The 57,026-nt window shown below is 62.3% G+C and carries 52 protein-coding genes (1 of these 52 running past the window's edge); 24 read left to right on the top strand and 28 right to left on the bottom strand.

Annotation, left to right across the window (positions count from 1 at the left end; translation table 11 throughout):
* The 3 genes from F7R20_RS26170 to F7R20_RS26160 all read left to right on the top strand — a co-directional run.
* Positions 1–445: the 3' portion of a hypothetical protein gene (locus F7R20_RS26170; RefSeq protein WP_003202811.1), read on the top strand. The gene continues 296 nt to the left of window position 1, outside the view; 445 of the gene's 741 nt are visible here — the last part of the coding sequence; its start codon lies beyond the left edge, outside the window; the stop codon is at positions 443–445.
* Between the two features lie 137 nt (positions 446–582).
* Positions 583–2,592, top strand: coding sequence for a type VI secretion system Vgr family protein (gene tssI / locus F7R20_RS26165; protein ID WP_003202813.1), 2,010 nt, complete (start codon positions 583–585; stop codon positions 2,590–2,592).
* A gap of 13 nt (positions 2,593–2,605) precedes the next feature.
* Positions 2,606–3,148 carry a toxin-antitoxin system YwqK family antitoxin gene (locus tag F7R20_RS26160; RefSeq protein WP_003202816.1) on the top strand — a complete coding sequence of 181 codons (543 nt, stop codon included), beginning with the start codon at positions 2,606–2,608 and terminating at the stop codon, positions 3,146–3,148.
* A 42-nt stretch (positions 3,149–3,190) separates the two neighbouring features.
* Here the strand turns inward: F7R20_RS26160 and F7R20_RS26155 are convergent, their stop codons facing one another.
* Positions 3,191–3,586, bottom strand: a complete 396-nt coding sequence (locus F7R20_RS26155; protein ID WP_003202818.1) for a DUF4280 domain-containing protein — start codon at positions 3,584–3,586, stop codon at positions 3,191–3,193.
* A 185-nt stretch (positions 3,587–3,771) separates the two neighbouring features.
* Here F7R20_RS26155 and F7R20_RS26150 point away from each other — a divergent pair, with 185 nt between their 5' ends.
* From F7R20_RS26150 to F7R20_RS26140, 3 genes are all read left to right on the top strand, one after another.
* Complete coding sequence (locus tag F7R20_RS26150; RefSeq protein ID WP_003202820.1) at positions 3,772–4,839, top strand: phosphotransferase family protein; 1,068 nt, start codon at positions 3,772–3,774, stop codon at positions 4,837–4,839.
* Positions 4,840–4,863: 24 nt separating this feature from the next.
* Positions 4,864–5,631, top strand: coding sequence for an SDR family oxidoreductase (locus F7R20_RS26145; RefSeq protein ID WP_003180553.1), 768 nt, complete (start codon positions 4,864–4,866; stop codon positions 5,629–5,631).
* Positions 5,632–5,865: 234 nt separating this feature from the next.
* Positions 5,866–6,981 (top strand): Gfo/Idh/MocA family protein, encoded by a 1,116-nt coding sequence (locus F7R20_RS26140; RefSeq protein WP_003202822.1) that lies wholly within the window; start codon positions 5,866–5,868, stop codon positions 6,979–6,981.
* A gap of 165 nt (positions 6,982–7,146) precedes the next feature.
* Here F7R20_RS26140 and F7R20_RS26135 read toward each other — a convergent pair whose 3' ends face one another.
* Together F7R20_RS26135 and F7R20_RS26130 are read right to left on the bottom strand one after the other, a co-directional pair.
* A complete protein-coding gene (locus tag F7R20_RS26135) occupies positions 7,147–8,589 on the bottom strand; it encodes an FAD/NAD(P)-binding protein (RefSeq protein ID WP_003202824.1) in 1,443 nt (480 codons plus the stop codon).
* 15 nt (positions 8,590–8,604) lie between these two features.
* The gene (locus tag F7R20_RS26130; RefSeq protein WP_003202826.1) at positions 8,605–9,168 is read right to left on the bottom strand and encodes a helix-turn-helix domain-containing protein; all 564 of its coding nucleotides are present in this window, start codon (positions 9,166–9,168) and stop codon (positions 8,605–8,607) included.
* 12 nt (positions 9,169–9,180) lie between these two features.
* Between F7R20_RS26130 and F7R20_RS26125 the strand changes: the two genes are divergently transcribed.
* From F7R20_RS26125 to F7R20_RS26095, 7 genes are all read left to right on the top strand, one after another.
* The gene (locus tag F7R20_RS26125) at positions 9,181–10,185 is read left to right on the top strand and encodes a DMT family transporter (protein ID WP_209311686.1); all 1,005 of its coding nucleotides are present in this window, start codon (positions 9,181–9,183) and stop codon (positions 10,183–10,185) included.
* 285 nt (positions 10,186–10,470) lie between these two features.
* Positions 10,471–13,395: a monovalent cation/H+ antiporter subunit A gene (locus F7R20_RS26120; protein ID WP_003202830.1), complete on the top strand. Its 2,925-nt coding sequence runs from the start codon at positions 10,471–10,473 to the stop codon at positions 13,393–13,395.
* The gene (locus F7R20_RS26115; protein ID WP_003202835.1) at positions 13,395–13,739 is read left to right on the top strand and encodes a Na+/H+ antiporter subunit C; all 345 of its coding nucleotides are present in this window, start codon (positions 13,395–13,397) and stop codon (positions 13,737–13,739) included. Before F7R20_RS26120 ends, F7R20_RS26115 begins: the two co-directional genes overlap by 1 nt.
* The gene (locus tag F7R20_RS26110) at positions 13,736–15,421 is read left to right on the top strand and encodes a monovalent cation/H+ antiporter subunit D (RefSeq protein ID WP_003202838.1); all 1,686 of its coding nucleotides are present in this window, start codon (positions 13,736–13,738) and stop codon (positions 15,419–15,421) included. Before F7R20_RS26115 ends, F7R20_RS26110 begins: the two co-directional genes overlap by 4 nt.
* On the top strand, positions 15,418–15,906 hold the full coding sequence (locus tag F7R20_RS26105; RefSeq protein WP_003202840.1) for a Na+/H+ antiporter subunit E: 489 nt from the start codon (positions 15,418–15,420) through the stop codon (positions 15,904–15,906). The genes F7R20_RS26110 and F7R20_RS26105 overlap by 4 nt, the downstream gene beginning before the upstream one ends.
* Positions 15,903–16,181, top strand: a complete 279-nt coding sequence (locus F7R20_RS26100; RefSeq protein WP_003202841.1) for a K+/H+ antiporter subunit F — start codon at positions 15,903–15,905, stop codon at positions 16,179–16,181. Before F7R20_RS26105 ends, F7R20_RS26100 begins: the two co-directional genes overlap by 4 nt.
* On the top strand, positions 16,178–16,531 hold the full coding sequence (locus F7R20_RS26095) for a Na+/H+ antiporter subunit G (RefSeq protein WP_003202843.1): 354 nt from the start codon (positions 16,178–16,180) through the stop codon (positions 16,529–16,531). Before F7R20_RS26100 ends, F7R20_RS26095 begins: the two co-directional genes overlap by 4 nt.
* 134 nt (positions 16,532–16,665) lie before the next feature.
* On the opposite strand, the gene F7R20_RS26090 is transcribed toward F7R20_RS26095, so the two are convergent.
* From F7R20_RS26090 to F7R20_RS26080, 3 genes are all read right to left on the bottom strand, one after another.
* A complete protein-coding gene (locus F7R20_RS26090; RefSeq protein WP_003202845.1) occupies positions 16,666–17,103 on the bottom strand; it encodes a DUF3995 domain-containing protein in 438 nt (145 codons plus the stop codon).
* A 139-nt stretch (positions 17,104–17,242) separates the two neighbouring features.
* Positions 17,243–18,253 (bottom strand): ABC transporter substrate-binding protein, encoded by a 1,011-nt coding sequence (locus F7R20_RS26085; protein ID WP_003202848.1) that lies wholly within the window; start codon positions 18,251–18,253, stop codon positions 17,243–17,245.
* 187 nt (positions 18,254–18,440) lie between these two features.
* Positions 18,441–18,890, bottom strand: a complete 450-nt coding sequence (locus tag F7R20_RS26080) for a hypothetical protein (RefSeq protein WP_003202850.1) — start codon at positions 18,888–18,890, stop codon at positions 18,441–18,443.
* A 427-nt stretch (positions 18,891–19,317) separates the two neighbouring features.
* On the opposite strand from F7R20_RS26080, the gene F7R20_RS32415 reads away from it, so the two are divergent.
* The 3 genes from F7R20_RS32415 to F7R20_RS26065 all read left to right on the top strand — a co-directional run bounded on the left by F7R20_RS32415 (position 19,318) and on the right by F7R20_RS26065 (position 20,240).
* The gene (locus F7R20_RS32415) at positions 19,318–19,554 is read left to right on the top strand and encodes a hypothetical protein (protein ID WP_087945352.1); all 237 of its coding nucleotides are present in this window, start codon (positions 19,318–19,320) and stop codon (positions 19,552–19,554) included.
* A 131-nt stretch (positions 19,555–19,685) separates the two neighbouring features.
* Positions 19,686–19,916, top strand: coding sequence for a hypothetical protein (locus tag F7R20_RS26070; RefSeq protein WP_003202853.1), 231 nt, complete (start codon positions 19,686–19,688; stop codon positions 19,914–19,916).
* An 87-nt stretch (positions 19,917–20,003) separates the two neighbouring features.
* Positions 20,004–20,240 carry a DUF2789 family protein gene (locus F7R20_RS26065; RefSeq protein WP_003202855.1) on the top strand — a complete coding sequence of 79 codons (237 nt, stop codon included), beginning with the start codon at positions 20,004–20,006 and terminating at the stop codon, positions 20,238–20,240.
* A 70-nt stretch (positions 20,241–20,310) separates the two neighbouring features.
* Here the strand turns inward: F7R20_RS26065 and F7R20_RS26060 are convergent, their stop codons facing one another.
* From F7R20_RS26060 to F7R20_RS25990, 14 genes are all read right to left on the bottom strand, one after another.
* Complete coding sequence (locus F7R20_RS26060; RefSeq protein ID WP_003202857.1) at positions 20,311–21,915, bottom strand: methyl-accepting chemotaxis protein; 1,605 nt, start codon at positions 21,913–21,915, stop codon at positions 20,311–20,313.
* Positions 21,916–22,094: 179 nt separating this feature from the next.
* Complete coding sequence (locus F7R20_RS26055; protein ID WP_003202859.1) at positions 22,095–22,499, bottom strand: TraR/DksA family transcriptional regulator; 405 nt, start codon at positions 22,497–22,499, stop codon at positions 22,095–22,097.
* Between the two features lie 327 nt (positions 22,500–22,826).
* Positions 22,827–23,849, bottom strand: a complete 1,023-nt coding sequence (locus tag F7R20_RS26050) for an ABC transporter permease (RefSeq protein WP_003202861.1) — start codon at positions 23,847–23,849, stop codon at positions 22,827–22,829.
* A 34-nt stretch (positions 23,850–23,883) separates the two neighbouring features.
* Positions 23,884–25,437: a sugar ABC transporter ATP-binding protein gene (locus F7R20_RS26045; RefSeq protein ID WP_003202863.1), complete on the bottom strand. Its 1,554-nt coding sequence runs from the start codon at positions 25,435–25,437 to the stop codon at positions 23,884–23,886.
* A 77-nt stretch (positions 25,438–25,514) separates the two neighbouring features.
* Positions 25,515–26,441 (bottom strand): sugar ABC transporter substrate-binding protein, encoded by a 927-nt coding sequence (locus tag F7R20_RS26040; protein WP_003202865.1) that lies wholly within the window; start codon positions 26,439–26,441, stop codon positions 25,515–25,517.
* Between the two features lie 51 nt (positions 26,442–26,492).
* Positions 26,493–26,645, bottom strand: a complete 153-nt coding sequence (locus F7R20_RS31735; protein WP_003202866.1) for a hypothetical protein — start codon at positions 26,643–26,645, stop codon at positions 26,493–26,495.
* Positions 26,646–26,787: 142 nt separating this feature from the next.
* A complete protein-coding gene (locus F7R20_RS26035; protein ID WP_003202869.1) occupies positions 26,788–27,840 on the bottom strand; it encodes a Gfo/Idh/MocA family protein in 1,053 nt (350 codons plus the stop codon).
* A gap of 266 nt (positions 27,841–28,106) precedes the next feature.
* The gene (locus F7R20_RS26025) at positions 28,107–29,117 is read right to left on the bottom strand and encodes a Gfo/Idh/MocA family protein (protein WP_003202870.1); all 1,011 of its coding nucleotides are present in this window, start codon (positions 29,115–29,117) and stop codon (positions 28,107–28,109) included.
* Positions 29,118–29,146: 29 nt separating this feature from the next.
* A complete protein-coding gene (gene iolD / locus F7R20_RS26020) occupies positions 29,147–31,078 on the bottom strand; it encodes a 3D-(3,5/4)-trihydroxycyclohexane-1,2-dione acylhydrolase (decyclizing) (protein WP_003202872.1) in 1,932 nt (643 codons plus the stop codon).
* 151 nt (positions 31,079–31,229) lie between these two features.
* Entirely contained in the window at positions 31,230–32,051 is an 822-nt protein-coding gene (locus F7R20_RS26010; protein WP_003202873.1) for a TIM barrel protein, read from the bottom strand.
* Positions 32,052–32,086: 35 nt separating this feature from the next.
* Positions 32,087–33,589: a CoA-acylating methylmalonate-semialdehyde dehydrogenase gene (locus tag F7R20_RS26005; protein ID WP_003202875.1), complete on the bottom strand. Its 1,503-nt coding sequence runs from the start codon at positions 33,587–33,589 to the stop codon at positions 32,087–32,089.
* Positions 33,590–33,619: 30 nt separating this feature from the next.
* Positions 33,620–34,429 carry a 5-deoxy-glucuronate isomerase gene (iolB, locus tag F7R20_RS26000; RefSeq protein ID WP_003202878.1) on the bottom strand — a complete coding sequence of 270 codons (810 nt, stop codon included), beginning with the start codon at positions 34,427–34,429 and terminating at the stop codon, positions 33,620–33,622.
* A complete protein-coding gene (gene iolE, locus F7R20_RS25995) occupies positions 34,426–35,319 on the bottom strand; it encodes a myo-inosose-2 dehydratase (RefSeq protein WP_003202881.1) in 894 nt (297 codons plus the stop codon). Before iolE ends, iolB begins: the two co-directional genes overlap by 4 nt.
* A 154-nt stretch (positions 35,320–35,473) precedes the next feature.
* Complete coding sequence (locus F7R20_RS25990; RefSeq protein ID WP_003202883.1) at positions 35,474–37,411, bottom strand: bifunctional 5-dehydro-2-deoxygluconokinase/5-dehydro-2-deoxyphosphogluconate aldolase; 1,938 nt, start codon at positions 37,409–37,411, stop codon at positions 35,474–35,476.
* Between the two features lie 314 nt (positions 37,412–37,725).
* On the opposite strand from F7R20_RS25990, the gene F7R20_RS25985 reads away from it, so the two are divergent.
* Entirely contained in the window at positions 37,726–38,649 is a 924-nt protein-coding gene (locus tag F7R20_RS25985) for a MurR/RpiR family transcriptional regulator (RefSeq protein ID WP_003202885.1), read from the top strand.
* Positions 38,650–38,685: 36 nt separating this feature from the next.
* Positions 38,686–39,297, top strand: a complete 612-nt coding sequence (locus F7R20_RS25980; protein WP_003202887.1) for a glutathione S-transferase — start codon at positions 38,686–38,688, stop codon at positions 39,295–39,297.
* 191 nt (positions 39,298–39,488) lie between these two features.
* Here the strand turns inward: F7R20_RS25980 and hcnC are convergent, their stop codons facing one another.
* From hcnC to hcnA, 3 genes are read right to left on the bottom strand one after another with little or no spacing between them, the layout of a single operon-like run.
* Complete coding sequence (hcnC, locus tag F7R20_RS25970; RefSeq protein WP_003202889.1) at positions 39,489–40,748, bottom strand: cyanide-forming glycine dehydrogenase subunit HcnC; 1,260 nt, start codon at positions 40,746–40,748, stop codon at positions 39,489–39,491.
* Positions 40,741–42,150: a cyanide-forming glycine dehydrogenase subunit HcnB gene (hcnB, locus tag F7R20_RS25965; RefSeq protein ID WP_003202891.1), complete on the bottom strand. Its 1,410-nt coding sequence runs from the start codon at positions 42,148–42,150 to the stop codon at positions 40,741–40,743. Before hcnB ends, hcnC begins: the two co-directional genes overlap by 8 nt.
* The gene (hcnA, locus tag F7R20_RS25960; RefSeq protein WP_003202893.1) at positions 42,147–42,473 is read right to left on the bottom strand and encodes a cyanide-forming glycine dehydrogenase subunit HcnA; all 327 of its coding nucleotides are present in this window, start codon (positions 42,471–42,473) and stop codon (positions 42,147–42,149) included. Before hcnA ends, hcnB begins: the two co-directional genes overlap by 4 nt.
* 277 nt (positions 42,474–42,750) lie before the next feature.
* On the opposite strand from hcnA, the gene F7R20_RS25955 reads away from it, so the two are divergent.
* Together F7R20_RS25955 and F7R20_RS25950 are read left to right on the top strand one after the other, a co-directional pair.
* Positions 42,751–43,434 (top strand): response regulator transcription factor, encoded by a 684-nt coding sequence (locus F7R20_RS25955; RefSeq protein WP_003202897.1) that lies wholly within the window; start codon positions 42,751–42,753, stop codon positions 43,432–43,434.
* The gene (locus F7R20_RS25950) at positions 43,412–44,797 is read left to right on the top strand and encodes a sensor histidine kinase (protein ID WP_003202899.1); all 1,386 of its coding nucleotides are present in this window, start codon (positions 43,412–43,414) and stop codon (positions 44,795–44,797) included. Before F7R20_RS25955 ends, F7R20_RS25950 begins: the two co-directional genes overlap by 23 nt.
* A 153-nt stretch (positions 44,798–44,950) precedes the next feature.
* Here F7R20_RS25950 and F7R20_RS25945 read toward each other — a convergent pair whose 3' ends face one another.
* The 4 genes from F7R20_RS25945 to F7R20_RS25930 form a co-directional block, all read right to left on the bottom strand.
* Positions 44,951–45,199, bottom strand: coding sequence for a DUF1652 domain-containing protein (locus tag F7R20_RS25945; protein WP_003202901.1), 249 nt, complete (start codon positions 45,197–45,199; stop codon positions 44,951–44,953).
* Positions 45,200–45,438: 239 nt separating this feature from the next.
* Positions 45,439–46,923 (bottom strand): helix-turn-helix transcriptional regulator, encoded by a 1,485-nt coding sequence (locus F7R20_RS25940; protein ID WP_003202904.1) that lies wholly within the window; start codon positions 46,921–46,923, stop codon positions 45,439–45,441.
* 84 nt (positions 46,924–47,007) lie between these two features.
* Complete coding sequence (locus tag F7R20_RS25935) at positions 47,008–48,291, bottom strand: Zn-dependent hydrolase (RefSeq protein ID WP_003202906.1); 1,284 nt, start codon at positions 48,289–48,291, stop codon at positions 47,008–47,010.
* Positions 48,292–48,424: 133 nt separating this feature from the next.
* A complete protein-coding gene (locus tag F7R20_RS25930) occupies positions 48,425–49,903 on the bottom strand; it encodes an NCS1 family nucleobase:cation symporter-1 (protein ID WP_003202908.1) in 1,479 nt (492 codons plus the stop codon).
* 613 nt (positions 49,904–50,516) lie between these two features.
* Between F7R20_RS25930 and hydA the strand changes: the two genes are divergently transcribed.
* The 3 genes from hydA (at position 50,517) to preA (ending at position 54,774) form a co-directional block, all read left to right on the top strand.
* A complete protein-coding gene (gene hydA / locus F7R20_RS25925) occupies positions 50,517–51,956 on the top strand; it encodes a dihydropyrimidinase (RefSeq protein ID WP_003202909.1) in 1,440 nt (479 codons plus the stop codon).
* A 175-nt stretch (positions 51,957–52,131) separates the two neighbouring features.
* Positions 52,132–53,499, top strand: coding sequence for an NAD(P)-dependent oxidoreductase (locus tag F7R20_RS25920; protein ID WP_003202910.1), 1,368 nt, complete (start codon positions 52,132–52,134; stop codon positions 53,497–53,499).
* The gene (gene preA, locus F7R20_RS25915) at positions 53,500–54,774 is read left to right on the top strand and encodes an NAD-dependent dihydropyrimidine dehydrogenase subunit PreA (RefSeq protein ID WP_003202911.1); all 1,275 of its coding nucleotides are present in this window, start codon (positions 53,500–53,502) and stop codon (positions 54,772–54,774) included.
* A gap of 144 nt (positions 54,775–54,918) precedes the next feature.
* Here the strand turns inward: preA and F7R20_RS25910 are convergent, their stop codons facing one another.
* Positions 54,919–55,539 (bottom strand): TetR/AcrR family transcriptional regulator, encoded by a 621-nt coding sequence (locus F7R20_RS25910; RefSeq protein WP_003202912.1) that lies wholly within the window; start codon positions 55,537–55,539, stop codon positions 54,919–54,921.
* A gap of 1,179 nt (positions 55,540–56,718) precedes the next feature.
* Between F7R20_RS25910 and F7R20_RS25905 the strand changes: the two genes are divergently transcribed.
* The coding region (locus F7R20_RS25905; RefSeq protein ID WP_151180619.1) for an OprD family outer membrane porin at positions 56,719–57,026 on the top strand (308 nt) is incomplete at its 3' end.

The following is a 57,026-nucleotide window of genomic DNA, read 5'->3' as shown; positions in this document are numbered from 1 at the left end:
TCCGCCCCGCTCACCCGGTCCGCTCAGGCAACGGATAACCATAACCCTGGATGACAACAATGTGATCGAACAGGTCACAGGGAACTACATCGTTGAGTATCAGATCAATCCGAGCACGGCATTGACCGATATCGGGCGATATGGCGTTGACCCGGGAAGTGGCATCATCAGGGCCAAAATTTGGGACAGTGTTACCCGCCAGGAAAGTATCGAGGTATTCGAATTCGACATCGCCCATTTGCCGAATGCCCATACCAAACTGATTCACCCAGGGGATCCGGATTTCAATATTACCGTGAGCACCCTGATCGAACATGACATGTGCAACCTGCAGCTTATGTGCGGTCCCTGTAACGGTGCCAAACAGGGGGTGTCGTATCACTACTTTGCAGGTAACCCGGCAAGCGCATTATTTTATCGAAATCAGTTCAGCGGTCTTGGATGAAGCTCAAGGTGAATCACATGAGTGCTCGCAACGGACATTGACAGGAACAGAGCCATTGCCTCCCGGTAGACTCATGCTTATGGGCCGGACCGGCAGACGGGTTTCCCGAAGGTATTTTAATACGCCGAGAATGTCTGATGCCCCGCACCACTGACAGCAACACCACCCTCTCCCTGACCGCCACTTCCCTGTCGGCGCTGTACCCCGAATCGCTATCGGGCGAAGAAAGCCTCAACGCATTGGGCTCGCACATCCTCAACGGTATCAACGACGGCGCCTCGTTAACCCTCACCACCGCCGTTGCCAGTCACGTCACCACGACCCTGCACAAGGACGCGCTGCTGCGCCCGTTGGACTTGCTGGTCGCGGAAATCCGCCAGCTCCCCGCCGACGCCACCGCCGAGCGCTATCAACTCCTGCTCCGGCCCTGGCTCTGGTGGCTGAGCCTGGCCAGCAACAACCGCGTATTCCAGAACCTCGCCACCTCGGACATCGTCACCACGATTTTCAAGGCCCATGGTTTCACCGACTTCCAGCTCAAGCTCACCGGCAGCTACACCCCGCGCGAATACTGCGTGCAATATGGCGAGACCGACCTGGCCTTCGTCTCGCGCCTGCTGGAAGAAGACGGGATCTTCTGGTTCTTCACCCATGAGGAAGGCACCCACACGCTGGTCCTGGCCGACAGCAACGACGCTTTCGCACCGATTCCCAACGGGCCGACGGTGAACTACCTCGGGCAGATAATCGGCGAGCGGGAACTGCATGGCATCCGCTCCGGGCAAGTGTGCCTGCAAGCGGTGGCCGGGGTTTACCAGGCAACCGACTATGAGTTCACCACGCCGACGACATCGCTCTACAGCCAGGCCGAAGCCGTGGCCGGGCCAAGCTCGATGTACGAACATCCCGGCGGCTACACCGCCAAGGCCCAGGGCGATGCGTTGACCAAGCAGCGGGTGGACGGCCTGCGCAGCCAGGAGAAACGTTTTGTCGGCGAAAGCGATTGCCGCTGGCTGGTGCCAGGGTATTGGTTCACCCTCGCCGGCCACGAAGACACGACGCTGAATATCGATTGGGTCGTGACCTCGGTCAGCCACGAAGCCAGCCACGACAGCTATCGCAACCGCTTCGAAGCGATCCCCAAGGCCACGGCCTATCGACCGCCCCGCGTCACGGCAAAACCGCGCATGCACACCCAGACGGCGCTGGTGGTGGGCAAGGCCGGCGAAGAAATCTGGACCGATGAATATGGCCGGATCAAATTGCAGTTCCCCTGGGACCGCACCGGCAAGAACGACGAGACCTCATCCTGTTGGGTCCGCGTGGTCTTGCCCTGGAGCGGCAAAGGCTTTGGCATGCAGTTCGTACCGCGCATCGGCCAGGAAGTCATCGTGACCTTCATCGACGGCGACCCGGACCGTCCCCTGGTCACCGGCTGCGTCTACAACGGCGACAACGCCCTGCCCTACGCACTGCCGGCGAACCAGACCCAGTCCGGGATCAAGACCAATTCGTCCAAGGGCGGCGGCGGTTTCAACGAGTTGCGTTTCGAAGACAAGAAGGACGCCGAAGAGGTGTTTCTCCAGGCCCAGAAAGACTTCAACATCAACGTGCTCAACGACACCACCGCCACCGTCGGCCACGACGAAACCCTCACGGTGCAGAACGCCCGCACCCGCACGGTGAAGGATGGCGACGAAACCGTGACCCTGGAGAAAGGCAAGCGCAGCGTGACCATCCAGACCGGCAGCGACAGCCTTGATGTGAAGGACACCCGCACCGTCACCGTGGGCTCGGACCAGACCCACAGCACCGGCGGCAACTACGAGCACAAGGTCACCGGCAATTACAGCCTGACGGTGGACGGCAACCTGACCATCAAGGTCAGCGGCACCCTGACCCTGCAAAGCGGCGGCAGCTTCGCGATCAAGAGCGGCGCCGACCTGGCCGCCCAGGCCAGCACGTCCATCAGCCAGAAAGCCGGCACAGCCCTGAGCAACCAGGCCGGTACCTCGCTGGAAAACAAGGCCGGCACCACCCTGACCAACGACGCCGGCATCAGCTTGGTGAACAAGGCCGCGGCCGAACAGACCGTGGACGGCGGCGGCATGCTGACCATCAAGGGCGGCCTGGTGAAGGTCAACTGACAGGAACCTACCAATGGCCTCGAAAAAACTCGACCTGGAACGTGGCGACAGCCAACTGAGCGGGCAACTGGTCGATGGCCAGCTCGACGGCCCGCTGCAAATCGAAGAAGCCCAACGCCCGCAAGCAAAACTCAACTACAGCCAAGGTGAACTGCAAGGCACCAGCACCCTGTACCACCCCAATGGCAAGGTCTCGGCGGTATTGCCGTTCGTGAAGGGCAAGTTGCAGGGTGTGGCGAGTTTCTATGCGGCCGAAGGTGGGTTGCAACGCCAGGCCACGTACCGCCGCGGGTTGCTACACGGTGAGGCGAACAACTACTTCCCCAACGGGCAACTGGCCGAAGCCGAGGTCTATCGCGACGGCGTGCGCGACGGCCGCTATCGCCGCCTGCACCCCAACGGCAACCCGGCGGTCGAAGCCCGCTACCTCAACGGCCAACTGCTGGAGCCAGCCCAGGCCTACGCCGAAGACGGCCGGCCACTGGACGCCGAAGGCAAGCCAATCTCCCGGGTGCGCTGGTGGTTCAGGCGCTGGAATGATCCGGCGCAGGCCTGACTATTGTCTTCCCCCCCTGTGCAATGCCTGCAAGATTGCCAATCAGGGGATGAGCATTTGCACCTGCCCCGGCACGACGATCTTGATCACCCCGGCCCAGGTGCACATCAAGGTGCTGTTGGCATCGATGGCCGGCATGTTGCCCAGCAACAGGGTCGGGGCGCCGCCGGGGATCCATGGGGCCGCAGTGGCCGGGATGCATGGCATGGGGGTCAGCACGCCGAGTGCCGCAGCGGTGGCGGCGGCCACGGTCGGGTTCGCCAGGCTCATGCACATGCCGAACGTGGTGATGTTCACCAGCGGGATGTGATCCATGATGTTCGCCGCCGGCATCCCGCCAGTCAGCAGGCGATTGACCGGCAGCACATTGAGCACCGCCGGGGCAGCGCCGAAGCTGCATTGCAAGGTCGCGGTGCCACAGACTTGCGGGCATCCCATCGCGATGACTCCCTGAAAGCGACAGACCTCACAACCATAGCTCGCCCATGGCCGTCGTGCATCAGGCCCGCTGATTATCCTGCAACACGCTAACCTATAAGACCCTGGCGTGCTTGTGACGCCTCCCGCGCGCCATTAGATTAGCCAATGATCGATGGCCTCCAAAATAAGCAGAAGGGATAAGCATGGCGTTTACTGATCAGTCCACCCGCGTGCGCGACGGTGAAGAACTCGATGCCAACCTGATCGACCCGTACCTCAAGGCCCACATTCCCGGCCTGACCGGCGTGCCGCAGATCAGCCAGTTTCCCGGTGGCGCGTCGAACCTGACCTACCTGCTGGAATACCCCGAGCAGGAATTCGTCCTGCGCCGTCCGCCGTTCGGCCACAAGGCCAAGTCCGCCCACGACATGGGCCGTGAGTTCCGCATCCTCAATCAATTGCGCGAAGGTTTCCCGTACTGCCCCAAAGCCTACGTGCACTGCACCGACGAGTCAGTGATGGGCGCCGAGTTCTATGTGATGGAACGGGTCAAGGGCATCATCCTGCGCTCCGACCTGCCGCCGGAACTGGGTTTCGACGCCGCCCGCACCGAAGCGCTGTGCAAGAGCTTCATCGACCGGCTCGTCGAGCTGCACCGTGTCGACTACAACGCTTGCGGCCTGGCCGACCTGGGCAAGCCCGAAGGCTACGTGGCCCGACAGATCCGCGGCTGGAGCGACCGCTACGAAAAAGCCCTGACGCCCGATGCGCCGAAGTGGGAAGCGGTCAAGGCCTGGCTCAACGACAAGATGCCGGCCGACCACCCCACTTCGAGCATCGTCCACAACGACTACCGCTTCGACAACGTGATCCTCGACCCGGAGAACCCGATGCAGATCATCGGCGTACTGGACTGGGAACTGACCACCATCGGCGATCCGTTGATGGATCTGGGCAACAGCCTCGCCTACTGGATCGAAGCCGCAGACCCGGCCCCCGTCCAACTGATGCGCCGTCAGCCAAGCCATGCCCCTGGCATGCTGACCCGCCGCGAGTTCGTCGATTACTACGCCGAGCGCGCCGGGATCCGCATCGACAACTTCGACTTCTATTACACCTACGGGCTGTTCCGCCTGGCCGGCATCGTCCAGCAGATCTACTACCGCTTCTTCCACGGCCAGACCCAGGACAAACGCTTCGCGCAGTTCGTTCAGATGAACAAACTGCTGGAGCAGATGAGCCTGCAGGTCATCAGCAAATCCACGCTCTGAGCGCACCTATAACAAGGAAACAGCATGTCCAAGACCCAGTTGTTCGACCTCGACGGTAAAATCGCTTTCGTTTCCGGCGCCAGCCGCGGCATCGGCGAGGCCATCGCCAAACTGCTGGCCCAGCAAGGCGCCCATGTGATCGTTTCCAGTCGCAAGCTCGACGGTTGCCAGCACGTGGCCGACGCCATCATCGCCGCTGGCGGCAAGGCCACCGCCATCGCCTGCCACATCGGTGAAATGGAGCAGATCAGCCAGGTATTCGCAGGTATCCGCGAACAGTTCGGGCGCTTGGACATCCTGGTCAACAACGCCGCCACCAACCCGCAATTCTGCAACGTCCTGGACACCGACCTGGGTGCGTTCCAGAAAACCGTGGACGTGAACATTCGCGGCTACTTCTTCATGTCGGTGGAAGCCGGCAAGCTGATGCGCGAGAACGGCGGCGGCAGCATCATCAACGTGGCGTCGATCAACGGCATCTCGCCGGGGATCTTCCAGGGCATCTACTCGGTGACCAAGGCTGCGGTGATCAACATGACCAAGGTCTTCGCCAAGGAATGCGCGCAGTTCGGCATCCGCTGCAACGCCCTGCTGCCGGGCCTGACCGACACCAAGTTCGCCTCGGCACTGGTCAAGAACGACGCCATCCTGAAGACCGCCCTGGCGCAGATTCCCCTCAAGCGCGTGGCCGACCCAAGCGAAATGGCCGGCGCGGTGTTGTACCTGGCCAGCGATGCGTCGAGCTACACCACGGGTGTGGCGTTGAATGTGGATGGTGGTTTCCTGTCCTGACAGTGAGCGCCATGGCAGACCTGTGAGAAACCCTGTGGGAGCGAGCTTGCTCGCGATAGCGGTGGGTCAGCCAGTACTTGTGCGACTGATGCGGCGCTATCGCGAGCAAGCTCGCTCCCACAGGGACTATGGTGATCACACAGAAAATGAATATTTATTCCAATATTTGCAATTAGAGAATATTTATTCCATAAATAGCCCTCCTGAAAATAACAATTCAAAGGGCTCTTCATCATGCGTGAACTCGGCATCGGTCTGATTGGCACCGGCTTCATGGGCCGTGCCCATGCCTTGGCGTTCCACAATGCCAAGGCGGTGTTCGACCTTCCCCTGAACCTGAAGCTGGCGGCCCTGGCCGACGCCGATCCGCAGCGTGCCCGGCAATGCGCCCACAGTTGGGGGTTCGAGACGGCCCACAGCGACTGGCAACAACTGATCGACGACCCGAAGGTCAACCTGATCGCCATCACCACGCCCAACCACCTGCACTTCCCCATGGCCATGGCAGCGTTGGCGGCGGGCAAGCCGGTCTATTGTGAAAAGCCCCTGGCGGTGTCCCTGGAGCAGGCCGAGCAGATGCGCCAGGCGGCCAAGGCGGCCGGGGTGGTGACGAGGGTCGGCTACAACTACCAGCACAACCCGATCATTCAACAGGCGCGGGACATGATCCAGCGCGGCGAACTGGGACAGATCATCAGTTTCCAGGGCGAATTCAGCGAAGACTTCATGGCCGACCCCGCCTCGCCGTGGTCATGGCGCTGCGAAGCGGCCCACGCCGGCGGCGCATTGGCGGACCTGGGCAGCCACTTGCTGGCCATGGCCCGGCATTTGTTGGGCGATGTCGAGGCGGTGTGCGCCGACAGCCAGACCGTTCACCACCAACGCCCTGCCAGCGCGGGCAATGCCGAACAACGCGCCATCGCGGTGGATGACCAGGTCCACGGGCTGCTGCGTTTCGCCAACGGCGCCCGGGGCACGGTGAGCAGCAGTTGGCTCAAGCACGGCTACAAGAACCACCTGGGTTTCGAGATCAGCGGCACCCTCGGCACCTTGGCGTTCGATCAGGAACGACTGAATGAACTGCGCCTGTGTCGCGTTGGCCAGCCAGGTTTCCAGCGCCTGCTGGCCGGTCCGGATTTGCCGGGTTATGCCGCGTTCAGCCCGGCGGCCGGGCACCAGTTGGGGTACAACGAATTGAAGACCCTGGAGGTGCATGAACTGGTGATGACCCTAGCAGGCGAAGGCGGCAGCGGGACGGACTTCGAAGAGGCCTGGGAAGTGGAGCGGCTGGCGGCGGCGATTCGTGTGGCGGCGCGGGAGGAGCGTTGGGTCAAGGTCAGCGAGCAATGACCTGCTGAGCAAACCGCTCATAACGATCGTTCCCACCTGTGGGAGCAAGGCTTGCCCACGATGAAGATGACGCGGTCTCCCTGGGAACCGAGGCGCCTGCACCGCGAGCAAGCTTTGCTCCCACGCAGCGGGGATAAATCCCCTCGCCACAGGGAGTGTCCAACTTCAATCTTGGGTTTGCAGTTCAACCAAACGCACGGCCAACGCCTTCGCCTGGCTCGCCACATCGGTCACGGCGGTGCTTTCCCACCACATCCCCCGCAGTGGCGGGCCCATGGCGAACAGGCGCTCGGCAGGCTCGCCTTGGACGTCCAGCACCGCGCCATCGGCACGCGCGGCGATGCCCAGGGCCAGCGGCCCGGGCTGGATCAGCCCCTGGGCCAGCAACTGTTGCGGCAACGGCCGTGCAACCCGGCGCCAGTCATATTCGATGCCGCTGGAGTTGATCAGCGCCGCGCCCTGCACCACCGTCAGCCCGGTCTCGCCCCGGCGGCGGATGGTAATACCCAGCGTGCCCTCGGCAGAGGACGCCAATCCCTTGAACGACGCCGCATGGATCCGCAATCGCCCTTCTTCGTGCAGACGCGCCACCAGTTCGGCGCTCAGCGGTGGCGAACGATGATGATGGCTCTCCCACCACGGCCGTACATGCCGGACGAACTGCCGACGTTGTACATCGCTGGCCTGGTTCCACAAACGCCCGATGTGAGCACGCACCGTGTCCAGCGGCGCCTGCCAATCGATGCCTTGGGCCTGGGCCTGACGGCATTGCTCGCGCAGGGCTCGCATCAATTGGCGTGGTGACCGCAGGCTGTGATCGTCGGCGAGGAAATCCACCCAGGCGGGTGGCTGGCGGCGCACATGGGGCAGCAGGCCATGGCGGGAAAAGACTTCGATAGGCCCACGGTGCCCGGCCTGCTCCAGGGACACGACGGCATCGACCATGGTCAACCCCGAACCGATGATCAGCACTGTGGACTGCTGATCGAGCTGGCGCATCGCAGCCACATCCCAAGGGTCCAGGGCCGCGGCATTCAAGCCGCTGGATTCGGTTTGCGGGGTGCGTGCCGCCGGGAACATGCCGGTGGCCAGCACCGCGAAACGCCCGCGCAACAACTGGCCGTCATCCAGCGTGAGCATTACGGCATCGTCGACAACCCGCAAGTCCACGGCCTCGCCGCGCACGTGCTCGGCGGTCGAACCGTTTTGCGCGCCTATCTCGCGAGCCTCGGCCAGCCGTTGTTGCACATAGAGGCCAAACATCCCCCGAGGCGGGAACAATTCGCTGATCGGCACGTGCTGTTGATCCGCCTCGGGCCAGCCGCCGGCCTCGATGAACGCGGTGAGCCATTGGGTCAGGTCATCGGCGTTGTCCGGGTCGACGCTCATGCGCGCGGCGTTGCCGTTCAAGGTATGGCCAAGTTCCACCGCACTATAGGCCTCGCCCCGGCCCAGTTCGCTGCGCGGCTCGACGATCAGCACTTCGCGACGGCCCGGCAAGCGCAGCAATTGTGCCGCCAGCATGGCACCGCTCAGGCCGCCCCCGATGATCAGGATATCGGCCTCCCGGGTGATGCCCTGCTCATGTCGCTCCAGCGCTGTGTCCATACCGCTCTCCAGGAATCAAATCACCACGTTGCGTACGAATCTCGCCGCCACCGGGCCATCGTTGCGATAGGCATGGGGCTGGTTGCTGGCAAACATGAAAAACTCACCGGCACCAATCCGGCGTTCCTCGCTGCCCAACAGCAGGGTCAGGCAGCCCTCGAATACGTAGAGTTGCTCGCTCCAACCGTCGGCGTCGGGCTCTGAAGGGTAATACTCGCCGGGCTCCAGGCGCCACTCCCAGAGTTCCACCTCGCGGCTGGCGGTGGCCTTGGCGAGCAATACGGCTTTGCTGCCGGCAATGGTCCCGGCCCAGGCCAATTCGTTGATGCGACTCGGGTCGCGGGCGTCGGGGGCCTGGATCAAGTCGCTGAAGGCCACGTCCAGGGCTTCGGCGACCCGGTCCAGGGTGGTCAGGCTAACGTTCTTTTCGCCCGCCTCGATGGCCACCAGCATTCGCCGGCTGACCCCCGACAGCTCGGCGAGCGCCGTCTGGCTGAGCTCGGCGGCATGCCGCAGACGACGGACGTTCTGGCTGACGTGTTGCAGGACGGACGCCCGCTGGCCGGATTCTTTGTGCACTATATTGCTCACATGGCTGGGTTGCGCATTATACTGCCCAACTTCGGGCGCATTGTGCGTCCGCCTCAAGTGGCGCGCAAGGTCATGGCATCGGTGAATTCCCCGCAAGCTTCCCCCCGTTTCTCAAGGTTCAGCAAGGCCGAATGCGTGCTGGTGCTGATTACCATGATCTGGGGTGGGACTTTCCTGCTGGTGCAACACGCCATGACGGTCAGTGGGCCAATGTTTTTCGTCGGCCTGCGCTTTGCCGCCGCGGCCGCGTTTGTCGCGCTGTTCTCCTGGCGGCACCTGCGGGACCTGACGCTGTTCGAACTCAAGGCCGGCTGCTTCATCGGCGTGGCGATCATGCTCGGCTACGGTTTGCAGACCGTCGGGCTGCAAAGCATCCCCAGCAGCCAGTCGGCGTTCATCACCGCGTTATACGTGCCATTCGTGCCCTTGCTGCAATGGCTGGTGCTGGGCCGTCGGCCTGGCTTGATGCCCAGCCTCGGCATCATGCTGGCGTTCACCGGGCTGATGCTGGTGTCGGGCCCGGCCGGGGCCTCGCTGAATTTCAGCCCCGGTGAAATCGCCACGTTGATCAGCGCCATCGCAATCGCCGCCGAGATCATCCTGATCAGCGCCTATGCCGGCCAGGTCGATGTGCGCCGGGTGACCGTGGTGCAACTGGCAAGCACCGCCGTGCTGGCCTTCCTGATGGTGGTGCCGACCCAGGAAAAGATCCCGGATTTTTCCATGTTACTGCTGGTCAGCGCCGTGGGCCTGGGCGCCGCGAGCGCAGCGATCCAGGTGGCGATGAACTGGGCACAGAAAAGCGTGTCGCCGACCCGCGCCACGCTGATCTATGCCGGCGAGCCGGTGTGGGCCGGCATCGCCGGGCGCCTGGCGGGCGAGCGGCTGCCGGCGATTGCCTTGTTCGGCGCGGCACTGATCGTGGCGGCGGTGATTGTCAGTGAGCTGAAGACACGGAGCAAAGGTAGCGTCGAGGTGGATGAAGTGCTTGAGCGCGAACAGTGAGGCCGGGGGGCGTTTGAACCTGTGTAGGAGCTGTCGAGTGCAACGAGGCTGCGATCTTTCCCCAGACACTTGAGTCTCAAGCGAAAAATCAAAGATCAACAGATCTCAGCCTTCGACAGTTCCTACACAAGCCCAGCGGGAGCAAGCTCCCTCGCCACGGGTGATGTGTAGGGCGCAAAGTAAGAAAACTCCACCTCCCTTGTAGGATTCTGCGACACCCTCACGGTTGGTGATCGGGAATACGCCACGTATGATCCCTCACAACCTCCCGCCGAATAGAAGCCTATGTCACTGATAGTTCTATTGCTTTTGCCCTTCATCGGCAGCTGTGTCGCGGCGCTGCTGCCGCATAACGCCCGTAACGCCGAATCACTGCTGGCCGGCCTCGTCGCCCTGGCCGGCACGGTTCAGGTGGCCTTGCTGTACCCGCAGATCGCCGACGGCGGCGTGATCCGCGAGCACTACACCTGGTTGCCCAGCCTGGGCCTGGATTTCGTATTGCGCCTGGACGGGTTCGCCTGGCTGTTTTCGTTGCTGGTGCTGGGCATCGGCACGCTGGTGTCGCTGTATGCTCGCTACTACATGTCGCCGGATGATCCGGTGCCGCGCTTCTTCGCGTTTTTCCTGGCATTCATGGGCGCCATGCTCGGGCTGGTGATCTCCGGCAACCTGATCCAGATGGTGTTTTTCTGGGAACTGACCAGCCTGTTCTCGTTCCTGCTGATCGGTTACTGGCACCACCGCGCCGACGCTCGACGCGGTGCCTACATGGCGTTGATGGTGACCGGGGCTGGCGGGCTTTGCCTGTTGGCCGGGGTGATGCTGCTCGGCCATGTGGTGGGCAGCTATGAGCTGGACAAGGTCCTCGCCGCTGGCGACCTGATCCGTGCCCATGCCCTCTACCCCATCCTGTTGCCGCTGATCCTGATCGGCGCCTTGAGCAAAAGCGCTCAGTTTCCGTTCCACTTCTGGCTGCCCCATGCCATGGCAGCCCCCACGCCGGTGTCGGCGTATCTGCACTCGGCGACCATGGTCAAGGCCGGGGTGTTCCTGTTGGCGCGGTTATGGCCGTCGCTGTCGGGCAGTGAAGAATGGTTCTACATCGTCGGCGGCGCGGGGGCCTGTACGTTGCTGCTTGGCGCCTACTGCGCGATGTTCCAGAACGACCTCAAGGGCCTGCTGGCCTACTCCACCATCAGCCACCTCGGGCTGATCACCCTGCTGCTGGGCCTGAACAGTCCACTGGCGGCCGTGGCGGCGGTGTTTCATATCCTCAACCACGCCACCTTCAAGGCGTCGCTGTTCATGGCCGCCGGGATCATCGACCACGAAAGCGGCACCCGCGACATTCGCAAGCTCAGCGGCCTGGTACGGCTGATTCCGTTCACCGCGACCCTGGCCATGGTCGCCAGCGCGGCGATGGCCGGGGTGCCGTTGCTCAACGGTTTCCTGTCCAAGGAAATGTTCTTCGCCGAGACCGTGTTCATTTCCGCCACGGCCTGGGTCGAACTGGCGCTGCCGATCATCGCCACCATCGCCGGGACCTTCAGCGTCGCCTACTCCTTGCGGTTCACCGTGGATGTGTTCTTCGGCCCCACCGCCACCGACCTGCCCCATACCCCTCACGAACCACCGCGCTGGATGCGCGCGCCAGTGGAGTTGCTGGTGTTCACCTGCCTGTTGGTGGGGATTTTTCCGGCCCAGGTGGTCGGCTCGCTGCTCGCGGCCGCCGCGTTGCCGGTGGTGGGCGGCACGCTGCCCGACTACAGCCTGGCGATCTGGCACGGCCTGAATGCACCGATGATCATGAGCCTGGTGGCCATGTCCGGCGGCATCGTCCTGTACCTGCTGCTGCGCAATCAGTTCCGGCAAGGGCACATCAAGCACCCGCCGCTCATTGGCCGACTCAGCGGCAAGCGCCTGTTCGAACGTTGCCTGGTGCTGATGATGCGCCAGGGCCGGCGCCTGGAACGACGGATCAGCACCCGCCGCCTGCAGGCCCAGTTGTTCTGGCTGGTCCTCGCTGCGGTGCTCGCCGGGCTGATCCCGATGCTGCACAGCACGCTGGTCTGGGGCGACCGGCCGAAGATCCCCGGCTCCATCGTCTTCGTCACCCTGTGGCTGCTGGCGATCGCCTGTGCCCTGGGCGCGGCCTGGCAGGCCAAGTACCACCGGCTCGCGGCCCTGACCATGGTCAGCGTCTGCGGCCTGATGACCTGCGTGACCTTCGTCTGGTTCTCCGCCCCCGACCTGGCCTTGACGCAGCTGGTGGTGGAAGTGGTCACCACCGTGCTGATCCTGCTGGGCCTGCGCTGGCTGCCACGGCGGATCGAGGACGTCTCGCCGCTGCCCAACAGCGAGCGGCGCGCGCGCATCCGGCGCCTGCGGGACTTGCTGCTGTCCAGCGCCGTCGGCGGCGGCATGGCGCTGTTGTCCTATGCGATGCTCACGCGCCAGACGCCCAACGACATTTCTTCGTTCTACTTGAGCCGGGCCCTGCCCGAAGGCGGCGGCAGCAATGTGGTGAACGTGATGCTGGTGGACTTCCGCGGCTTCGACACCCTCGGGGAAATCACCGTGCTGGTGGCGGTGGCCCTGGCGGTGTTCGCCCTGCTGCGACGTTTCCGCCCGCCAAAGGAAAGCATGCAGCTGCCGGCACAACAACGCCTGCTGGCGCCGGACGTGGTCACCGACCTGGTCAACCCGCGCCATGCCAGCGACACCGCATTGGGTTTCATGATGGTGCCGTCGGTGCTGGTGCGCCTGCTGCTGCCGATCGCCCTGGTGGTGTCGTTCTACCTGTTCATGCGTGGCCACAATCAACCCGGTGGCGGCTTCGTGGCCGGGTTGGTGATGTCGGTGGCGTTCATCCTGCAGTACATGGTTGCCGGCACCCAGTGGGTCGAGGCGCAAATGAGCCTGCGACCGCTGCGCTGGATGGGCACCGGGCTGTTGTTCGCCACCGCCACGGGCCTGGGGGCGATGGCCGTGGGTTATCCGTTCCTGACCACCCACACCTGGCATTTTGAATTACCGCTGCTGGGTGATCTCCATGTGGCCAGCGCGCTGTTTTTCGACATCGGCGTGTACGCCGTGGTGGTCGGCTCCACCCTGCTGATCCTCACCGCCCTGGCGCACCAATCGGTACGGGCCCATAAGCCTGGCCTGCAAGCCAAACCCGTCGCCCCCGTCAAAGGAGCCACCGCCTGATGGAAGAAGTCATCGCAATCGCAATCGGTGTACTGGCCGCCTCCGGTGTCTGGCTGGTATTGCGGCCACGGACCTTCCAGGTGGTCATGGGCCTGTGCCTGCTGTCCTACGGCGTCAACCTGTTCATCTTCAGCATGGGCAGCCTGTTCATCGGCAAGGAGCCGATCATCAAGGACGGCGTGCCCCAGGACCTGCTGCACTACACCGACCCGCTGCCCCAGGCGCTGGTGCTGACCGCCATCGTGATCAGCTTCGCCATGACCGCGCTGTTCCTGGTGGTGCTGCTGGCGTCCCGGGGCCTGACCGGCACCGACCATGTGGACGGTCGGGAGCCCAAGGAATGATATTGACGCCCCATCTGATCGCCGCGCCCATCCTGCTGCCGCTGCTGACCGCTGCGTTGATGCTGATGCTGGGCGAGAAACACCGCCCGCTCAAGGCACGGATCAATCTGCTTTCCAGCCTGCTGGGCCTGGGCATCGCCGTGCTGTTGCTGTACTGGACCCAGGACCAGGCCCTGCCCGCGTCCATTGGTGTGTACCTGCCCGGCAACTGGCAGGCGCCGTTCGGCATTGTCCTGGTGGTCGATCGCCTGTCGGCGCTGATGCTGGTGCTGACCGGCATCATCGGCGTCAGCGCCCTGCTCTTCGCCATGGCCCGCTGGGACCGCGCCGGGGCGAGTTTCCATGCGCTGTTCCAGATCCAGTTGATGGGCCTCTACGGGGCCTTCCTGACGGCGGACCTGTTCAACCTGTTCGTGTTCTTCGAAGTGCTGCTGGCGGCCTCCTACGGTTTGATGCTGCACGGTTCGGGTCGGGCGCGGGTGTCGTCGGGCCTGCATTACATTTCCATCAATCTGCTGGCCTCGTCGTTGTTCCTGATCGGCGCTGCGCTGATCTATGGCGTCACCGGCACGTTGAACATGGCCGACCTGGCCCTGAAAATCCCGCTGGTGCCGGAGGCCGACCGCGGCTTGCTGCACGCCGGCGCAGGCATCCTTGCGGTGGCGTTCCTGGCCAAGGCCGGCATGTGGCCGCTGAACTTCTGGCTGGTGCCGGCCTACAGTGCCGCCAGCGCACCGGTGGCGGCGCTGTTTGCGATCATGACCAAGGTCGGCGTCTACACGATCCTGCGCCTGTGGACGTTGCTGTTCTCCGGCCAGGCCGGCGCCTCGGCGTATTTCGGCGCCGACTGGTTGGTCTACGGCGGCATGGCGACCATCGTCTGCGCCGCCATCGCCATTCTGGCGGCCCAACGCCTGGAGCGCATGGCGAGCCTGAGCATCCTGGTCTCGGCCGGGATCCTGTTGTCGGCCATCGGCTTCGCCCAACCCAACCTGGTGGGCGCGGCGCTGTTTTACCTGGTGAGTTCGACCCTGGCGCTCTGCGCGCTGTTCTTGCTGGCCGAGCTGATCGAACGCTCGCGCTCGGCCAATGAACTGTCCCTGGACGACGACTTCGACACGTTGCCGCGACCGCTGGAATCCTTGCAGCCGCCCAAGGGCATCAACCTCGATGACGAGCAGAAAGCCGTGGTCGGGCAGGTGATTCCCTGGACCATGGCCTTCCTTGGCTTGAGCTTTATCTTCTGTGCGCTGTTGATTATCGGCATGCCGCCGCTGTCGGGGTTCATCGGCAAGCTGAGCCTGCTGAGCGCCTTGCTCAATCCCCAAGGCTTCGGAGCCAGCGGCGGGGAGTCGGTATCAAACCAGGCGTGGGGCCTGTTGGCCTTGCTGATCCTCTCTGGGCTGGCCTCGCTGATTGCCTTTTCACGCCTGGGCATCCAACGTTTCTGGACGCCCCAGGAACGCCCATCGCCGTTGCTGCGGCCGTTCGAATGCCTGCCGATCATCCTTTTGCTGGGCCTGGGTATCGCCCTGACTTTCAAGGCCGAGCCGTTGCTGCGCTACACCCAATCCGCTGCCGATGCGCTGAACAACCCGGAACATTATGTGATGTCGGTACTCGCCACCCGCGCCGTGCCCAACCCAGAGACCCGCGCCGCCTTGTCAGAGGTGCAGCCATGAAGCGCCTGTTTCCCGCCCCGTGGTTGTCCCTGGCGCTGTGGTTGCTGTGGCTGGTGTTGAACGTGTCCGTCAGCGCCGGCCATCAGCTGCTCGGCGCTGCGCTAGGCTTCCTGGCCCCGTTGCTGATGCGCCCATTGCGCCCACGGCCCATCCGTATCCGCCGACCGTGGGTGGTGTTGCGCTTGTTCCTGCTGGTGGGCCGTGATGTGCTGGTGTCCAACGTGGCGGTGGCCTGGGGTGTGCTCAACGCTGGCCGCCGCCCGCCTCGCTCGCGGTTCATCAAGGTGCCGCTGGACCTGCACGACGCCAACGGCCTGGCCGCGCTGTCGATGATCACCACGGTGATTCCGGGGACGGTCTGGTCGGAACTGGCCCTGGACCGCAGCATCCTGCTGATGCATGTATTCGATCTGCAAGACGAGGCGTCATTCATCGCGCATTTCAAGGCCACCTACGAGCGCCCGTTGATGGAGATTTTCCAATGAGCCCCTTGCTGTCCAATGCGATCCTGTTGAGCCTGTTCCTGTTCTCCCTGGCGATGGTGTTGACCCTGTGGCGGCTGTTCAAGGGCCCTTCGGCCCAGGACCGGGTATTGGCCCTGGACTACCTGTACATCGTGGCGATGCTGATGATGCTGGTGCTGGGCATCCGTTACGCCAGTGACACCTACTTCGAGGCGGCCCTGCTGATCGCCCTGTTCGGCTTTGTCGGCTCGTTTGCCCTGGCCAAGTTCCTGCTGCGTGGCGAGGTGATCGAATGACCGGCGAACTGTCGATGTGGGTGGAAATCCCGGTGGCGATCCTGCTGGTGCTCGGCAGCCTCTTCGCCCTGGCCGGGGCAATCGGCCTGGTGCGGTTGAAGGATTACTTCCAGCGCATGCACCCTCCGGCCCTGGCATCCACACTGGGCGCCTGGTGCGTGGCACTGGCTTCGATCGTGTATTTTTCGGCGCTCAAATCCGGGCCGGTGTTGCACGCCTGGCTGATACCGATCCTGTTGTCCATCACCGTCCCGGTGACCACCCTGCTGCTAGCCCGAGCGGCGTTGTTCCGCAAGCGCATGGCTGGGGATGATGTGCCGGCGGAAGTGAGCAGTCGCCGAAACGACTGACAGATACGTTGATCGTTCCCACGCTCCGCGTGGGAATGCATCCCGTGACACTCTGCGTCACCTTCCAGAAGCGGAACGCGGAGCGTCCCTGGCGACGTTCCCACGCAGGAGCGTGGGAACGATCGATATGAAACTCAGGTCCACGCCACCGTCAGCAACCCGGCCCCAAGCACCACGCACAGCGGCGAATAGACCCAGGTGTCGAGCCTGGCGAAGGTCGAGCCCTTGACCTCCTTGAAGAAACCCACCAGCTCCGACTCGCCAATGGCCCGGGCGAACATCAGCAAGGCGATCGCGCTGATCAGCCACTGCAACGCCCGATGGGTGACCGGCTGCGCCAGCAGGCCGACCCGCAGGCACACCAGCAGCGCCACCATCAGCAGTGCCAGGGCCACCAGCAAGGTCAGCCAGCCCGAAGGATCGAACGCCGGTCGCAACGCCTCCCCCTGCTTCACCGGCACCTGAGGCACCACTGCCTTGGTCGCCCACCGCCCACCCAGGGCCCAATACATATGAATCAAGCTGATGGTCGCAAACACTGCGACCAGCGACCGAGCCAATAAAAGCGTCATTCGCCAGCCTCCTGAAAAAGGTTGAACAATCATCCTAGCTTGAATTTGGCATTTCGCTGGACGGGCGTAGGTTGCCAGTTTCCAGCGAATGACTCATTGCCCAGGATCAAGAGTTCAACCTGCCGGCACGCGCGCTGCCCTACAGACCGGCGGAGACCTTGTCCGCCACCTCCTTGGGCAGCCAGGCCTGCCAGACCTGCGGATGCGCCTTGAGGAACGCCTCGGCGGCTTCGCGGGGTGGCGTGCGCTTCTCGCTCATGTCGGCCAGGGCCTTGTTCAACGGTTCGATGGGCAAATCGACCTTGCTGAAGAACTCGGCAATATCCGGGTATTGCTTCTGGAACGGCGCGGACACGCCAATCGACAGTTTCGAGGCCAGTGAACGGGTGGGCTTCGGGTTGGGGTTATCGGCGTCGGTCAGGGTTTTCCAGGCCTCGGCATCGAACGGTGGCTCTTGCAACTGCACCAGCTTGAAGCGCCCGAGCAGTGGCGTGGGCGACCAGTAATAAAACAGGATCGGCTTGCCCCGGCGGATCGTCGAACTGATTTCCGCATCCAGCGCCGCCCCCGAACCGCTGCGAAAATTCACGTAGCTGTCAGACAAGCCGTACGCCTTGAGCTTCTGTTTGTTGACCACCTCGGAGGTCCAGCCAATGGGGCTGTTGAGGAAGCGGCCCTTGTCGGGGCTCTCCGGATCCTTGAACACATGCTTGTAGCGCGCCAGGTCTTCGACGCTGCGCAGGTCCGGCGCCAGGGGCTTGATGCCCTTGGCCGGGTCGCCCTTGATGACGTACTCGGGCACCCACCAACCTTCCGTCGCGCCTTTGACCGTATCGCCCAAGGCGACCACCTTGCCTTCGGCCTCGGCCTTGACCCACACCGGGCTGCGGCCGGCCCACTCCTCGCCGATCACCTGGATGTCGTTATTGGCCAGGGCGGTTTCCAGGGTAATGGTGGTGCCCGGCAATGTGTCGGTCTGCAACCCATAGCCTTTTTCGACGATGATCCGCAGGATATCGGTGATCAGGCTGCCACTTTCCCAGTTCAAGTCGGCAAAGTGGATCGGCGCTGTGGCAGCCGACGCCGGAAGGGGTGAAACCAACACCGCGAAGGTGGCCCAGGCAGCCAGCCACTGTCGAACTCGTTTCATGCTTTGCACCTCATGCCAGATACAGCAATAGCTGAACGGCCCTGCGTAACCGAACGCAAGCCCTGAATAGTTCAGTCAATTGACTGTAGCCGAGGTTCCAGCGAGATCTTGCGAAACTGTCAGCGGTTTGGGCGCACAGCCCCCCGCAAGCCCGATGCCTACGCGCTTTTCAGCGGTCCGGAAGCGATCACTCGCTGGCCTTGAAGGTCACCAGTTCGCCCTTGCGCCACTTGGCGGCCTTGGCGGTGACCGCCTTCAGGGTCTTGGTCAAGCCTTCTTGCAGTTGTTCGTTGGCCGCAAACACGGTCACCACGCTGTGGCCTTCCTTGAACAGGATTGCCTGACCACCGGGGGTCGTGACGAAGGCGTAATCGCCAAGGCCATAGACCGTCAGCTTGATTTCGCGAAAGCGGATTTCAAACTTGCCACCTTCGCGGCTGGGCAACACCGCTGCGCGAAAATGATCACCGACCTTGAGTTCGAGCCTGGGCTTGTCATCGACCACCAGGGCCGACTCGGTGTCGATTTCGGCGACATAAATACCTTCGGCGGTCTGCTCGGTGATGTAGACGAAACGTGACTGGAAGAGTTTGACCAGTTTTGCCCGCAGGTCACCAAGTACGAATAACGCATGCATGTCGAGATTACTTACTGCCAAGGAAACATCCCCATTTTTGAAAAAGGCCCGCCCTGCACAAAGGACGGACCACGAGAACCCGTGCCGACTGTAGTGTCGTAATGGACCTGTAATTGAAATTCGAAGTGAACGGCGCGCCCTGTCCCGGGCCGAGAGCAGACTAAAGGTTGCCGCTCTCGCCGTCTTTCCCGGGGGGTCGCCAGAGGCTGAAGGAAAAAGCCACTCTGAGCATCGGAAAAGATGGGACTACTAACTTTAGGGAAATTTCTCACTTAAAAAAGCATTTTTCTGACATCAAGCCCAAAAAAAATTGCTTTAGATAGGCGCAGCCGTCCACACGACACTGCCGATTCTAGAGCAGCCGAAGGCGTGGAGACTACTCGAAGTACTCGGCAATTCGTCGGTAAACCATAGAAAAGGAATTCACATGGCCACTTTCACAACCCTGCCCCACCCCTTTCCACCTTGCATTGTCGATACAGCTGACAGCTTCGACGGGGTCGATTGCCTGCCTATTTCGTTGATACAGCCGCGTTATCGGGTGGTTTTGGCCGGTAAGTGTTTTTTTCACATTGAGGAAACATCGACCGGACGTGTAAGAGGCTTCCGAACCGATCATAACGAAGCCTGCTACTTGGCCAGGCGTCTCGAAAGCAGCGCCTGAGCTCATCTATGCCCGTCCATGACTTAACTCAGCCGTCGACGGGCAACTGCTGCCATACTGCCCGCCCAGCGAAGCCGTCGCCCATCGACGGATCGCGCACCCATAGCATGACTTCGAGGAGAAGGCGCGACGTGACGGAATTTGATATCGGCGAATTTTTTATCCGGGGCGAAGCCAGAGAAGTCGAAGGCGAGTTCCAGGCCGTCATCGTTATGCGCGCCAAGCCACCCTTGACTACCGTCAGTTGCCACCAGGTGGAGAAGGATCGCTGGTTCAAGACCGCGGAGATCGCTGCCGAGGCTGCCAGGGAAGCCGCCAAGGCGTTGAAGGCCGCCGTGGATGAAGGGGCCCTGAAAGCCTGAGCCCGATCGAACTCCTGATGACCGCTTGCCTCAGATAAAGGGAAGCACCGAGGCGCCACGACGGCGCCCCGCCAAAAGGAGACTCCCATGGAACAACCTTCCCACGAACTCAAGACCCTGTTCGACCAACTGGGCCTGCCCTCCGACGACAAGGCCATCGACGATTTCATCATCGCCCACCCGCTGGCCCCGGAGATCAAGCTGGTGGAGGCCGATTTCTGGTCGGACCAGCAAAAAGACCTGCTCCGGGAATGGCTGCTCGCCGACGGCGAAGAGGCGGTGCTGGTGGATCAGTTGAACGTGCGTCTGCACGACGGCAAGTAGCCTCAAGAGCCACCACCGCTTTTTGTGGCGAGGGGGATTTACCTGTGGGAGCAAAGCTTGCTCCCACAGCCTAGCGCGGCTTCTCGGGTTTGTAGCCCAGGCGCAAACCACCCCAATGACGTCCCTTGAGCATGATCGGAACCGAGAGATCGTGCATCAACTCCCCCGTATCGCGGGTGTAGGTCTGGAGCAGTACAGGTTGCTGGTGGCTGCCGCAGCGGATCCCGGTGCGGTCGGAGAACTTGCGCTTGGTGCGGTTATTCACCGTGTCCACCTGGGGATCGCCGGTCAGCGGCTGGCTGAAGACCTTGTTATGGGTCGGCACGTAGCCCTGCTGGGTGCAGGCAATCGCAAACACCAGGCCCTCATGCCGGGCAAGCAAGGGCTCCTGGATCGCTGGCAGTACCTGGTCGGTGTAACGGTCGAAACGGGTCTGGAATTTGGCTGGCTGGGTATTGGGTATCGGCTGGTAGTTGCGGTCGAACAGGTCCTCCAGGCTGACACGGCCCTGGTCGATATCGGCTTCGAACTGCGCAGCGATCTGGCTCGCCCCTTCCCGTGCCAGGTCGTAGACCCGTTGGTGATAATCGTCGAGGCCCACCTCGGCCAGGCGTTCGCTGATGGTTTCGGCCTGACCTTCCATTTGCACGGCCGCCTCGGCCAGGCGCTGGGTCTGCTGGTCGCTGATGGACAGATCGCCGCGCATCTGCTCGATGGCGTGGAACAGGCTGTCGAGTTGTTCGCGATTGGTGTCGGTGCCTTCGGCGATGGCGCTGACCTGGGTTTCGACGCCGGCGGCGAGCCGGGCGATGTTTTCCAGATGCTGGCCGGTATGCTCGACCTGCTGCACGCCAATGTCCAGGTCAGCGGCCAGTTGACGAATCTGCTCCACCACCTGGGCGGTGCGCTGCTGGATGTCGGCCACCATCACCCCGACCTCGCCGGTCGCCGCAGCCGTGCGCCCGGCCAGGCCACGAACCTCATCGGCCACCACCGCGAACCCACGGCCATGCTCTCCGGCCCGCGCCGCCTCGATGGCCGCGTTCAGCGCCAGCAGGTTGGTCTGGCTGGCGATCGACTGGATCACCAGGCTGACCCGCTGGATTTCATCGCTGCGCACACTCAAGGCCTCGATCAACTCGCGGCTGTCGTTTGCGCGCTGGCTGAGCTGGTGCATGCGGCTGATGGACTCCACCAGCTCGCTGCGCCCGGCCAGGCTGCTGCGATGGGCCTCGCTGGCGGCGCTCAGGGCTTGCTGGCTGAGTTGCGAAGTGGCTTGCTCGGTGGCGATCATCGATTCGGCATTGCTGACGATCTGCGCCGCCGCGTCGAGTTGGGACTGGACCTTGCCGGCCAGTTGCTTGACCGAATAGGCGACACCGGCCGCTGACAGCGCGTTATGGCTGGTGGTGTAGGACAGGTCGCGGGTCAGCTCGGCCAGTGTGTCGGTCGCGAGTGCGGGCGCCGCGGCCACGCGCGAACGCAGGCGCGGCAACCAGACGATGAGCATGACCAGCGGCAGGCCCAGGTACAGCGACCAGCCGCCCAGGGCCATGCCGCACAACAGCAATGCCAGGGCGAGACTCTGCAAGGTCGGCGTCAGCCAGCGCGCCGTGCTTTTTGTCTCAGGTACCGAGGCCGGCACCGCACCCGTCAGCGTTCCGTCTGTCGCCATGTTCGTCACCCACATTCTCGTTGTTATAACCGCATTAAACGCCACTACAGAGCCATTATCCATGGTCCATTAGTCGCGTTCTTGCAGCAGATCAACGGGATTAGACGAACGAGCACGGGCGAAAGCAAAAGATCGCGGCCTTCGTCAAAAGGTCGCGATCTTTTTTTGGAAAACCCGAATCAGGCCTGACGCTGGTGCTTGTCGATCTGTTCGTGACGTTCCTGGGCTTCGATGCAGTACTTGGTGGTCGGGCTGATCAGCAGGCGCTTGAGGCCGATCGGCTCGCCGCTGTCGTCGCACCAGCCGAAGCTGTCGTCGTTGATACGGTCCAGGGCCTGCTCCAACTGTGGCAGCATCCGCTGGTCGCGATCGATGGCGTTGACCAGCCAGGTACGCTCTTCTTCTACGGAAGCAGCGTCCGCCGGGTCAGCCGGGGTATCCAGGCTCTCAATGGCGATTCGGTTCTGTTCGATGCGCTCGTGGGTTTCGACTTTCATGTTCTGCAACAGCTTGGTGAAGAAAGCCAGCTGCTCGGCATTCATGTAGTCATCCGCCGGCATGGCCAGCAACTTTTCCTTTGTCATTGATATCTCTATAAAAAAACGTGCATTAAGGCGAATTATGGAGCGTCCCGCAGCGCAGCTGCCACGCTCATCAGGAAGGCGCCGCCGATTCCAAGCGCCACCCGGCACTCAATTTACGAGGGGCGGCAGTCTAAGGCCGAGTCGAGGCCTCAGCAACTGAAAACATAGGGAAAATGTCCGACAACCCCTTCAAATGTTCTCTGACAGGCTTTTGGCAGTCATCGGAGTGCGTTTATAACAAGAAATTCGGTGCAATAGCTGTATTAAGAAGACAAATGGCAACGCCACGCGGGTCAGGCGTGGCGCTTTGTCACAACTTCCCGGGGCTCAGCGCTTGAGCTTGCGCTTGTTGCGGTACTGGTCGATGACCACCGCCACCACGATGATCAGCCCTTTGATGATGTCCTGGATGTAGGCATCGACACCGACAAAGGTGAAACCGCTGGCCATCACCCCAAGGATCAGCGCCCCGATCACGGTGCCGGTGATGCGCCCCACCCCGCCCGCCAGGCTGGTGCCGCCGATCACGGCCGCGGCAATCGCGTCCAGTTCATAGGACATGCCCATGCCCGCCTGCCCCGTCGCCGCTCGCGCCGAGGCCACCACGCCGGCCAACCCCGCCAGCAACCCGGCAATGCTGTAGACGATCACCAGGTGGCGCTTGACGTTGATGCCTGATGTGCGTGCCGCCTGCATGTTGCCGCCGATGGCGTAGGTGTACTTGCCATACTTGGTGTAGCGCAGGGCGATGTGAAAGATCACCGCCACCACCAGGAAGATGATCACCGGCATCGCCCCATGCCCGATGGCGGTATAGGAATCGGACAGCATGCTCACCGGTTGGCCTTCGGTGTAGTAGCGCGCCAGGCCACGGGCCGAGACCATCATGCCGAGGGTGGCAATGAACGGCGGAATACCGGTAACGGCGATGATGCTGCCGTTGATTGCCCCGGCCAGCAGCCCTACGCCGAGCCCCGCCACTACCGGTATCCACACCGGCAAATCCGTCAAGGAGGGAAACACCGCCCGGGCGAAGTCAGAAGTCTGGGCCAGACTGGCGGCAATCATCGCCGACAGCGCCAGCACCGAGCCGGACGACAGGTCGATACCGGTGGTGATGATCACCTGGGTCACGCCGATGGCCAGCAGGCCGATGATCGACACTTGCAGGATCATCAGCACCAGGCGCTGGGAGTTCATCAGGAAACTCTGGTCGCGCATGATCCAGCCGAACATTTCGAACACCAGGCCGATGCCGATCAGCACCAGGAAGATACTCAGTTCCGTCGGCAGTCGCCGGCGCGCCCTGGCCGGTGCGGCCGCGGGTTTGTTTTCCAGTATCGCGTTCATAACCATTCACCTTTTTTATCTGGACTGACGGGCATCAGGACAGGCCTGAAGCCAATTGCATGACTCGTTCCTGGGTCGCTTCGCTGCGGTCGAGGGTGCCCATCAGGTCGCCTTCGTGCATCACCATGACCCGGTCGCTCATGCCCAGTACTTCCGGCAGCTCCGAGGAAATCATGATCACCGCCATGCCTTCGCTGGCGAGGTAGGAAATCAGCCGGTAGATCTCGGCCTTGGCACCGACATCGATGCCACGGGTCGGCTCGTCGAGGATCAGGATGCGCGGGTTGGTCATCAGCCAGCGGGCCAGCAACGCTTTCTGCTGGTTGCCGCCAGACAAGGTATCGATGCACTGTTCCAGCGACGGGGTCTTGACCCGCAGCTTCTTGCACATGTCCTCACACAAGGCGCGCAGGGCTTTCTGCTGGATGAAGCCGTTGCCCACGTAATGGGGCAGCACGGCCATCTCCATGTTTTCCAGCACCGACAGGCACGGGAACAGGCCACTGAGCTTGCGGTCCTCGGTCAACAGCGCGAAGCCTTTCTCGATGGCCATGTGCGGGTCGCTGATGCGCACCGGTTGGCCGTCCAGCAGGATTTCGCCGCCGGTACTCGGGGTCACGCCGAAAATCGCCTCGGCCACGTTGGTCCGGCCCGAGCCCATCAACCCGGCGATGCCCAGGATCTCCCCGGCATGCAGGTCGAAGGACACGCCTTTGAAGATGCCGTCCAGGCTCAGGTCGCGCACCGACAGCACCAAATCGCCGATGGGTTGCTCCCGTACCGGGAACAACTGGCTCAGTTCGCGCCCGACCATCATCGAAATCAGGCTGTCACCGTCCATGCTGTCGGCCCGTTGCAGGCCGATGTAGGCACCGTCGCGAAACACCGCCACTTCATCGGCGATGGCAAACACCTCGTTCATTTTGTGGGTGATGTAGATGATGCCCTTACCCTGGGACTTGAGGTCGGCAATGATCGAGAACAGGTGGGCGACTTCGGTCTCGGTAATGGCCGAGGTCGGCTCGTCCATGATCAGGATGTCGGAGTCGTAGGACACGGCCTTGGCAATCTCCACCATCTGCCGCTCGGCGATGCTCAGGTTGCCGACCTGCTCCTCGGGGTCGAGCTTGATGCGCAGGCGCTCCAACAGGCGGGCGGTGCAGCGATGCATCTCGCCATGGTCGACCATGTGCAGGCCGTTGAGCTGCTCGCGACCGATCCAGATGTTTTCGGCGATGCTCATGTGGGGCATCAGGTTCAGTTCCTGATGGATCATCGCGATGCCGGCCTGCAAGGCCGCCAGCGGCGTGTCGAACGTCACCGGCTTGCCGCGCAGGCGCAGTTCGCCGGCGTCCGGCTGGTAGATACCGGCGATGATTTTCATCAAGGTGGATTTGCCCGCGCCATTCTCGCCCATCAGGGCCAGCACGGAACCGGGGCGTACCCGCAGTTGTACATCGGACAGGGCCACCACGCCGGGAAAGCCTTTGCTGACATTGACGACTTCCAGCAGATACGGTTCATCAGGTATTGCGTCCGGCCGGAAAGTCATCGCCGGGGCGCTCGAAGCAGTCGCTGAAGCGAACATGATCAGGTACTCCCTCGGCAAGGTCGGCGTTGCAACCTTGCCTGTTTATTGTTGTGGTGGGACCGGTGCGTCAAACGTCACTTGAACTGATCGACGTTTTCCGGCGTGATCAGGCGATACGGCACCCAGACGGACTGCTCGACCGGTTGTTTCTTGACCATTTTCACCGCGGTGTCGATCGAGCCGTCGGCCTGGCCCTTGGCGTCCTGGAACACCGAGACGGCCATCTCGCCTTTCTTGATCGCGTTCAAGCCGTCCGGTGTGCCATCGACCCCGGCAATCAATACGCTGCCCTTCTTGGTGCCCGCTTGCTTGAGGGCCATGGCGGCACCGATGGCCATCTCGTCGTTGTTGGACACCACGGCATTGAAATCGCGGCCCTGGGTCAGCCAGTCGTTGACCAGGGTCATGCCCTTGTCCCGGGACCAGGTGCCAGTCTGCTCCTGCTCGATCTTGATGCCCGGGTACTTGGCCAGCACTTCCTTGACGCCCTTGGTGCGGTTGGTGGTGGAGTTGTTGGCGAGGTCGCCCAGCAGGATCACGATGTCGCCTTTGCCGCCCATCTTGTCGGCCAGGTATTGCATCTGCATGCGGCCGGCTTCCAGGTCATCGGAGGCCACGGTGACCACGCCTTCTGGCAACTTCGGATCATCCGGACGGCGGTTGACATAAACCAGTGGGATACCGGCGGCCACGGCGGCCTTGGTGATGCGCTGGGTCGCGGCGGTGTCCACCGGGTTGACGATGAGCGCGTCGACTTTCTGGCTGATGAAGCTTTCCACCTGGCTCAGTTGCTTGACCACGTCACTGCGCGCGTCTTCGAACTGCAGGGTGACGCCGTCCGGCAGGGACTTGGCTTTCTTGTCCATGGATTCGCGCAGGTAAGTCAACCAGGTGTCATCGAACTGGGACATGCTGACGCCGATCTTCAGGTCCGCCAGGGCAGCGCCGCTGGTGAGCATCAACGACAGGGCCAGCGAGGCGATACGGGTCTTGGTCTTCATGAACGGTCTTTCTCCACTTTTTTGTTGGTTTTATGGATAAGGCGTGACGGATCAGGAACGGGGCAAACGCACGATGGGCGCGCCGGGCATGCAACACACCATGGCGCCGTTACGCTGGATACACAGGGATTCGAACAGGGGGAGAACTGCGGACAGGCGCAGCAGATGTGGCAGGTGAAACGCAGAGCGGCTGAAGGTTTTCATCGACGGTACCTAGCTGTGTTTCTTGTTTTTGTTTCGTCTGGCATCCGTTCAAGGCTGGCTTGGCGGGAGACAGACAGGATTGTCGGTAACCTGGAATTGACTTTATTGGAAAATATTTTCCATATCAACTCATTTTAGAATTTTATTCGTTTTTTATTCCATGGCCGACAGGCGTCGATAAACGCACCATTTCGCCCTGCTCGGCACTCTGCCTGGCGGCATCAAGAATGCGCGTGGTCGCCAATGCATCACGGGCCTCCACCGGCAGCGGGCCAGCGCCCTGCAACGCGGTTTGCAGGTGTTGGTAGAACGCCAGCCAGCAGCCACGCTCCGAGGTCACCCGCTCGCGCTCGGTGCCGTGTTCGAACCAGCCCCAGCGCCGATGCTCTTCAGCGCCCCAGCGTTCACCCTCGGTCGCCGGGCTCAGGCCCGCCAGCGCCTGGGCTTCCTGGCCGTCCAGGCCTTCAACGGTATAGCAGCCCTGGGTGCCGTTGACCCGAAAGCGCGGGCGCGCTGCGTTTTGCACGCAATTGCCGCTCAAGTGGGAAATCACGCCGCTGGCATGGGTCAAGGACATGAAGAAGCCGTTGTCGAACACCTGGCCGGGCTGGCGGTAGTCCAGCTCGGCGTAGACCCGCTCCACCGGCCCGAACAGTTGCAGCGCCTGGTCCACCAGGTGGCTGCCCAAATCGCGCAGGAACCCGCCTCCGCTGCCTTTGCCGACCGAGGCCGGCGAATAGCGCTCGACGCTGGATTCAAAACGAATGACCTGCCCCAGGGCGCCTGACGCCAGCAGTTTGCGCAAGGTCAGGAAATCCGAATCCCAACGGCGGTTCTGGTACACGCTCAACGGCACGTTGTGTTGTTCGGCGGCCATCACCATCGCCTCGGCCTGTGCTGCATCCCAGGCAAAAGGCTTGTCGCTGACCACCGCCACGCCGAGGTCGATGGCTTGCATCACCACCTCCGGGCGACCGTCCAGCGGCGTGGACACCACCACCGCATCAACGCCCGCTGCGACCAATTCTTCGAGGGAGTCAAAGGCTTGGACGTGCGGATAATCACTCGCCAGCTGCTGGCGCCGCTCGGCAGACCGGGTCACCACGCCGACGAACGTAGCCCCGGGCAGACTGCTGATCAGCGGCGCATGAAAAAACCGCCCGCCCTTGCCGTAGCCCACTAGTCCGATTCGCATGAAAACTCCTTAGATCACGGTTTGAATGCAGTCCCTGTGGGAGCTGAGCCTGCTCGCGAAGACGGCGGCACATTCAGCATCAATGCAAGCTGATCCACCGCCATCGCGAGCAAGCTCGGCTCCCACAATTTGACCGAGTACCTTCAGGGGAAACGCGGTCGACTGTGGGAGCGGGCTTGCTCGCGAAGGCGGCGGATCCTCCAGCAGTAATGTCGACTGACCCACCGCTATCGCGAGCAAGCTCGCTCCCACATTTTTGGACGGTGTTAGCCGTAGAAACGCGGGCGCTCGGGCAGTTCGACCTTGACGATCTGCCCACTCTGCTGCGCTTGGACACAGGCATCCGCCGCCACCGCTGCGGCAAAACCATCCCAGGCCGACGGCCCGCCCACCTGCCCGGCGCGCACGCCGTCGATGAAGGCCTGCAATTCGACGTCGTAGGCCGCGATGAAACGGTCCTTCCAGTCCATCAGGATCGCATTCGACAATTTCGCGCCACTGCGCAATTGCACCTGGGACGGTTCAGGGAGCTTGGCGATGCCGGTCTCCCCCACCACTTCGCACTGGATGTCGTAGCCGTACTGGCAGTTGACGAACACTTCGACGTCGATGCGCGTGCCCCGGGCGGTTTCCAGCAGGACGATCTGCGGGTCGCGCAAATGGGCCAGGGCCTTGCTGGTCTTGCGCGGAAACACCACCTGCACCGACACGTAGTCATCGGCCAGCAGCCAGCGCAACACATCCAGCTCATGGATCAAGGTGTCGGTGATCGCCATGTCGGTCTTGTAGTTTTCGCCCACGCTCGGGTTGCGGTGGGCGCAATGCAGCATCAGCGGCTCGCCGATCTGGCCGCTGTCGATCACCGCCTTCAGCGCGCGATAACCTTCATCGTAAGGGCGCATGAAACCGACCTGCACCAGGCGCTTGCCGTGGGCGATTTCAGCCTCGACGATCTTGCGGCAGCCTTCGGCCGTGACGGCCAGGGGCTTTTCACAGAACACCGGTTTGCCCGCCGCAATCGCCGCCAGCACGAACTCTTCGTGGCTGGGGCCCCAGGAGGTGACGAGGATCGCCTCCACGTCCGGCGCCTTGATCAATGCATGACCGTCGGGGTAGACCTCGGCGGTCAGCTTGAGATCGGCAACGATCTTGGCCGCTTGTTGCAGGTTGATGTCGGTCACCGCCACCACCTGGCTGTTGAGCAAGGTCTGGCTGCAACGACGGATATGGTCCTGGCCGATGGCCCCGGTGCCGATGACGCCCAGCTTCAAAGACATGAAAAACTCCTTTCGTAGTGTTGGGGCAATCAGTATTGACGGGCCTTGGCCAGTCGTTCGTTGAGGGTCTTGGCGACCGCATCGGTGCGGGCGCTGGTGGACACCTGCGCCACGCCGACCCGCCACCACGACAGGTATTTGTGGATCATGGTCTTGGGCAAAACCTTGATATCGATCAGCGTCGAGACGCTCTGGCGCCGCGCATCGGCCAGGGCCGTGTGCAGCTCATCGAGGGTCTTGACCTTGTAGGTCTTGCAGCCATAGGCCGCGGCACTCATGGCGAAGTCCACCGGCACAAAACCGCCGTCGAGCTTGCCCGTCTCGGGGTTGCGAAAGCGGAACTCGGTGCCGAAGCTGTCCATGCCGTGTTCCATTTGCAGGTTGTTGATGCAACCGAAGGTCATGTTGTCCAGCAGCACCACATTGACCTTGCGGCGCTCCTGGATCGAGGTCGCCAGCTCCGAGTGCAGCATCATGTAAGAGCCGTCGCCCACCAGGGCGTAGACCTCTTTGTCGGGCTCGGCGAGCTTCACCCCCAGCGCCGCATTCACCTCGTAGCCCATGCACGAATAACCGTACTCGACGTGATAGGTGTTCACGCCCTTGCTGCGCCAGCTGCGCTGCAAGTCGCCGGGCAGGCTGCCAGCGGCGGCGACAATGATCGCGTCATCCGCCAGGGTCTGGTTGAGGGTGCCGAGAACGCGGCTCTGGGTCAGGCAGGAACCGGTGAGTTCGATGAATTCGCGAAACACCGCCGGGTCCATGTGATCGTTGATTTCCGGGACAAAATCCTCGACCTGGAAATCCGCCTGATAGATCCGGTCCACTTCCGCGTCCAGCTGGACCTTGGCATCGGCGATCTGCCCGCCCCATTCGGCGCGATAGTCGCCCATCGCAGCGGACAATGCCTCCAGTCCCGAACGGGCGTCCGCCAGCAATTGCACGCCGTCGAGCTTCAACGCATCGCACGGGCTGATGTTGAGGTTGAGGAACTGCACATCCGGGTGCTGGAACAGCCATTTCGATGCCGTGGTGAAATCGCTGTAGCGGGTGCCGATACCGATGATCAGGTCGGCTTTCTTGGCCAGCAGGTTTGCCGCCAGGCAACCGGTTTCGCCGACACCGCCGACGTTCAGTGGGTGACTGGACACCACCGCGCTCTTGCCGGCCTGAGTCTCGGCGAACGGAATGTCGAAGCGCTCGGCAAAGGCCTGCAACGCGGCGTTGGCACCGGCGTAGCGCACGCCGCCGCCACAGATGATCAACGGCTGGCGCTTGCCCTTGAGCAGCGCCAGGGCATCGCCGAGCATCGCTTCAGTGGCCGGGCGACGGTCAATGCGATGGACACGTTTTTGCAGGAAGTAATCCGGGTAATCGTAGGCTTCGGCCTGTACGTCCTGGGGCAAGGCCAAGGTCACCGCGCCGGTTTCGGCCGGGTCGGTCAGCACGCGCATCGCATGGATCGCAGCAGTCATCAGTTGCTCGGGGCGGTTGATGCGATCCCAGTATTTGCTCACGGCCTTGAAGGCATCGTTGGTGCTGATGCTCAGGTCATGGAACTGCTCGATCTGCTGCAGCACCGGGTCTGGCTGGCGACTGGCGTAGACGTCGCCGGGCAATAGCAGCAATGGGATACGGTTGGCCGTCGCGGTGGCCGCGGCGGTCAGCATGTTCGCCGCACCGGGGCCCACCGACGAGCTGCAGGCGTAGATCTTGCGCCGCAGATGCTGCTTGGCAAAACCGATGGCGGCATGGGCCATGCCTTGCTCGTTACGGCCCTGATGGACTACCAGGTCGCCGCTGTCCTGCTCCAGCGCCTGGCCCAGGCCCAGCACGTTGCCGTGGCCAAAAATGGTAAAGACCCCGGCGACAAACTTGCTCTGAACGCCATCGACCTCGATGTACTGGTTATCGAGGAATTTCACCAGGGCCTGGGCCATGGTCAGTCGTGTTGTGGTCATGCTTGCACCTTTTCAAACGCAACTCGGTCAAGTGTGGGAGCGAGCTTGCTCGCGATAGCGGTGTGTCAGGCAGCTCAGATGTTGAGTGTGCCGCCGTCATCGCGAGCAAGCTCGCTCCCACAGGGGGTTCTCCAGCGTTCAGGGAATCGGGTCAGGCCTGGGAGCTCTGCAGGTGGTTCATGCTCGCCCCCAACGCCTGGCGGATGTCGGCCAGGTCATGGACGCTCTCGGCGAACGGCTCGAAGGACAGGTAGCCCTCGTAGCCACCGGCCCGCAGCGCCTCGATCTGCACGGCATTGCCAAGGATGTCGGCCGCGCCCACCAGCACTCGGTGGCCGTCACGGATCGTCGCCAGCGGCGCCTGGGCATCCTCGACGCCGGAGATGTGCACCAGCCCGGTCAGCTCGGGGAAGAACTCCTGTTCACCGGCCAAATGATGGTGAAAGGTGTCATGCACCAGGCGGAACACATCCAGCCCGCCAATGCTCTTGATCGCTTCCACCGCCGTGCGTTTGCGGCGCAGCGAGCACTCTTCGAAACCCAGGGGCTCGATGAAACCGTAGATGCCAAAGGCGCGCAGGATCGGCGCCAGTTCACTGAGGGCCGTACGCAGCCCCGCCGCACGCTCGGCCTCGCTGCGCGGGTCGGCGCGGTCGTTGAGCGGGCACATCACCAGCCCCTCGGCGCCGCATTCGCGGGCGTAGTCGGCCAGCCGCACGGCCTGGGCGCGGCGTTCTTCGTTCCACACGTCAAAGGGGTAAAGGGCGTTGATCGACAGCACCTTGATGCCACGCTCCTCGCACAACTCGCGCACCCGGGCCGGCGGCATGCCGTCTTCGATCTCGACGCCCTTCAGATCGTTGCGGATCTCGATGGCATCGGTTTTCAATGCCAGTGCCAAGTCGATGAAAGCGGGCAGTGACAGGCGTGGCGCAACCATTCGGTTCAAGGCAAAACGCAGGGGCTTGTTCATTGTTGTTCTCCCTCCGGCAGTCATTCAAAAAAGCGTTATTGAGCAGTCGGCATGCTGAACTCAGGACCCTTGGCAATGCTGTCGGGCCAGCGTTGCATCACGCTTTTGTAGCGGCTGTAGAAACGCAGGCCTTCTTCACCGTAGGCATGGTGATCGCCGAACAGCGAACGCTTCCAACCACCAAAGGAGTGCCAGGCCATGGGCACCGGAATCGGCACGTTGATGCCGACCATGCCGACCTTGATACTGCGGGCGAACGCCCGGGCAATGCCGCCGTCACGGGTGAAGCACGACACGCCGTTGCCGAATTCATGGGCATTGATCAGCGCCACCGCCGTGGCGAAGTCCGGTACACGGACGATCCCCAGCACCGGGCCGAAGATTTCCTGCTGGTAGATGCTCATCTCGGCGGTGACCTGGTCGAACAGCGTCGCCCCGACAAAGAAGCCCTGCTCGGCGCCAGGCACCTTGAAACCACGCCCATCGACGATCAAGCGAGCGCCCTCGGCCACCCCAGCGTCGATGAAACCTTCCACTTTTGCCTTGTGCTCGGCGGTGACCAGCGGCCCCATGTCGGTGCCGGGTTGCTGGCCGTTGCCGATCTTCAGCTGGTCTATGCGCGGCAACAGCTTGGCAATCAATTCATCGCCCACATCACCCACCGCCACGGCGATGGAAATCGCCATGCAGCGCTCACCCGCCGAGCCGTAGGCGGCGCCGATCAAGGCATCCGCCGCCTGGTCGAGGTCGGCGTCAGGCATGACGATCATATGGTTCTTGGCCCCGCCCAGGGCCTGCACACGTTTGCCGTGCGCCGTACCCTGCTGGTGGATGTACTCGGCAATCGGCGTGGAGCCGACAAAGGAAATCGCTTCGATGTCCGGGTGCTGCAACAGCGCATCCACCGCCACCTTGTCGCCCTGGACCACGTTGAACACACCGTCCGGCAGGCCGGCTTCGGTCAGTAGACGGGCCATCAGCAAACTGGCGGACGGGTCGCGCTCCGAAGGCTTGAGGATGAAGCAGTTGCCGGCGACCAGCGCCAGGGGAATCATCCACAACGGCACCATCACCGGGAAGTTGAACGGCGTGACCCCGGCGCAAACGCCCAGGGGTTGGCGCAGGTTCCAATTGTCGATGCCGCCGCCGATGTTGTCGCTGAAATCGGTCTTGAGCAGGTTCGGCGCACCGCAGGCGTACTCGACGATCTCGATGCCGCGGGTGACTTCGCCGTGGGCGTCGGACAGCACCTTGCCGTGTTCACGACTGATGATCTGCGCCAGCTCGTCGTGGTGCCGGTCCAGCAGCTCCTTGAACTTGAACATCACCCGCGAACGACGCAATGACGACTGCTCGGACCAGGCCGGGAACGCCGCCAGCGCCGAGGCCACTGCCGCGTCGACAGTGCCCGGCTCGGCCAGGGCCACCCGGGCCTGCACCGCACCGGTGGCCGGGTTGAAGACATTGCTGAACCGCGTGCTGTCGTGGTCCTGCACGTGGCCGTTGAGGTAATGGCCTACTACCGGGGCGTCACTCATTGTTCTTGTTCTCCGTGCGAATGTTGGAAATCAGAGGTCCAGCAGCCAGCTGTGCTGCGGATCGTTATGGAACTGCCAGACCCGCTTCGGGCCGGCCATGACGTTCAGGTAATACGACTCGTACCCGTAGGGCACGCTGACCGGGTGGTACCCCTTGGGCACCACCACCAGGTCGCTGTTCTCCACGGCCATGGCCTGGTCGATGCTGCGGTCGTCGGTGTAGACCCGCTGGAACACGAAGCCTTGGGACGGGTTGACCTGGTGGTAATAGGTTTCTTCCAGGAAGCTCTGGTGCGGCAGGTCGTCGGTGTCGTGCTTGTGCGGCGGGTAGCTCGAGGAGTGCCCCGACGGAGTACGCACTTCCACCACCAACAGCGAATGGGCCGGCTCGCTGTCGGGCAGGATGTCGCAGACATAACGGGTGTTGGCGCCCTTGCCGCGCACACTGCGCTTCATGCTGTCCGGGCGGATCAACCGTGGGCCATGACTGTTCTGCGCAGCCCCCGGCGCGGCGCACACGGCAATCTGTACATCGCTCAACGCGGTGACCTGGGCCTGGCTGCCAGACGGCAGGTAAGCGGCATAGGGTGACTTGTCCTCGAACACCGACTGGCGATCACCGAGGTTGTCCCAATCGAAGGCCCCCTGCCCCGGCGCTTCGCCCTTGAGGCTGATGCGCCCACTGAGCAGCACCAGGCACAATTCCTTGTCGCCGGCGGCCACCGGCAGGGTTTCGCCCAGGCTCAGGCGGTAGGCGGCGAACCCGACGTATTCCAGCTCACCTGCCGGCAACTGGACCATGGTTCGACCGCTGGAATGGCTCTTGATCAACAGGCTCATGACGGACTCCTTTCTTGCAGCAAGGCACGCAGCGTGTCGTAGCCCTTCTTGGCGTAGGCATAACTCGGTGCTACGGCAGGGTCCTGCTCGGCTTCCACCACCAGCCAGCCTTGGTAATCGGCGGCCAGCAACACGTCGAGCAACGCGGCGAAGTCGATGTCACCGTCCCCCGGCACGGTGAAGGTGCCGTTGATGATGCAATCGGGGAAGCTCCAGAGGTTATTGCGCGCCAGTTGCACCACCGGTTTGCGCACGTCCTTGAAGTGCACATGGCAGACCCGCTCGATGTGTTTGCGCAGCACCTGCAACGGTTCGCCACCGCCCATGTAGCAGTGGCCCGAGTCGAACAGCAGGCCCACTTCGTTACCGGTCAGGGCCATCAACTTGTCGATGTCCGAGGGCGACTCGACATAGGCGCCCATGTGGTGGTGATAGGCCAGGCGCACGCCTCGGGACAAGGTGAAGCGCGCCAGTTCCGTGAGTTTGTCGGCGTAGGCTTGCCAGGCTTCATCCGTATGGAAACGCGGCCGCTCGATCAGCGCAATCCGCTGGCCCTGGATGGAGTCGGCGACTTCCCCGTACACCAGCACTGTCGCGCCGTTCTGTGCCAGCAGTTCGACGTGGCTGGCAATGGCGTCGATTTCCTCGGCCGCCGAACGCCGGGCCAGGCGACTGGAATACCAGCCGGAGACCAACGCCAGGTCATAAGGGCGCAGCACATCGCCGACACCCTTGGCGTCCTTGGGGAACTTGCCGTTGAGTTCAAAACCTTCGTAACCGATTTCCTTGCCTTCACTCAGCGCCGTGCTCAACGGCGTCTCGCCGCCCAACGATGGCAAGTCGTCGTTGCTCCAGGAAATCGGGTTGATGCCAATTCGAATAGCGGGCATGGCTGCACCTTTTATTGTTTTTCACAAATCAGTAAGAACGACGCTGAACACTTGTGGGAGCGAGCTTGCTCGCGATAACGGTGTACCAGTCAATATTGATGCTGGCTGACCGGACGCCATCGCGAGCAAGCTCGCTCCCACATTACCCCCCCCATCAAGCACGGGCACTGCGCCACGCCTCGATCAATTCCACAAACCTGCCCTGCACCTGCCGGATCAGCGTTTCATCATCGATTTCCCCGGCCAGCCAGGCCCGGCTCGGTTCCTGGAAGATCGTGCGGCCCACGGCGAACCCACGGCAGGTGGTGCTCTGGCTGGCTTGTCGGAAGCCTTCGGCCAGGGCGGCGGCCGGGGCGTTGAGGCCCAGCAGGACCACGCCGCGGCAATACGGGTCGCGTTGCTGGATCAGCTCATCGAGCTGTTTCCATTCCTCCGCGCTCTGGGTCTCGATCTTCCACCACGCCGGGAAAATACCCAGGTTGTAGAGGCGCTTGAGGGCACGATAGAGCACGTCCGGGTGCGGCGATGGATGATCCTTGGGCGGAATGACTTCCAGCAGCAATTCATGGCCGCTGACCTGGGAAGCCTTGTACAGCCCCATCAGTTGCGCTTCCTGCTCCAGGCGCAACAGTGGCTCGTCATCAGGGTGAAATTGCACCAGGCACTTGATGATCTGTTCCTGCGGCCAGGCGATCAGGTTGCTGCCAATGGAGCGCCCGTGTTCGAACGCCAGCGGTCGCGAATTCTGTACCTCCACCGGTCGCGCCACCCACCAGCCACGTCCGGTGGCAGCGTTCAGCGAGTCCTGGCCGAAACGTTGGTCGGCCAGCAGACCGACGTCGGCCTCGACGCCTTGGCGTTGCAGGTCGGCTTCGACCCGCTCCACCGCCTGGATGAACAGTTGCTTGAGGTCACCAATGCAGCTCAGGTCGCGGCCGCCCTTCTGGGCCAGCTCCACCAGTTGCCAGCGATGGTCGAACGCAAAGATGAACAGTTGTCTCCAGGTCTTGCGGGGCACGCTGACCTGATGCAGTCGTTGCAGCACGGCATCCTGGTCCGGGCGGGTAATCGGCACCGGGCTCTTGAATAAATAGTCGAGCTCGGCCCGGGTCGGCATCGCCGGGGCACAGGCATGGCGCGACACCACCAGGCCACCGCAGGCATTGGCCAACTGACAGCAGCGCTCATCGCTGGCGTCCTCCAGCCAACCGGCGAGGAACCCCGACATGAATGCATCACCGGCGCCCAGTACATTCAAGACCTCGACCCGGACACCAGGGTAAAGGGCGCCGTCTTCAAGGTGGGCCGGAATGGCGCCATGAATCACCGTGCAACCTTGTGGGCCAAGCTTGACCACCAGGGTCGCCGCCGTCAGCGAGCGCACGGTGCGCAGTGCGGTCAGCAGGTCTTCGCTGCCGCCGGCGATCAGGAATTCTTCTTCAGTGCCAACGATGAGGTCGAAACGCGGCAGGATGCCTTGCACATGCTGGCTGACCTTCTGGTCGGCCACAAAACGGGTTTCCCCATCGGCCTTGCCCGCCAGGCCCCAGAGCACCGGCCGATAATCGATGTCCAACACGCATTTGACATTGTGCTTCTCAGCGTAATCCAGCGCCTGGGTACTGGCCTTGTAGACGCCATCGGTAGAGAAATGCGTGCCGGTGATCAGCAGCGCCTTGCTGGAGGCAATGAAGGCTTCGTCGATGTCTTCGGCGCGCAACGCCATGTCGGCACAATTTTCCCGGTAGAACACCAGGGGAAAGGTCTCCCGGTCCTTGATACCCAGCAGGACCATGGCCGTCAGGCGTTCGGGATCGACCTTGATGCCACTGACATCGCAGCCTTCACGTGCCAGGGACTCCACCAGGAAGCGGCCCATGTGGTCGTCCCCTACCCGGCTCAGCATCGCCGACCGGAGCCCCAGGCGTGCCGTGCCGAAAGCGATGTTGGCCGACGAACCGCCCAGGTACTTGGCGAAGCTTGCGACATCTTCCAGGCGCGCGCCGACTTGCTGCGCGTAAAGGTCGACGCCCAGGCGTCCCAGGCAGATCACATCCAATTGACGCCCACTGGCAAAACGAGTCTGGCCCATGCTGGCTCCTGTTATTTTTATCAGCCTGCGCTTGACGCCAAAACCGACGCCAGCGCTGTTGGTGAATGCAGACTAAAACGAGCGGCGCGCAATAATCAATAATTATTCTATAAATTTTTTACGTGGAATATTTTTTCCAATACGCTATGACCAAAGCGAGCCAGGTGCAGTGCATCGTTTCAGCAGATGCTGCAACATTTGTCAGCCCATGATTTTCCCTGCGCCTACGCTGTAGACTGCGACCAGCCAACCTATTGTCGAGGGCCGGCCTTTTTTTCGGGCCGCCCTATAAGAACAAGCCAGAAGGATTTTCTATGACCCGCCCCGATGATCTGCCGGCGCCGTCCGAGAGCGCGTCCGAACCCGCCCTCCCGAGCCCACCGATCAATGCCGAGCGCCTGCTGCAACTGATCACCGATGAATACGAAAGCCTGCCGCGCCAGCTCAAACGCATCGCCAGCTACATGAGCCAGCAGAGCGACCGGATCATGGTCGACCGCATCAGCGACATCGCCCGGGAATGCGAAGTGCACCCCTCGGCCATCGTCAGGTTTTCCCAGCGTTTCGGCTTCAGCGGGTTCAGCGAAATGCAGGCGTTGTTCCGCGAGGCCTACACCCACAAGACCACCCCGGTGCAGAACTACCAGCAGCGCATCCGCAGCATGATCGCCAACAAGTCGCAGAAGGCCAGCGGCGGCGACCTGGCCCGCGAATGCGTCAACGCGACCCTCTCGGGCATCGAGCGCCTGGGGTTGGAGCTGGACGACCAGGCGTTCGAAAAGGCCGTGGACCTGGTGGTCAACGCCGACAACATCTATGTGGTGGGCGTGCGCCGTTCGTTCGCGGTGGCCGATTATCTGGTCTACAACCTGCAACACACCAATAAGCGCATTCACCTGGTGTCCGGCCTGGGCGGCAGTTACCGTGAGCAGATGCGCAGCGTGCGCGCCAACGACCTGGTCATCGCCATCAGCTTCACGCCCTATGGCAAGGAAACCCAGCACTGCCTGCGCATTGCCCAGCATCACCAGGCCAAGACCCTGATCATCACCGACAGCAACCTGTCGCCCCTGGCCAAACGGGCCAACGCGGTGTTGCTGGTCAACGAAGGCAGTTCGTTCGCCTTCCGTTCGTTGAGTGCCACGTTGTGCCTGTGCCAGGCGTTGTTCATCGCCGTGGCTTACCGACTGGAACTCAAGGTCGATGAAATCCATGAACAGGTCGGGTTCGAGGATTAACGCCGCGCCCACCGATAAAACGCTGAAGGAGAAGCCATGAGATTGATCGGCATGCTGGACTCGCCCTACGTGCGACGCGTCGCCATTTCCGCCAAATGCCTGGGGGTTCCCCTGGAGCACGAGTCCGTTTCGGTGTTCAGGCATTTCGAACAGTTCCAGCACATCAACCCGGTGGTCAAGGCCCCGACCCTGGTGCTGGACGATGGCAACGTACTGATGGACTCCACATTGATCATCGATTACCTGGAGGCCTTGGCCGCGCCGGGGAAAAGCTTGATGCCGGCCGACCTTGGACAACGGGTGCGCTCACTGCGCCTGATTGGATTGGCCTTGGCGGCCTGTGAGAAGTCGGTGCAGATCTACTACGAACGCAACCTGCGGCCAACGGAGATCCAGCACGCGCCTTGGGTTGAACGCGTGGAAGGCCAACTGGCGGCGGCTTATGGAATGCTGGAGCAGGAACTGGAGAAACAGCCGCTGGGCACTGATGGCAACCTCGATCAGGCCGGCATCACCGTGGCAGTGGCCTGGAGCTTCACCAACCTGGTGGTGCCGGACCAGGTGCAAGGCAAGGCTTTCCCGTTGATCAGCGCGTTTACCGCCTATGCCGAAGGGTTGGAGGCGTTTGTCAGTACGCCGATGGAATAACCGGCTGTGAACAAAAAAACCTGGGGGTAACCAGAGTACCTGTGGGAGCAAAGCTTGCTCGCGATAGCGCTGGATCATCCAGCAACAATGTTGACTGGCATACCGCTATCGCGAGCAAGCTTTGCTCCCACAGGCTCGCACACAGTTTGTTTTCGGGTGACTGTGGGATATGTGTTCCCCACTGAATTTCTTCAGGCCAGTTCCATTTCCTGGGGCTTTACTGTCGGCGCCACCTCGAAGCGATCTTCCAGGAACGGCGTGATATCCAGCGGCAACGGTTCGTTGTTCACCAGTTTATCCAGCAGTACCCCGGTGATGGCCGAGGTCAGGATGCCGGTGCGGAAATGCCCGCAGGCATTGAGATAACCCTCCACTCCGCGCATCGGCCCCAGGATCGGCAACTCATCAGGAGACCCCGGGCGCAGGCCGGCCCAGGTTCGCTTCAGGTTGATGTCGACCAACTGCGGGATACAGCGCACCGCGCCTTGCACCAACCCTTCGATCTCCGGATAGGTCGTGGTCACGTCGAAGCCTTTGTCTTCAGTGGTGCTGCCAATAAGGATTTCACCGTTGTCTTTCTGCGCCACATAGCAGTCGCTGGTGGTCAGGCAGCCATTGAGGATCTTCGGCATGCGCTCGGTCAACAGGATCTGCCCCTTGACCGGCTTGACCGGAATCCGCACGCCAGTGGCCTGCTCACTCAGGTCCGCCGCCCAGGCACCGGCCGCGTTGATCAGGGTCCGGCAGTTGAACGTCCCCGCCTCGGCGGTTTTCACGCCTGTCACCCGCGTGCCGCTGCGCAGTACCTCGGTCACGCTGGTGTTGAAGAACAGGTCGACACCGTTCTGCCGGGCGCCTTCGGTGTAGGCGTCGGCCAGACGGAACGGACTGACCTGATGATCGCAGAGAAACTCCAGCGCCCCCAGGGCTTCATGGCTGACATTCGGTTCCGCCTCACGCAGGGCAGCCTGGTCCAGCCAGCGCACCTGGTCTGCCAGGTGGGGAATGCAGGCGACGATGTGCTCGGCGTACAAACGGTCTTCATCGTCGTAGATCACGAACTTTAGCCCGGTCTCCTCGAACTTGAAATCCATGCCGTGGTTGTCGATCAGCTCGCGGTGCAACTGCGGATACATTGCGTTGGACTGCAAGGCGAAATCAAAGAACGACTGGGGCAGGATGTGCGGCGTGCTGGCGTCCACCGCCACTGCGGCGCCCTGGGTCTGGCGCTTGCGGTTGGCCGACATCATGCGAAAGAAGATCACCCCGCAACCCAGGCCCACCGACTCGCCAATGGCCCACAGGCCACCGGCCGACGCACGGGTCGCGTTGCCGGGACGCTTGGCGTCGATCAGGGCGACTTTCAGGTGCTTGCGCTTGGACAGTTGATAGGCACAGGAGGCCCCGATCACACCGCCACCGGCGATGACCACGTCATAATTCTTAATCATGGGAAACGGCCTCCATGCCGACGTTCTGGAACGCTGAAAAGGGAATCGGATCGATGGGGAAACGCGGCCGCAGCCAGCCCACGTCGGCACGCCCGGTGGCCTCGCGCAAGCGGTCGCTGCAGTAGCCGACGCACATCCGCCCCTGGCAATCGCCCATGCTCACGCGGGTGCGCATCTTCAGGCTGGCCATGTCCTGCACGCCTTGCTCCAGCGCCCGGTCGATGTCGGCGCGGGTGGTGTGCTCGCAGCGGCAGATCACCGTATCGGCGGCCGGCAATGCGGTTTGCCCGGCGCCACGCTGGGTGTAGCGATCCACGGCGGCGCGAAAGCGAATGATCCGCTCCAGTTGCGCCTGGTAGCGTTCGCGGTGCGCCAGGGCCGTGGACGGATCCAGCACGTTGCGTTGCATCAGGATCGACAGCGCCGCGATGCGTCCACTCAGCATGGCCGCTTCACCGCCGCGAATCCCGCCCATGTCGCCGGCCAGGTGAATGTGCGCTTCGCTGCTTTGTTGCCAGGCATCGGACACGGCCCGCAAATAGCCGTCGTCGCTGAAACCGTGCTCCAGGCCCATTTGCTGGCTCAATTGAGTCCGCGGGATAAACCCGTAGCCGACCGCCAGCGTCTGCGCCGGTACCTGTTCCGCGCGCTTGAGGTCGGGTTCCCAGGTCGTGGAATAAGGCGCGACGGTAACGACGCTCAACTCACCCTCGCCGTCAGCCTGCACCACGCCCCAGCCATAGCGCACGGGAATGCGATTGAGCTTGAGGTAGGCCAGCATGCTCAGGCCGTCGAGGAACAGTTGCGGCTTGTTCAGCAACGCCAGGCTTTCCTTGGCGATCCGGCCGAACGCACAGGCCTCATACACACCCGCCACCGCCACGCCCGATGCGTGCAGTTGGCAAGCCACCAGCGGCAACAACGGACCGGTGCCAGCGATCACCACCGGGCTCGGCGGCTTGACCACACCGCTCTTGATCTGCAATTGCAGGCCGCCAAGCATCATCACGCCTGGCAGGGTCCAGCCAGGAAACGGCACGCTGCGCTCGTGACAACCGGCCGCCAGGACCAGATGGGAATAGGCGACCTCGCCCAGGCGCTCGTCGGCGTCCAGCAGCATCAGCGCCCGGAAGCCTTCGGCACCGATGACCCGGCTGCTCAATCGCACGTCGATCAGGCCGGCGTGTTGCTGGAATTCACCGTGGAGTTTCTCCAGGGCTTCGCTGTAGCGCGGGCCCAGGTAATCCAGGCGCACGCCATCGCGCAACGGTCCGCGATACACCACGCCACCCAGTCGCGGTGCTTCTTCGAGCAAGGTGCAGCGCACGCCGTGGGAGGCCAGTTCAATGGCCGCGGCCATGCCCGCCGGCCCACCGCCGACAATCACCGGATCGAGGCTCATGGCGCCTCCGTTTCGGGGATGCGGTTGACCCGGGTTTCGATCTGCATGCCAGGGCGTACCAGGGTCTGGCAGGCGCGGCGCTTGTGGCGACCGTCGATCCTGACCAGGCAGCATTGGCACACGCCCATGCCGCAGTATGCGCCGCTGATCTGGTCGTGATCGTTGCGGGCCACCTGGCGCTGACCCAGGGCCTGGATGACGGTGAGGACTGTTTCACCGTGGGCAGCGCTGACAGCCTGCCCGTCCAGGCGCACCGTCATGTCGGCCTGTGCCAGCGGCTGGATATCGAATTTTCGGCGTAGAAGGTCTGAAGGTTGCATCATACGGCTCTTCCTTGAAGATTCTGTGGGGGGCTCGGCTCCTTGCGGCGCACCATCACCGGTTCGCATCAGTACCCTGCAGCGGCAGCGCGCCAAAACAGGGCAACGGACGCCACATGATAGTGCGCACGAAATTTATGTTAGGGATTATTTGTGACCAAGTGTTGATCCAGGCCAGCGAAACCGCTCGCCGGCTCATGAACTTTTTTTCAGAAAGCCGACAGGTATTTTTTGGCAGAATGCTGCGCAATAGCACCAACTTCCCCACACGGTACCGCCCATGAACCGCATCCTGACCATCGAAGACGACGCCGTGACCGCCCGTGAAATCGTCGCCGAGCTGACCCGCAACGGCCTGGACGTCGATTGGGTCGACAACGGCCGCGAAGGCCTGGAACGGGCGGTGAGCGGCGACTACGACCTGATAACCCTCGACCGCATGCTGCCCGAGCTCGACGGCCTGGTGATCGTCACCACGCTGCGCACCATGGGCGTGGCCACGCCGATCCTGATGATCAGCGCCCTCTCCGACGTGGACGAGCGGGTCCGTGGCCTGCGGGCCGGCGGCGATGATTACCTGACCAAGCCGTTCGCCACCGACGAAATGGCCGCCCGGGTCGAAGTGCTGCTGCGGCGCAACAATGGCGCCCGCGAGCCGGAAACCGTGCTGCGGGTAGCCGATCTGGAGCTGAACCTGATCAGCCGCGAAGCCAGCCGCAACGGGCAACTGCTCAGCCTGCTGCCCACCGAATACAAGCTGCTCGAATTCCTGATGCGCAACAGTGGGCAGATCCTCTCGCGCATGATGATTTTCGAGGAAGTCTGGGGCTATCACTTCGACCCCGGCACCAACCTGATCGATGTCCACATCGGCCGCCTGCGCAAGAAAATCGACCCGCCGGGCCTGGAACCGCTGATTCGCACGGTACGGGGTTCCGGCTATGTCATTGCTGAACCCTGCTAAAGGCTGGCGCTCCTCCAGCAGCCGCCTGCTGGCGCTGTACAGTTCGCTGTTCGTGATCTGGAGCGCGATCCTGATGGGGGTGATGTATTACGAAGTGTTTGGCTACCTCGATAGCCTGGCCAAGCACTCCCTGATGCAGCGCCAGCACCTGTTTGCCCGGATCCATGGCGATCAACTGGAAGATGCGCTCATGGCCAGCCTGACGCTGGACGAGCGCGGCGTCGACGCCTACGGGCTGTTCGATCCGCAACTTCGCCACTTGAGCGGACCGATCATGCGGATCCCGTCGGACCTGCCGTTGGACGGCAAGATCCACATGCTCGGCGGTTGCGTCGATTCCGACGACCCGAGCGTGCCCTCCGACAGTTGTGACGCGGTGGCGACCCGGACCCAGGACGGCCGCTGGCTGGTGCTGGCGCGGGACAATGGCTCGCTGTTCGCCGTGACCCGCATCATCTTGCACGCGCTATTCTGGGGTGTATCGCTGACGGTCCTGCCGGGTATCGCCGGCTGGCATCTGCTGCGTCGGCGCCCGTTGCAGCGGATTCGCAAACTGCAGGCCAGTGCCGAAGCCATCGTTGCCGGCGACCTGACCCATCGCCTGCCGCTGTCGAGCCGGCGCGACGAACTGGACATGCTGGCGGCGATCGTCAATGCCATGCTCGACCGCATCGAACGCTTGATGAATGAGGTCAAGGGCGTGTGCGATAACATCGCCCATGACCTGCGCACCCCATTGACGCGTCTGCGTGCCCAACTTTATCGCATTCAGCAGCAAGCGCCGGACGGCTCGCCCGAGGCCTTGCAAATGGACCAGGTGATCGCCGAGACCGACACCCTGATGGCACGGTTTCGGGGGTTATTGCGGATTTCCGAGCTGGAAGACCAGCAGCGGCGCTCGGGCTTCGTGCGCCTCGACCCGTTGCAGTTATTGCAGGAGCTGCATGACTTTTACCTGCCGCTGGCCGAGGAAGGCGAACTGTCCTTCATCCTCGAGGTGCCTGATGCGCTGCCCCTGCTCAACGGCGACCGGGCATTGTTGTTCGAGGCCGTGTCGAACCTGCTGAGCAACTCCATCAAGTTCACCCCGCCGGGAGGCACGGTGATCCTGCGTGGGGTCGATCAGGGCGACAGCACCCGCATCGAAGTGCTCGATTCGGGCCCGGGCATCCCCGAGGCGGAGCGCAAGGCCGTGTTTCGCCGCTTCTACCGTGCCGAGGGCAGCAGCCAGCACGGCGGATTCGGCCTGGGCCTGTCGATCGTCGCGGCGATCGTCAATCTGCATGGGTTCACGCTGGAGGTGGGCAGCTGCGAACACGGCGGCGCGCGCTTGGTGCTCGATTGCCGGGGGACATTGTTGTAGCAAGGCCTCTTGTCCCGATCGGCCGTGTAGGAGCTGTCGAGTGCAACGAGGCTGCGATCTTTCCCCAGACAATTGAGTCAAGAGCGAAAGACCAAGATCAAAAGATCGCAGGCTTCGCCAGCTCCTACAGAGGTTGAGGTGCCTGGTCTTTATTTATGCCGGGTCACCGCGATGCAACGGGATGTTCTCAAGCTCATAGCGCAGCTCGTCGATCAGCTTTGCGATGCTCTCTTCCGACCGGACGCTGTCGACACTCATGCCACTCACCACCAGGTCTACCTCCCCGCTTTCACGGTGATACAAACGCACGGTGAGAGTGCCGTCGCCATTGAGGCTGCATTCGCAAGCCAGCGGCGTAAAGCTTTCTTCGAGGCGGGCACGCAAAGGGGCCAGATGGGTCATGCGATGCACCTCAGCCCCGGGGGCGCAAATGAACGGTGGACAGCGCCGACCTCCTGGTCCGCATAGGCATCCTGTCGCGCTCATACTGGGTTGGTTCACTGCACATTGTGGCGTATTCCTTGACTGTTTCGTGGGGACGCGACATCACAGACGATGTCGCACACTGACAGCCTAAGGAACCGAACCCCCATGCAAAACCCGAATTTGCACCAGCATGTCCGGTGCATTTGCACTGGCTATCATGGTGCCTTCATTCGCCATTCGTTAGCGAACAAACCCCGCTCCCGTGCCCAGACAATCGCCTCGCTGCGGCTATGGACATCCAGTTTCGAATACAGCGTAGCGACGTGATTGCGCACGGTATTGGGCGCCAGCTTCAGGCGCGCGGCGATTTCCTTGTCTGCCAGGCCTTCGCAAATCAGCCCCAGCACGTCGCGCTCCCGGGCCGTCAGCTCGGTGAATGACACACTGGGCACCTGGGCGTTGATGCTCTTCACGTTAGCCAATTTTTCAATCAGGGTCCGACTGAACCAGGAAGCGTCTTTCATCACCTCCTCGATCGCCGCCACCAGCTCCAGCTCCGAGCGTTTGCGCTCGGTGATGTTCATCAGCACCAGCAGATAGCAAGGCTTGTCCTGGATGACCACCGTATCGGCAGCGACCTCACAGTCGATGAGTTCGCCGCCCTTCTTGTGCACCTTGACGTCGATACTTGAAACAGCGGCAGCCTTTTCCAACCGGGCAAACAGCGCGGCGCTGGCATCCTTGTCGAGAAAGCCGATTTCCTCCACGGTTTTGCCCAACAGTTCTTCGCTGGCGTAACCGGTGGTCTGGAGAAACGCCTCATTGATTTCCAGCAACTGCTGTTCGGCGCTGCACACCAGGGTGGGTACGGGCGACAGGCGGAACGACTTGGCAAAGCGTTCCTCGCTCTGGCGCAGCGCGGTTTCTGCCTTGCGTCGCGGCTCCATATCCATGAAGGAAAACAGCATGCAGTCTTCGTCGTGCAGGTCCAGCGGCTGGCCGGCGACGATCACCTGCTTGGTGGTGCCGTCGGGCAATTTCAACTCGGCCTGCATTTGCGGAATGGTCGCGCCCTGCCCCAGGCGCTCAATGGCCAGGTCGCGTCTTTCGGCGGCTTCAAGCACATCAAGCTCATACACCGAACGCCCGATCACCTGCTCGCGGCTGTAGCCGGTCATCTCCAGGAACCCCGGATTGACCTTGATATAACGCAGGTCACTGAGGCGACAGATCACCGCCGGTGCCGGGTTGGCCCCGAAGGTTTTCTCGAAGCGCTGCTCGGCGCTGGCCCATTCGGTGGCATCGCTGAGGATCAGCACGAGAAGCTCCGGTTCGCCGTTGCGGTCGGCCAGCACCATGCTGCGGATCCGATGCACCCAGGTGCGATCCGGGTCGGCCTGGGGCGTGACTTCCACCAGCACATCGCTGAACTCATCGCCACGGGCAACCCGGGCGATGGGGTAGTTGTCGTCGCTCAGCGGGTGGTTGTTGCGATAACGCAGATTGAAACGCCGGGCGTATTGCCTGGCCGTGGTGCCCAGCTCACTGAGGTCCTTGACCCCATGCATCGCCAAGGCCGCCGCGTTGGCCCAGGCAATGGTCTGGTCGACCTCGATCAACATCACCCCGTCGGACAGTCCGGCAATGATCTGCAGCAATTGACGACGGTTGGTATCGGTGGTCGGGACTTGCTGATTCATTGGGTCTCCATGTAGTCAGTAGGTTTCAAGCATGGATGCGTTGAAGGTTACGACCACATGGGTTTGCAATAGTGCATCGGCCCTTCACGCCGCCATGCGCCCCTCGGCAATCGCTTGTGAGGCGGCCAGCATCGCTCGCAGCAGCACCGCGCAACCGGCGGCGAGGTCGTCCGGGGCGGCGTTTTCGATTTCGTTGTGGCTGATGCCGCCTTCGCAGGGGACGAAGATCATCCCGGCCGGGCCCAGTTCGGCTAGGAAGATCGCGTCATGGCCAGCGCCGCTGACGATGTCCAGGTGGGACAGGCCCAGCCCTTGGGCAGCGCCGCGTACGGCGTCGACGCAGCCCTTGTCGAAATACAGCGGCGGGAAGTCGGCCGTGGGTTTCAAATCGAAGGTCAGGCCGTGTTGCTGGCAGGTGTCTTCGATCACCTGCTTGACCTCGGCGATCATCGAATCCAGCCGCGCCGGTTCCAGGTGACGAAAGTCCAGGGTCATGCGCACTTCGCCGGGGATGACATTGCGCGATCCCGGATAGGCTTGCAGGCAACCGACCGTGCCGCAGGCATGGGGTTGATGACCCAAGGCGGCGCGGTTGACGGCGCCGACGATGATCGAGGCGCCCACCAGGGCGTCCTTGCGCAGGTGCATCGGGGTCGGGCCGGCGTGGGCTTCGACGCCGCACAACGTCAGGTCGAACCACTTCTGCCCCAGCGCGCCCATTACCACGCCGATGGTCTTGCCTTCGTCTTCGAGGATCGGCCCCTGCTCGATGTGCGCCTCGAAATACGCCCCCACCGGATGCCCACTGACCGGGCGCGAACCGGCATAGCCGATGGCATTGAGCGCCTGACCAACGGTGATGCCTTCGGCGTCGACCTTGGCGAGGGTTTCTTCGAGGGTGAATTTTTCCGCGAACACACCGGAGCCCATCATGCACGGGGCGAAACGCGAGCCCTCTTCGTTGGTCCACACCACCACTTCCAGCGGTGCTTCGGTTTCGATGTTCAGGTCATTGAGGGTGCGCAGCACCTCCAGCCCGGAGAGCACGCCAAAGCAGCCGTCGAACTTGCCACCGGTGGGCTGGGTATCGATGTGGCTACCGGTCATTACCGGCGGCAGGTTCGGATTGCGCCCCGGGCGACGGGCGAAAATATTGCCCACCGCATCGATGCTGACGGTACAGCCCGCCGCCTGGGTCCATTGCACGAACAGGTCGCGGGCCTGGCGGTCGAGGTCGGTCAGGGCCAATCGGCACACCCCGCCCTTGACCGTGGCACCGAGCTGGGCCAGGTCCATGAGCGATTGCCACAGGCGATCGCGGTTGATGTGCTGATGGGTGGATTGCAGAACGTCGATGGCTGCGTTCATGGGGATCTCCATTTTTCCAGGCATGTTTTTGGTGTACTTGAGGCCGCCATCGCGAGCAAGCTCGCTCCCACAGGGGATCTGCATCCACCCAAATCCAGTGTGGGAGCGAGCTTGCTCGCGATGAGGCCCTCCTTCACACCGCTGTTTTGGCAACGGACGGGCTTGCTCGCATACTGCACAACCCGTAATAAATCACCCCGCCCAGCGCCGAGCCGGTGAACCAGCCGTAGCTGTAGAACCAGCTGAACGCATCGCTGCCCAGGGACAGCAGCGTCAGCACCACCGGCACGCCGAAGGCAATGAAGCCGTTCCAGTTCCACGCCGGGTAAACGTCGTCGCGGTACAGCCCGGCCAGGTCCAGCTGCTGTTTCTTGATCAGGAAATAATCCACCACCATGATCCCGGCAATCGGCCCCAGCAGGCTCGAATAACCCAGCAGCCAGTTGGAATAGACCGACTCGAGGCTGACCTCGGACACGATCAGGCCAAGTTTCTTCAGCAGCTCGTGGGCCATCAGCGCCAGCCCCACCAACCCGGTGAGCATCACCGCCTTGGTGCGGCCGATCAGTTTCGGCGCCAGGTTCTGGAAGTCGTTGGTGGGCGAGACAATATTGGCGGCGGTGTTGGTCGAGAGCGTGGCGACGATGATCAGCACCATGGCCAGGGCCACCCACACCGGGCTCTGGATGTGCCCGATCAAGGTCACCGGGTCGGAGACGGTCACCCCCACCAGTTTTTCCGAGGCCGCGGTCATGACCACGCCGAGGGAAGCGAACAGGAACATGGTCAACGGCAGGCCGATGATCTGCCCCACGATCTGGTCTTTCTGGCTCTTGGCGTAACGGCTGAAGTCCGGAATGTTCAACGACAGCGTGGCCCAGAAACCGACCATGGCCGTCAGCCCGGCCAGGAAATAGCTGGTCACGCCGGCGCCTTCTGGGCGTTTGGCCGGGACCGCCATCAGCTCAGTCAACGAGACATTGGGCAACGCCCACACCAACAGCCCCGCCCCCACCAGCACCAGCAGTGGCGCAGACAAGGTTTCCAGCCACTTGATCGACTCGGCACCGCGCAGCACCACCCACAGGTTGATGACCCAGAACACCATGAAGCCGATCACTTCGCCGGTGCCACCCAGACTCTTCCAGCCTTCGAACACCGAACCAAGAAACAGGTGGATCGCCAACCCGCCGAACATGGTCTGGATGCCGAACCAGCCACAGGCCACCAGGGCGCGAATCAGGCACGGCACGTTGGAGCCAATCACGCCGAAGGATGAGCGCAACAGCACTGGAAACGGAATGCCGTACTTGGTTCCGGCAAAGGCATTCAGGGTCAGGGGGATCAGCACGATGATGTTGGCAAACAGAATCGCCAGCAGCGCCTCGCCCACCGTCAAGCCGAAATAGGCGGTGAGCACGCCGCCGAGGGTGTAGGTCGGCACGCAGATCGCCATGCCCACCCACAATGCGGTGATGTGCCATTTGTTCCAGGTTCTCTCGTGCACCTTGGTCGGCGCGATGTCGTGGTTATAACGGGGGCTGTCGAGGACGTCGCTGCCGGCTTCAAGCTCGAACAACCCGTCGCGCTCAGTCACTGTTGATCTGGTCATGTCCGCTCCACTGTTTTCATTATTTTTGCTCATCGACTGGCGATGGCCGGAGTACTTGCACGCGTGCTACCGACCACCCCGCCAGACCACGACAGCACTCAATAACCGTGCCGAATAACGCGCCGAGCTGACCGGACGATCGATATAACCTTCTCAAACATTTGATATCTAAAGATTTAAAGCCATTTAACCGCCCTGCTTCACTTTGTGCTCATCGACTTGAGGCTAGATGACCTGTACGTCCTGTCGAGTTCGAGATTCAAAGTGGTGCACCCCGAATCAAGGCGAGGTGTCTGGGCCGCACTTCAAGCGCTTTCAAGCCGCTGATTTACCATGACAAATCTCGCTCAAATAACGATCCTGTCAAGTGCGTCAAAATGGTGAGCAGGCTCACCATTTTGGTGATTTTAAAATTTAATTCTTTAATTTCAATTACTTAACAACTGAATAAGCTTATAAAAAATAATCTTGATCATTTCAATAACTCCAGCTAGCGTCTAATCCTGACAGTCGTGACAAGAATACAAGTCTGCACGACGTCGTCACTTAATAACCGTGATCGATAAAACATAAAGAACCGGCAACAGTCGGTCATGCCTGCGAGGAACTCGGAATGTCTCTGTTGATCCGTGGTGCCACCGTTATTACCCATGATGAAAGTTACCGCGCCGATGTGTTGTGTGCCGACGGCGTGATCAAGGCCATTGGTGAAAACCTGGATGTTCCGGCCGGCGTCGAAGTGCTCGATGGCAGCGGCCAGTACCTGATGCCCGGCGGCATCGACCCCCATACGCACATGCAGTTGCCGTTCATGGGCACAGTCGCCAGTGAAGACTTCTTCAGCGGCACGGCGGCGGGCTTGGCCGGGGGCACTACATCGATCATCGATTTCGTGATTCCCAACCCCCAGCAATCGCTGATGGAAGCCTTTCATCAATGGCGTGGCTGGGCCGAGAAAAGCGCCAGCGACTACGGTTTTCACGTGGCCATCACTTGGTGGAGCGAGCACGTCCGCGAAGAAATGGCCGAGCTGGTCAATCATCACGGCGTGAACAGCTTCAAGCACTTCATGGCCTACAAGAACGCAATCATGGCCGCCGACGACACTTTGGTGGCGAGCTTCGAGCGCTGCCTGGAACTGGGCGCGGTGCCCACCGTGCACGCGGAGAACGGCGAGCTGGTCTATCACCTGCAACGCAAGTTGCTGGCCCAGGGCATCACCGGGCCCGAAGCCCATCCGTTGTCGCGCCCTTCGCAAGTGGAAGGCGAAGCCGCGAGCCGCGCCATCCGCATCGCCGAAACCCTGGGCACGCCGCTGTACCTGGTACACGTGTCCACCAAGGAAGCACTGGATGAAATCACCTACGCCCGCAGCAAGGGCCAACCGGTCTACGGTGAAGTACTCGCCGGGCATCTGTTGCTGGACGACAGCGTCTATCGCGACCCGGACTGGCAGACCGCAGCCGGCTACGTGATGAGCCCGCCCTTCCGCCCGCGCGGGCACCAGGAGGCGCTCTGGCACGGCTTGCAGTCCGGCAACCTGCACACCACCGCCACCGACCACTGCTGTTTCTGCGCCGAACAGAAAGCCGCCGGGCGTGACGACTTCAGCAAGATCCCCAACGGCACCGCCGGTATCGAAGACCGCATGGCGGTGCTCTGGGACGAAGGGGTCAACAGCGGCAAATTGTCGATGCAGAACTTCGTCGCCCTCACCTCCACCAACACCGCGAAGATCTTCAACCTCTACCCACGCAAGGGGGCGATCCGCGTCGGCGCCGATGCCGACCTGGTGCTCTGGGACCCACAAGGCAGTCGCACGATTTCCGCCAAGACCCACCACCAGCAAGTGGACTTCAACATCTTCGAAGGCAAGACCGTGCGCGGCGTGCCCAGCCACACCATCAGCCAGGGTCGGCTGGTCTGGGCCGACGGCGACTTGCGAGCCGAGCGCGGCGCCGGGCGCTACATCGAACGGCCGGCGTATCCGGCGGTGTTCGATTTGCTGAGCAAGCGGGCGGAGTTGAATAAGCCAACCGCCGTGAAACGCTGACCCCAGGATCGTTCCCACGCTCTGCGTGGGAATGCCTCTGGGGACGCTCCGCGTTCCGCTTTGGGACGCAGAGCGTCCCGGGCTGCATTCCCACGCGGAGCGTGGGAACGATCGAGGCACCCGAAAAACCACTGCCCACCAGAGGCAGCACCTCAAACACCGTGAGGCCCACTCCATGATCCAGCCCTTGAGTCACCTCCCCCATTCCCAGGAAGACCCGGCCACCCTCGCCGCTCGCTTCAGCGACCTGGCTCCGCCACTCAACGCGCGCCAGGCCCACCTGGAAGCCTCCCGGTGCCTGTACTGCTACGACGCGCCGTGTGTGAATGCTTGCCCAAGCGAAATCGACATTCCTTCGTTCATTCGCAACATCCACCAGGACAACGTCCAAGGCGCGGCGCAGAAGATTCTTTCGGCCAACATCCTCGGCGGCAGTTGCGCTCGGGTCTGTCCCACCGAGGTCCTTTGCCAGCAAGCCTGCGTGCGCAACAACGCCCAGGAATGCGCACCCGTGCTGATCGGCTCGTTGCAGCGCTATGCCGTGGACAACGCCCACTTCAGCGAACACCCCTTCCAGCGGGCCGCCGCCACCGGCAAGCGCATCGCCGTGGTCGGGGCCGGGCCGGCGGGGTTGTCGTGTGCGCATCGCAGCGCAATGCACGGCCATGAGGTGGTGATGTTCGAAGCCCGGGAGAAAGCCGGCGGCCTCAACGAATACGGGATCGCCAAGTACAAACTGGTGGACGATTACGCCCAACGTGAACTGGACTTCCTGTTGGAGATCGGCGGCATCGAAATCCGCCACGGCCAGAAACTCGGCGAGAACCTGAGCCTGAGCGACCTGCACCAGCAGTTCGACGCAGTGTTCCTCGGCCTCGGCCTGGCCGCCAGCAAACAACTGGGCCTGAGTGACGAACAAGCGCCAGGGCTGCTGGCCGCCACCGAGTACATCCGCGAACTGCGCCAGGCCGATGACCTCAGCCAGTTGCCCCTGGCCGACCGTTGCATCGTCCTCGGCGCCGGCAACACCGCCATCGACATGGCCGTGCAAATGGCTCGCCTCGGCGCCCGGGACGTCAATCTGGTCTACCGTCGCGGCCTTGAAGACATGGGGGCCACCTTGCACGAGCAGGACATCGCCAAGGCCAATCAGGTGCGCCTGCTGACCTGGGCCCAACCGCAACAGGTGTTGCTCGATGCCGCCGGGCATGTGTGCGGCATGCGCTTCTCTCGCACGCATCTGGAGAACGGTCGGCTGGTCATTGGCACCGACACCTTCGACCTGCCCGCCGACGCCATTTTCAAAGCCATCGGCCAAGCCTTCGACGACAACGCGCTGGTGGATCCGCTGGCCCGGGAACTCAAGCGCCAGGACGGGCGGATTTTGGTGGACGAAAACCTGCGCACCAGCATTCCCGGCGTCTATGCCGGCGGCGACTGCACCAGCCTGGACCAGGACCTCACTGTGCAGGCCGTGCAGCACGGCAAGCTCGCCGCCGAGGCGATCAACGCTCAACTGATGCTCAATGTGGAGGCTGCGTAAATGGCCGATCTGTCGATTGTCTTCGCCGGCATCAAAGCGCCCAACCCATTCTGGCTGGCCTCCGCGCCGCCCACCGACAAGGCCTACAACGTGGTCCGTGCCTTCGAGGCCGGCTGGGGTGGCGTGGTCTGGAAAACCCTCGGAGAGGATCCGGCGGCGGTGAACGTGTCCTCGCGTTACTCGGCCCACTACGGTGCCAATCGCGAAGTGCTGGGCATCAATAACATCGAGCTGATCACCGACCGTTCGCTGGAGATCAACCTGCGGGAAATCACCCAGGTGAAAAAGGACTGGCCGGACCGGGCGTTGATCGTGTCGCTGATGGTGCCCTGCGTCGAAGAATCCTGGAAACGCATCCTGCCCTTGGTGGAGGCCACCGGCGCCGACGGCATCGAGCTGAACTTCGGCTGCCCCCACGGCATGCCGGAACGCGGCATGGGCGCGGCGGTCGGCCAGGTGCCGGAGTACGTCGAGCAGGTGACCCGCTGGTGCAAGACTTATTGTTCGCTGCCAGTGATCGTCAAGCTCACGCCGAACATCACCGACATCCGCGTAGCCGCCCGGGCAGCCCATCGCGGTGGGGCGGATGCGGTGTCGTTGATCAACACCATCAACTCCATCACCAGCGTCGATCTGGACCGCATGGTCGCCCTGCCCAGCGTCGGCAGCCAGAGCACCCATGGCGGTTATTGCGGCTCGGCGGTCAAGCCGATCGCGCTGAACATGGTCGCCGAAATCGCCCGTGACCCGCAGACTCAAGGCCTGCCGATCTGCGGCATCGGTGGCATCGGCAGTTGGCGCGACGCCGCCGAATTCATCGCCCTGGGCAGCGGTGCGGTGCAGGTCTGCACGGCGGCGATGCTGCATGGTTTCCGCATCGTCGAAGAGATGAAGGACGGCCTGTCGCGCTGGATGGACAGTCAGGGCCACGCCAACCTGCAAGCGTTCTCCGGTCGCGCGGTGGGCAACACCACCGACTGGAAGTACCTGGACATCAACTATCAGGTCATCGCCAAGATCGATCAGCAGGCCTGCATCGGATGCGGGCGCTGCCACATCGCCTGCGAGGACACCTCACACCAGGCCATCGCCAGCCTCAAGCAGGCTGACGGCACGCATAAATATGAAGTGATCGATGAAGAGTGCGTGGGCTGCAACCTGTGCCAGATCACCTGCCCGGTGCAGGACTGCATCGAGATGGTGACGGTGGATACCGGCAAGCCGTTCCTGGATTGGAACCATGATCCGCGTAATCCCTATCATGTCACTGTCTGAGGGTTAGGGTGCCTGGACTGGCGCCATCGCGAGCAAGCTCGCTCCCACAGGGGACCGGTTGTGAACACAAAATTTATGTTCACCACAAATCCAATGTGGGAGCGAGCTTGCTCGCGATGAGGCCATCCGCTTCACCACAAAACCTCAAGGCTCCAACCCGATCCCCCGCAAAATCACACTGGTCACCGTCTGCACCGCCCGCTCGAACTGCATGTCCGACAGTGGCTGGTGGTCGTTGAGGATGTTGATCTGGTGGTCGAAGTCGGCGTAATGCTGGGTCGAGGCCCAGATCATGTAGAGCAGGCTTGAAGGCTCCACCGGGAGGATGCGTTTATCCTCCACCCACTGGCGGATTTTCGCTTCCTTCATCTTCGCCCAGTCATAGAGGCTGGCGTCCAGCGCCTGGCCCAGCGTCGGGGCGCCGTGGATGATTTCGTTGGCCCAGACCTTCGAGCCGTAGGGCCGGCTGCGGGAGTGGTTCATCTTGGCGCGGATGTAGCTGCTGAGCACCACCCGTGGGTCGTCGAACATTTCGAAGCACAAGGCGTCCTGCTTCCAGACCTCCAGCAGATCGAACAGCACGGCGCTGTACAGTTCGCTCTTGGTGCTGAAGTAGTAATGCAGGTTGGAACGAGGCAATTGCACTTCGGCGGCGATGTCGGCCATGGCGGTGCTGCCGAAGCCTTTCTCGGCAAAGACCTTCTCGGCGGCCAACAGGATTTTCTCGACGTTACTGCGACGAATCTCGATCTTGTGATTGCCCATGAGGGCTCCCTGGCAACAGCGTTGACCAAGACTAGCATTCACCCACTTCTGAAAACACTGGGGATCCCTGTGGGAGCTGGCGAAGCCTGCGATCTTTTGATCTTGATTGATCGTTCCCACGCTCCTGCGTGGGAATGCCGCCAGGGACGCTCCGCGTTCCGCTTCTGGAAGGTGACGCAGAGCGTCACGGGATGCATTACCACGCAGAGCGTGGGAACGATCAGGCTGCGGCGGCGGTGGAAGATCGTTCCTCACGCTCCGCGTGGGAATGCCGCCAGGGACGCTCCGCGTTCCGCTTCTGGAAGGTGACGCAGAGCGTCACGGGATGCATTACCACGCAGAGCGTGGGAACGATAAGGGTGCGGCGGCGGTGGAAGATCGTTCCTCACGCTCCTGCGTGGGAATGCCGCCAGGGACGCTCCGCGTTCCGCTCTGGAAGGTGACGCAGAGCGTCACGGGATGCATTACCACGCAGAGCGTGGGAACGATCAGGCTGCGGCGGCGGTGGAAGATCGTTCCTCACGCTCCGCGTGGGAATGCCGCCAGGGACGCTCCGCGTTCCGCTCTGGAAGGTGACGCAGAGCGTCACGGGATGCATTACCACGCAGAGCGTGGGAACGATCAGGGTGCGGCGGCGGTGGAAGATCGTTCCTCACGCTCCGCGTGGGAATGCCGCCAGGGACGCTCCGCGTTCCGCTTCTGGAAGGTGACGCAGAGCGTCACGGGATGCATTACCACGCAGAGCGTGGGAACGATAAGGGTGCGGCGGCGGTGGAAGATCGTTCCTCACGCTCCGCGTGGGAACGCCGCCAGGGACGCTCCGCGTTCCGCTTCTGGAAGGTGACGCAGAGCGTCACGGGATGCATTACCACGCAGAGCGTGGGAACGATCACAAGCCTTCTGATCGGGGGGGACATTCGACTAATGTCTTAGACCAGTCATCGCACAACCAATCGCCCTCATCGCTATTCTCAAGCCACGGATTCGCCCGGCGCCACGGCCTGCGATCTTGACCTCGATCGGTGACGACCATTGAAATGCCTCATTTTGAAGCGCCCTCAAGTTGGATAATTCCGATAATGGCCAGTTGACAACGAGCAGCCGCTTCCAAATAATCCCCAACACGTTGTACGACGACGTATGACAAATAAAAACAACAAAAAAGTAGGGAGCGTCATAGTGAGCACACGTGTCCGTTTTTCGCCCGACAACCGTCCAAACCGCCGTACCCTTCTCAACACCAGCCCCGCCCTGATACTGCTCGGTTGCAGCAGCCTTGCGGCGTTTCTGCCCATGACCGCCAGCGCCGAAGGCTTCGTCGATGATGCCAAGGCCACGCTGAACCTGCGCAACGCTTACTTCAACCGCAACTTCACCAACCCGAACAATGCCCAAGGCAAAGCCGAGGAATGGACCCAGAGTTTCATCCTCGACGCCAAGTCCGGCTTCACCCAGGGCGTGGTCGGTTTCGGCGTGGACGTGCTGGG

The organism is Pseudomonas brassicacearum subsp. brassicacearum, assembly GCF_008801605.1.
GTDB classification, from domain to species: Bacteria; Pseudomonadota; Gammaproteobacteria; order Pseudomonadales; family Pseudomonadaceae; genus Aquipseudomonas; species Aquipseudomonas brassicacearum.
Note: the sequence above shows the minus strand (reverse complement) of the source record. Positions and strands in the feature narration are given on the sequence as shown.

Bases quoted from the DNA above. Each gene is read 5' to 3' on its own strand.
- iolE (WP_003202881.1), bottom strand. From the start codon at position 35,319: ATGCCCGCTATTCGAATTGGCATCAACCCGATTTCCTGGAGCAACGAC.
- iolD (WP_003202872.1), bottom strand. From the start codon at position 31,078: ATGACCACAACACGACTGACCATGGCCCAGGCCCTGGTGAAATTCCTC.
- F7R20_RS26005 (WP_003202875.1), bottom strand. From the start codon at position 33,589: ATGAGTGACGCCCCGGTAGTAGGCCATTACCTCAACGGCCACGTGCAG.
- F7R20_RS26120 (WP_003202830.1), top strand. From the start codon at position 10,471: ATGTCACTGATAGTTCTATTGCTTTTGCCCTTCATCGGCAGCTGTGTC.
- F7R20_RS26060 (WP_003202857.1), bottom strand. From the start codon at position 21,915: ATGGCGACAGACGGAACGCTGACGGGTGCGGTGCCGGCCTCGGTACCT.
- F7R20_RS26040 (WP_003202865.1), bottom strand. From the start codon at position 26,441: ATGAAGACCAAGACCCGTATCGCCTCGCTGGCCCTGTCGTTGATGCTC.
- hcnA (WP_003202893.1), bottom strand. From the start codon at position 42,473: ATGATGCAACCTTCAGACCTTCTACGCCGAAAATTCGATATCCAGCCG.
- F7R20_RS26135 (WP_003202824.1), bottom strand. From the start codon at position 8,589: ATGGACACAGCGCTGGAGCGACATGAGCAGGGCATCACCCGGGAGGCC.
- F7R20_RS25955 (WP_003202897.1), top strand. From the start codon at position 42,751: ATGAACCGCATCCTGACCATCGAAGACGACGCCGTGACCGCCCGTGAA.
- F7R20_RS26115 (WP_003202835.1), top strand. From the start codon at position 13,395: ATGGAAGAAGTCATCGCAATCGCAATCGGTGTACTGGCCGCCTCCGGT.
- F7R20_RS26065 (WP_003202855.1), top strand. From the start codon at position 20,004: ATGGAACAACCTTCCCACGAACTCAAGACCCTGTTCGACCAACTGGGC.
- F7R20_RS25940 (WP_003202904.1), bottom strand. From the start codon at position 46,923: ATGAATCAGCAAGTCCCGACCACCGATACCAACCGTCGTCAATTGCTG.
- F7R20_RS26050 (WP_003202861.1), bottom strand. From the start codon at position 23,849: ATGAACGCGATACTGGAAAACAAACCCGCGGCCGCACCGGCCAGGGCG.
- F7R20_RS25945 (WP_003202901.1), bottom strand. From the start codon at position 45,199: ATGACCCATCTGGCCCCTTTGCGTGCCCGCCTCGAAGAAAGCTTTACG.
- F7R20_RS32415 (WP_087945352.1), top strand. From the start codon at position 19,318: ATGGCCACTTTCACAACCCTGCCCCACCCCTTTCCACCTTGCATTGTC.
- F7R20_RS25990 (WP_003202883.1), bottom strand. From the start codon at position 37,411: ATGGGCCAGACTCGTTTTGCCAGTGGGCGTCAATTGGATGTGATCTGC.
- F7R20_RS26160 (WP_003202816.1), top strand. From the start codon at position 2,606: ATGGCCTCGAAAAAACTCGACCTGGAACGTGGCGACAGCCAACTGAGC.
- F7R20_RS26100 (WP_003202841.1), top strand. From the start codon at position 15,903: ATGAGCCCCTTGCTGTCCAATGCGATCCTGTTGAGCCTGTTCCTGTTC.
- F7R20_RS26155 (WP_003202818.1), bottom strand. From the start codon at position 3,586: ATGGGATGCCCGCAAGTCTGTGGCACCGCGACCTTGCAATGCAGCTTC.
- F7R20_RS25930 (WP_003202908.1), bottom strand. From the start codon at position 49,903: ATGACCAGATCAACAGTGACTGAGCGCGACGGGTTGTTCGAGCTTGAA.
- F7R20_RS26045 (WP_003202863.1), bottom strand. From the start codon at position 25,437: ATGTTCGCTTCAGCGACTGCTTCGAGCGCCCCGGCGATGACTTTCCGG.
- preA (WP_003202911.1), top strand. From the start codon at position 53,500: ATGGCCGATCTGTCGATTGTCTTCGCCGGCATCAAAGCGCCCAACCCA.
- hydA (WP_003202909.1), top strand. From the start codon at position 50,517: ATGTCTCTGTTGATCCGTGGTGCCACCGTTATTACCCATGATGAAAGT.
- F7R20_RS26125 (WP_209311686.1), top strand. From the start codon at position 9,181: ATGGCTGGGTTGCGCATTATACTGCCCAACTTCGGGCGCATTGTGCGT.
- F7R20_RS26010 (WP_003202873.1), bottom strand. From the start codon at position 32,051: ATGAACAAGCCCCTGCGTTTTGCCTTGAACCGAATGGTTGCGCCACGC.
- F7R20_RS25935 (WP_003202906.1), bottom strand. From the start codon at position 48,291: ATGAACGCAGCCATCGACGTTCTGCAATCCACCCATCAGCACATCAAC.
- F7R20_RS26095 (WP_003202843.1), top strand. From the start codon at position 16,178: ATGACCGGCGAACTGTCGATGTGGGTGGAAATCCCGGTGGCGATCCTG.
- iolB (WP_003202878.1), bottom strand. From the start codon at position 34,429: ATGAGCCTGTTGATCAAGAGCCATTCCAGCGGTCGAACCATGGTCCAG.
- F7R20_RS31735 (WP_003202866.1), bottom strand. From the start codon at position 26,645: ATGAAAACCTTCAGCCGCTCTGCGTTTCACCTGCCACATCTGCTGCGC.
- F7R20_RS26090 (WP_003202845.1), bottom strand. From the start codon at position 17,103: ATGACGCTTTTATTGGCTCGGTCGCTGGTCGCAGTGTTTGCGACCATC.
- hcnB (WP_003202891.1), bottom strand. From the start codon at position 42,150: ATGAGCCTCGATCCGGTGATTGTCGGCGGTGGGCCGGCGGGCATGGCC.
- F7R20_RS26140 (WP_003202822.1), top strand. From the start codon at position 5,866: ATGCGTGAACTCGGCATCGGTCTGATTGGCACCGGCTTCATGGGCCGT.
- F7R20_RS25920 (WP_003202910.1), top strand. From the start codon at position 52,132: ATGATCCAGCCCTTGAGTCACCTCCCCCATTCCCAGGAAGACCCGGCC.
- F7R20_RS25980 (WP_003202887.1), top strand. From the start codon at position 38,686: ATGAGATTGATCGGCATGCTGGACTCGCCCTACGTGCGACGCGTCGCC.
- F7R20_RS26105 (WP_003202840.1), top strand. From the start codon at position 15,418: ATGAAGCGCCTGTTTCCCGCCCCGTGGTTGTCCCTGGCGCTGTGGTTG.
- F7R20_RS26080 (WP_003202850.1), bottom strand. From the start codon at position 18,890: ATGCATGCGTTATTCGTACTTGGTGACCTGCGGGCAAAACTGGTCAAA.
- F7R20_RS26110 (WP_003202838.1), top strand. From the start codon at position 13,736: ATGATATTGACGCCCCATCTGATCGCCGCGCCCATCCTGCTGCCGCTG.
- F7R20_RS25950 (WP_003202899.1), top strand. From the start codon at position 43,412: ATGTCATTGCTGAACCCTGCTAAAGGCTGGCGCTCCTCCAGCAGCCGC.
- F7R20_RS26150 (WP_003202820.1), top strand. From the start codon at position 3,772: ATGGCGTTTACTGATCAGTCCACCCGCGTGCGCGACGGTGAAGAACTC.
- hcnC (WP_003202889.1), bottom strand. From the start codon at position 40,748: ATGATTAAGAATTATGACGTGGTCATCGCCGGTGGCGGTGTGATCGGG.
- F7R20_RS26035 (WP_003202869.1), bottom strand. From the start codon at position 27,840: ATGCGAATCGGACTAGTGGGCTACGGCAAGGGCGGGCGGTTTTTTCAT.
- tssI (WP_003202813.1), top strand. From the start codon at position 583: ATGCCCCGCACCACTGACAGCAACACCACCCTCTCCCTGACCGCCACT.
- F7R20_RS26025 (WP_003202870.1), bottom strand. From the start codon at position 29,117: ATGTCTTTGAAGCTGGGCGTCATCGGCACCGGGGCCATCGGCCAGGAC.
- F7R20_RS25910 (WP_003202912.1), bottom strand. From the start codon at position 55,539: ATGGGCAATCACAAGATCGAGATTCGTCGCAGTAACGTCGAGAAAATC.
- F7R20_RS26085 (WP_003202848.1), bottom strand. From the start codon at position 18,253: ATGAAACGAGTTCGACAGTGGCTGGCTGCCTGGGCCACCTTCGCGGTG.
- F7R20_RS25985 (WP_003202885.1), top strand. From the start codon at position 37,726: ATGACCCGCCCCGATGATCTGCCGGCGCCGTCCGAGAGCGCGTCCGAA.
- F7R20_RS26055 (WP_003202859.1), bottom strand. From the start codon at position 22,499: ATGACAAAGGAAAAGTTGCTGGCCATGCCGGCGGATGACTACATGAAT.
- F7R20_RS26145 (WP_003180553.1), top strand. From the start codon at position 4,864: ATGTCCAAGACCCAGTTGTTCGACCTCGACGGTAAAATCGCTTTCGTT.